Origin of the sequence: Allosphingosinicella sp. (genome assembly GCF_046295735.1) — a bacterium.
Taxonomy (GTDB): domain Bacteria; phylum Pseudomonadota; class Alphaproteobacteria; order Sphingomonadales; family Sphingomonadaceae; genus Allosphingosinicella.
In genome coordinates, this window is record NZ_JBKBMQ010000006.1 from 110,465 (window position 1) to 166,513 (window position 56,049).

General features: G+C 69.8%; 51 protein-coding genes and 1 tRNA gene (2 of these 52 only partly in view). 34 read left to right on the forward strand and 18 right to left on the reverse strand.

The annotated features are described in order from the left end of the window. Positions 1-164: the 3' portion of a hypothetical protein gene (locus ACK4K7_RS07350; RefSeq protein WP_431864782.1), read on the forward strand. 160 nt of this gene lie to the left of the window's left edge; only the last 164 of its 324 coding nucleotides appear in the window; its start codon lies beyond the left edge, outside the window; the stop codon is at positions 162-164. A 249-nt stretch (positions 165-413) separates the two neighbouring features. Here ACK4K7_RS07350 and ACK4K7_RS07355 read toward each other — a convergent pair whose 3' ends face one another. The 4 genes from ACK4K7_RS07355 to ACK4K7_RS07370 form a co-directional block, all read right to left on the reverse strand. Further along, positions 414-1,070, reverse strand: coding sequence for a hypothetical protein (locus ACK4K7_RS07355; protein ID WP_431864784.1), 657 nt, complete (start codon positions 1,068-1,070; stop codon positions 414-416). Between the two features lie 70 nt (positions 1,071-1,140). Next, a complete protein-coding gene (locus ACK4K7_RS07360; RefSeq protein ID WP_431864785.1) occupies positions 1,141-1,494 on the reverse strand; it encodes a hypothetical protein in 354 nt (117 codons plus the stop codon). Next, entirely contained in the window at positions 1,491-1,712 is a 222-nt protein-coding gene (locus ACK4K7_RS07365) for a hypothetical protein (protein ID WP_431864787.1), read from the reverse strand. Before ACK4K7_RS07365 ends, ACK4K7_RS07360 begins: the two co-directional genes overlap by 4 nt. Positions 1,713-1,714: 2 nt before the next feature. Next, entirely contained in the window at positions 1,715-2,011 is a 297-nt protein-coding gene (locus ACK4K7_RS07370; RefSeq protein WP_431864789.1) for a hypothetical protein, read from the reverse strand. Between the two features lie 123 nt (positions 2,012-2,134). Here ACK4K7_RS07370 and ACK4K7_RS07375 point away from each other — a divergent pair, with 123 nt between their 5' ends. After that, positions 2,135-2,575 carry a GtrA family protein gene (locus ACK4K7_RS07375; protein ID WP_431864791.1) on the forward strand — a complete coding sequence of 147 codons (441 nt, stop codon included), beginning with the start codon at positions 2,135-2,137 and terminating at the stop codon, positions 2,573-2,575. Here the strand turns inward: ACK4K7_RS07375 and ACK4K7_RS07380 are convergent. The 4 genes from ACK4K7_RS07380 to proB form a co-directional block, all read right to left on the reverse strand. Beyond that, positions 2,572-3,996, reverse strand: coding sequence for a glutamate synthase subunit beta (locus ACK4K7_RS07380; RefSeq protein WP_431864793.1), 1,425 nt, complete (start codon positions 3,994-3,996; stop codon positions 2,572-2,574). The two genes, ACK4K7_RS07375 and ACK4K7_RS07380, sit on opposite strands and share 4 nt — an antisense overlap. Continuing rightward, on the reverse strand, positions 3,993-8,483 hold the full coding sequence (gene gltB, locus ACK4K7_RS07385) for a glutamate synthase large subunit (RefSeq protein ID WP_431864795.1): 4,491 nt from the start codon (positions 8,481-8,483) through the stop codon (positions 3,993-3,995). The genes ACK4K7_RS07380 and gltB overlap by 4 nt, the downstream gene beginning before the upstream one ends. Positions 8,484-8,591: 108 nt before the next feature. Beyond that, positions 8,592-9,833 carry a glutamate-5-semialdehyde dehydrogenase gene (locus ACK4K7_RS07390; RefSeq protein ID WP_431864797.1) on the reverse strand — a complete coding sequence of 414 codons (1,242 nt, stop codon included), beginning with the start codon at positions 9,831-9,833 and terminating at the stop codon, positions 8,592-8,594. Next, complete coding sequence (proB, locus tag ACK4K7_RS07395) at positions 9,830-10,984, reverse strand: glutamate 5-kinase (protein WP_431864799.1); 1,155 nt, start codon at positions 10,982-10,984, stop codon at positions 9,830-9,832. Before proB ends, ACK4K7_RS07390 begins: the two co-directional genes overlap by 4 nt. Before the next feature lie 73 nt (positions 10,985-11,057). On the opposite strand from proB, the gene aroC reads away from it, so the two are divergent. The 13 genes from aroC to hisIE all read left to right on the forward strand — a co-directional run bounded on the left by aroC (position 11,058) and on the right by hisIE (position 23,493). Then, positions 11,058-12,137 carry a chorismate synthase gene (gene aroC, locus ACK4K7_RS07400; protein ID WP_431864801.1) on the forward strand — a complete coding sequence of 360 codons (1,080 nt, stop codon included), beginning with the start codon at positions 11,058-11,060 and terminating at the stop codon, positions 12,135-12,137. Then, positions 12,134-13,225, forward strand: coding sequence for a 3-dehydroquinate synthase (gene aroB / locus ACK4K7_RS07405; protein WP_431864803.1), 1,092 nt, complete (start codon positions 12,134-12,136; stop codon positions 13,223-13,225). The genes aroC and aroB overlap by 4 nt, the downstream gene beginning before the upstream one ends. A gap of 246 nt (positions 13,226-13,471) precedes the next feature. Continuing rightward, entirely contained in the window at positions 13,472-14,488 is a 1,017-nt protein-coding gene (gene aroF / locus ACK4K7_RS07410) for a 3-deoxy-7-phosphoheptulonate synthase (protein WP_431864805.1), read from the forward strand. Continuing rightward, a complete protein-coding gene (locus ACK4K7_RS07415) occupies positions 14,485-16,035 on the forward strand; it encodes an anthranilate synthase component 1 (protein WP_431864807.1) in 1,551 nt (516 codons plus the stop codon). The genes aroF and ACK4K7_RS07415 overlap by 4 nt, the downstream gene beginning before the upstream one ends. Then, positions 16,032-16,607, forward strand: coding sequence for an anthranilate synthase component II (locus ACK4K7_RS07420; protein ID WP_431864809.1), 576 nt, complete (start codon positions 16,032-16,034; stop codon positions 16,605-16,607). The genes ACK4K7_RS07415 and ACK4K7_RS07420 overlap by 4 nt, the downstream gene beginning before the upstream one ends. Before the next feature lie 82 nt (positions 16,608-16,689). Then, the gene (locus tag ACK4K7_RS07425; protein ID WP_431864811.1) at positions 16,690-17,001 is read left to right on the forward strand and encodes a YerC/YecD family TrpR-related protein; all 312 of its coding nucleotides are present in this window, start codon (positions 16,690-16,692) and stop codon (positions 16,999-17,001) included. Beyond that, positions 16,991-17,881, forward strand: a complete 891-nt coding sequence (gene hisG, locus ACK4K7_RS07430; protein ID WP_431864813.1) for an ATP phosphoribosyltransferase — start codon at positions 16,991-16,993, stop codon at positions 17,879-17,881. The genes ACK4K7_RS07425 and hisG overlap by 11 nt, the downstream gene beginning before the upstream one ends. After that, positions 17,878-19,176 carry a histidinol dehydrogenase gene (hisD, locus tag ACK4K7_RS07435; RefSeq protein WP_431864815.1) on the forward strand — a complete coding sequence of 433 codons (1,299 nt, stop codon included), beginning with the start codon at positions 17,878-17,880 and terminating at the stop codon, positions 19,174-19,176. The genes hisG and hisD overlap by 4 nt, the downstream gene beginning before the upstream one ends. Then, entirely contained in the window at positions 19,173-20,831 is a 1,659-nt protein-coding gene (gene hisC / locus ACK4K7_RS07440; protein WP_431864817.1) for a histidinol-phosphate transaminase, read from the forward strand. The genes hisD and hisC overlap by 4 nt, the downstream gene beginning before the upstream one ends. After that, positions 20,828-21,409 (forward strand): imidazole glycerol phosphate synthase subunit HisH, encoded by a 582-nt coding sequence (hisH, locus tag ACK4K7_RS07445; RefSeq protein ID WP_431864819.1) that lies wholly within the window; start codon positions 20,828-20,830, stop codon positions 21,407-21,409. The genes hisC and hisH overlap by 4 nt, the downstream gene beginning before the upstream one ends. Next, the gene (locus ACK4K7_RS07450; RefSeq protein ID WP_431864821.1) at positions 21,406-22,134 is read left to right on the forward strand and encodes a HisA/HisF-related TIM barrel protein; all 729 of its coding nucleotides are present in this window, start codon (positions 21,406-21,408) and stop codon (positions 22,132-22,134) included. Before hisH ends, ACK4K7_RS07450 begins: the two co-directional genes overlap by 4 nt. Further along, entirely contained in the window at positions 22,121-22,885 is a 765-nt protein-coding gene (gene hisF, locus ACK4K7_RS07455) for an imidazole glycerol phosphate synthase subunit HisF (protein WP_431864823.1), read from the forward strand. The genes ACK4K7_RS07450 and hisF overlap by 14 nt, the downstream gene beginning before the upstream one ends. Beyond that, complete coding sequence (gene hisIE, locus ACK4K7_RS07460) at positions 22,861-23,493, forward strand: bifunctional phosphoribosyl-AMP cyclohydrolase/phosphoribosyl-ATP diphosphatase HisIE (RefSeq protein WP_431864825.1); 633 nt, start codon at positions 22,861-22,863, stop codon at positions 23,491-23,493. Before hisF ends, hisIE begins: the two co-directional genes overlap by 25 nt. A gap of 3 nt (positions 23,494-23,496) precedes the next feature. Here hisIE and ACK4K7_RS07465 read toward each other — a convergent pair whose 3' ends face one another. Next, a complete protein-coding gene (locus ACK4K7_RS07465; RefSeq protein WP_431864826.1) occupies positions 23,497-24,282 on the reverse strand; it encodes an inositol monophosphatase family protein in 786 nt (261 codons plus the stop codon). Positions 24,283-24,445: 163 nt separating this feature from the next. Here ACK4K7_RS07465 and ACK4K7_RS07470 point away from each other — a divergent pair, with 163 nt between their 5' ends. The 9 genes from ACK4K7_RS07470 to ACK4K7_RS07510 all read left to right on the forward strand — a co-directional run bounded on the left by ACK4K7_RS07470 (position 24,446) and on the right by ACK4K7_RS07510 (position 32,843). Next, a complete protein-coding gene (locus tag ACK4K7_RS07470) occupies positions 24,446-25,294 on the forward strand; it encodes an alpha/beta hydrolase family protein (RefSeq protein WP_431864828.1) in 849 nt (282 codons plus the stop codon). Then, positions 25,291-26,508 carry a kynureninase gene (gene kynU, locus ACK4K7_RS07475; RefSeq protein WP_431864830.1) on the forward strand — a complete coding sequence of 406 codons (1,218 nt, stop codon included), beginning with the start codon at positions 25,291-25,293 and terminating at the stop codon, positions 26,506-26,508. Before ACK4K7_RS07470 ends, kynU begins: the two co-directional genes overlap by 4 nt. Before the next feature lies 1 nt (position 26,509). After that, a complete protein-coding gene (locus tag ACK4K7_RS07480) occupies positions 26,510-27,259 on the forward strand; it encodes a class I SAM-dependent methyltransferase (protein WP_431864832.1) in 750 nt (249 codons plus the stop codon). Positions 27,260-27,342: 83 nt separating this feature from the next. Further along, positions 27,343-27,714, forward strand: coding sequence for a nuclear transport factor 2 family protein (locus ACK4K7_RS07485; protein WP_431864833.1), 372 nt, complete (start codon positions 27,343-27,345; stop codon positions 27,712-27,714). Positions 27,715-27,812: 98 nt separating this feature from the next. Then, positions 27,813-28,592, forward strand: coding sequence for a phosphoribosylaminoimidazolesuccinocarboxamide synthase (gene purC, locus ACK4K7_RS07490; protein ID WP_431864835.1), 780 nt, complete (start codon positions 27,813-27,815; stop codon positions 28,590-28,592). Between the two features lie 16 nt (positions 28,593-28,608). After that, the gene (locus ACK4K7_RS07495) at positions 28,609-29,781 is read left to right on the forward strand and encodes an NAD(P)/FAD-dependent oxidoreductase (protein ID WP_431864837.1); all 1,173 of its coding nucleotides are present in this window, start codon (positions 28,609-28,611) and stop codon (positions 29,779-29,781) included. Positions 29,782-29,793: 12 nt separating this feature from the next. Further along, positions 29,794-31,911, forward strand: a complete 2,118-nt coding sequence (locus ACK4K7_RS07500; RefSeq protein ID WP_431864839.1) for a transglycosylase domain-containing protein — start codon at positions 29,794-29,796, stop codon at positions 31,909-31,911. A 36-nt stretch (positions 31,912-31,947) separates the two neighbouring features. Next, the gene (locus ACK4K7_RS07505; protein WP_431864840.1) at positions 31,948-32,385 is read left to right on the forward strand and encodes a YidH family protein; all 438 of its coding nucleotides are present in this window, start codon (positions 31,948-31,950) and stop codon (positions 32,383-32,385) included. Next, positions 32,382-32,843, forward strand: coding sequence for a YaiI/YqxD family protein (locus tag ACK4K7_RS07510; RefSeq protein WP_431864842.1), 462 nt, complete (start codon positions 32,382-32,384; stop codon positions 32,841-32,843). The genes ACK4K7_RS07505 and ACK4K7_RS07510 overlap by 4 nt, the downstream gene beginning before the upstream one ends. Positions 32,844-32,890: 47 nt before the next feature. On the opposite strand, the gene ACK4K7_RS07515 is transcribed toward ACK4K7_RS07510, so the two are convergent. Both ACK4K7_RS07515 and ACK4K7_RS07520 read right to left on the reverse strand, forming a co-directional pair. Then, on the reverse strand, positions 32,891-36,475 hold the full coding sequence (locus ACK4K7_RS07515; RefSeq protein ID WP_431864844.1) for an ABC transporter permease/M1 family aminopeptidase: 3,585 nt from the start codon (positions 36,473-36,475) through the stop codon (positions 32,891-32,893). A gap of 13 nt (positions 36,476-36,488) precedes the next feature. Then, complete coding sequence (locus ACK4K7_RS07520; RefSeq protein WP_431864846.1) at positions 36,489-37,367, reverse strand: ABC transporter ATP-binding protein; 879 nt, start codon at positions 37,365-37,367, stop codon at positions 36,489-36,491. Positions 37,368-37,547: 180 nt separating this feature from the next. Here ACK4K7_RS07520 and ACK4K7_RS07525 point away from each other — a divergent pair, with 180 nt between their 5' ends. Further along, positions 37,548-38,024: a DUF6968 family protein gene (locus ACK4K7_RS07525; protein ID WP_431864847.1), complete on the forward strand. Its 477-nt coding sequence runs from the start codon at positions 37,548-37,550 to the stop codon at positions 38,022-38,024. A 53-nt stretch (positions 38,025-38,077) separates the two neighbouring features. On the opposite strand, the gene ACK4K7_RS07530 is transcribed toward ACK4K7_RS07525, so the two are convergent. Together ACK4K7_RS07530 and ACK4K7_RS07535 are read right to left on the reverse strand one after the other, a co-directional pair. Next, positions 38,078-38,224 (reverse strand): hypothetical protein, encoded by a 147-nt coding sequence (locus ACK4K7_RS07530; protein WP_431864849.1) that lies wholly within the window; start codon positions 38,222-38,224, stop codon positions 38,078-38,080. Positions 38,225-38,354: 130 nt separating this feature from the next. Further along, positions 38,355-38,504, reverse strand: a complete 150-nt coding sequence (locus ACK4K7_RS07535) for a hypothetical protein (protein WP_431864851.1) — start codon at positions 38,502-38,504, stop codon at positions 38,355-38,357. Positions 38,505-38,976: 472 nt separating this feature from the next. On the opposite strand from ACK4K7_RS07535, the gene ACK4K7_RS07540 reads away from it, so the two are divergent. Further along, positions 38,977-39,129, forward strand: coding sequence for a hypothetical protein (locus ACK4K7_RS07540; protein ID WP_431864852.1), 153 nt, complete (start codon positions 38,977-38,979; stop codon positions 39,127-39,129). A 296-nt stretch (positions 39,130-39,425) separates the two neighbouring features. On the opposite strand, the gene ACK4K7_RS07545 is transcribed toward ACK4K7_RS07540, so the two are convergent. Together ACK4K7_RS07545 and ACK4K7_RS07550 are read right to left on the reverse strand one after the other, a co-directional pair. Further along, on the reverse strand, positions 39,426-40,184 hold the full coding sequence (locus ACK4K7_RS07545; protein ID WP_431864854.1) for a hypothetical protein: 759 nt from the start codon (positions 40,182-40,184) through the stop codon (positions 39,426-39,428). A 105-nt stretch (positions 40,185-40,289) separates the two neighbouring features. Continuing rightward, a complete protein-coding gene (locus ACK4K7_RS07550; RefSeq protein ID WP_431864856.1) occupies positions 40,290-40,559 on the reverse strand; it encodes a hypothetical protein in 270 nt (89 codons plus the stop codon). Between the two features lie 34 nt (positions 40,560-40,593). On the opposite strand from ACK4K7_RS07550, the gene ACK4K7_RS07555 reads away from it, so the two are divergent. Both ACK4K7_RS07555 and ACK4K7_RS07560 read left to right on the forward strand, forming a co-directional pair. Next, the gene (locus tag ACK4K7_RS07555) at positions 40,594-41,079 is read left to right on the forward strand and encodes a hypothetical protein (RefSeq protein ID WP_431864858.1); all 486 of its coding nucleotides are present in this window, start codon (positions 40,594-40,596) and stop codon (positions 41,077-41,079) included. A 1,044-nt stretch (positions 41,080-42,123) separates the two neighbouring features. Then, entirely contained in the window at positions 42,124-42,354 is a 231-nt protein-coding gene (locus ACK4K7_RS07560; RefSeq protein ID WP_431864860.1) for a hypothetical protein, read from the forward strand. Between the two features lie 731 nt (positions 42,355-43,085). Here ACK4K7_RS07560 and ACK4K7_RS07565 read toward each other — a convergent pair. Both ACK4K7_RS07565 and ACK4K7_RS07570 read right to left on the reverse strand, forming a co-directional pair. Next, positions 43,086-43,161: transfer RNA gene (locus ACK4K7_RS07565), tRNA-Ala, on the reverse strand. Positions 43,162-43,244: 83 nt separating this feature from the next. Further along, on the reverse strand, positions 43,245-43,571 hold the full coding sequence (locus ACK4K7_RS07570) for a TIGR02300 family protein (protein ID WP_431864862.1): 327 nt from the start codon (positions 43,569-43,571) through the stop codon (positions 43,245-43,247). A gap of 111 nt (positions 43,572-43,682) precedes the next feature. On the opposite strand from ACK4K7_RS07570, the gene aroA reads away from it, so the two are divergent. The 6 genes from aroA (at position 43,683) to rpoC (ending at position 55,781) form a co-directional block, all read left to right on the forward strand. After that, positions 43,683-44,996 carry a 3-phosphoshikimate 1-carboxyvinyltransferase gene (gene aroA / locus ACK4K7_RS07575; RefSeq protein WP_431864863.1) on the forward strand — a complete coding sequence of 438 codons (1,314 nt, stop codon included), beginning with the start codon at positions 43,683-43,685 and terminating at the stop codon, positions 44,994-44,996. Continuing rightward, on the forward strand, positions 44,993-45,625 hold the full coding sequence (gene cmk / locus ACK4K7_RS07580; RefSeq protein WP_431864865.1) for a (d)CMP kinase: 633 nt from the start codon (positions 44,993-44,995) through the stop codon (positions 45,623-45,625). Before aroA ends, cmk begins: the two co-directional genes overlap by 4 nt. 257 nt (positions 45,626-45,882) lie before the next feature. Next, a complete protein-coding gene (gene rplJ / locus ACK4K7_RS07585) occupies positions 45,883-46,398 on the forward strand; it encodes a 50S ribosomal protein L10 (RefSeq protein ID WP_431864867.1) in 516 nt (171 codons plus the stop codon). A 60-nt stretch (positions 46,399-46,458) separates the two neighbouring features. Further along, positions 46,459-46,839: a 50S ribosomal protein L7/L12 gene (gene rplL, locus ACK4K7_RS07590; protein ID WP_431864869.1), complete on the forward strand. Its 381-nt coding sequence runs from the start codon at positions 46,459-46,461 to the stop codon at positions 46,837-46,839. Between the two features lie 362 nt (positions 46,840-47,201). Continuing rightward, on the forward strand, positions 47,202-51,359 hold the full coding sequence (rpoB, locus tag ACK4K7_RS07595; RefSeq protein ID WP_431864871.1) for a DNA-directed RNA polymerase subunit beta: 4,158 nt from the start codon (positions 47,202-47,204) through the stop codon (positions 51,357-51,359). A 150-nt stretch (positions 51,360-51,509) separates the two neighbouring features. Beyond that, a complete protein-coding gene (gene rpoC, locus ACK4K7_RS07600) occupies positions 51,510-55,781 on the forward strand; it encodes a DNA-directed RNA polymerase subunit beta' (protein ID WP_431864873.1) in 4,272 nt (1,423 codons plus the stop codon). Between the two features lie 213 nt (positions 55,782-55,994). On the opposite strand, the gene ACK4K7_RS07605 is transcribed toward rpoC, so the two are convergent. Then, on the reverse strand, positions 55,995-56,049 hold the 3' end of the coding sequence (locus ACK4K7_RS07605) for a hypothetical protein (RefSeq protein ID WP_431864875.1). It continues 476 nt past the right edge of the window; only the last 55 of its 531 coding nucleotides appear in the window; its start codon lies off the right edge, out of view; the stop codon is at positions 55,995-55,997.

Sequence of the window (56,049 nt, forward strand, 5' to 3'; positions counted from 1 at the left end):
GCGTCTTCCAGCTGCGCGAGATTTCGCGCCTGTCCTCCGACCTCAGGGCCGAAGGCCGCGCGCTCACCGTCGGCCGGCTGGTGGAGCGGGTGCGGCAGGTGGACGACCCGGTGATCTTCGAAGTCGTCAGCACCTCCGCCGCCCGCTGCGCGCTGAGACTCTGAAGCGTGATCACCTCATCCCGAAGCAAACCCGCTTAGTCCGGGTAGACGTAGAGGCTGAGCGATAACCGCTCATCCTGAGGAGCCGTTGAGCTTGTCGAAACGGCGTCTCGAAGGACGCACCGCAGGTCCTTCGATACGGGCCTTCGTCTCCGCGCTTCGCGCTCCGCTCAGTCCCTACTCAGGATGAGCGGGTTGGTTTCGGGATGAAGCCGATCGCGCCCTAAACCCCGACCACGTCCTGTCTGCCGCTCAGGAGCCGCTGCTCCCGCTCCCGCCGCCGCTGGTGCCGCCGCGCTTGCGGCCGGTGCCGGGCTTGGCGGCCGATCCGCTCTTCGCGCGGCCGGAGGACGCCGAGGCGGCGGTCTTGGCCTTGCGGGTGGCGGCCGACTTGGCGCCGCCCGCCGCCGACTTCGCGCGGCCGCCGGTGGATTTCGCCTTGGCCGCGCCCGTGGATTTCCGGCCGCCGCCCGAGGAGGACGAAGAAGAGGAGGACGACGTGCCGCCGCCGCTCGCGGCCTGGCCGCTTTCTTCCGCGCCGCCGATGCCGCCGAGCGCCATCATGCGCCGCACCGCGTCGGTCGCCGCGTTGATCATCGCCGCGCCGATCTTGTTGGCATTGTCCGCCGCCTGGTCGGCCGCCGCCTCGGCCGCGTCCTGCGCGTCGCGCGCGGCCTTGCGGGCATTGTCGCGCATCGTCTTGTTGGCGGCGAGCGCGGCGGCGGCCGTCATCAGGCCGGCGGCGAGCAGGCCGCGCGCCACGGGATTGCGCGCCAGCTCCGCCGCGCGCTCGCCCGCTTCCTTCAGCGATTGCGAGATCATTTCCGCGGGCGAGCGGCCGTCGCCGGCTTCGCCGCCGCCGCCGCTGCCGTCACCCGCGTTCCTGTCCTTGTTCGAACCCTTGGCCATGCGCCGTCCTCCGGTCAATTCGTCACCGCAACGTAACAAATTTACCGCCGAACGGGTTCCACCGCCAGCCTCAGCTGGGATGGCCTTCGGCTTCCTCCTCGGCCGCGCTCTGGCCGCGGTCCTGGTGAGCGCGCAGGTCGCGCCCGATCGCGTCGTCGCCGCCGTCGTCCGGCCCGCCGGACACGCTGTCCGAGCCGCGGCCGCCGCCCTGCGCCTCGTCGAACGCCTCGCCGCGCGACTGTTCGGGGTTGCTGCCATAGCCGGGCAGGCCGCCGCTTTGCTGGCCCTGATGGTTTTCCTGGTTCTGCATGTCGCCATAGCCGCCGCCCCCGCCCGACCCCTTCGCCTGATCGGCGGGGGCGGTGCTGCTCGACTGGCCGGCGGCGTCCTCGCGCACCTCGTCGCGGTCGATGCCCTGGTTCATTGCTCGTCTCCTCGTTCCAACTGGTTGTCGCGCGCGTCCGGCCCGCGGCCGAGATCGTCGTAGCGATACTGCTCCCCGTCCGGGTTCACCGGATCGCCGGCGGGCTGGACGACCGCGCGCGGATCGTCGCCGCGCCCTTTCTCCCGCGCCGCCTGTTCGGGGATCTCGTTGTGCCGGGCTTCGTCGCTGCCCGGCAGCGGGTGGCCGCTGCCGCCCATGATCAGACGCCCTCGTCCGGATCGATGGCACGCGGCGTGGCATCGTCGATGTCGCGCGGCGCGCCCATCGGGTCCTTGCCGGCGCCGGCCATCGGGTCCTTGTCATGATCCTCGGCCGGGTTGCCGCCGCCGCCCGCGCCGGAACCGGAGCCATGGACCTCGCCCGTCTGCCGGTCGAACGAGGCGGGCCGGCCGCGCTCGTCCTCGGCCTGCTGGCCCTTGTCGAGCAGGTCGCTGGGGTGCTTGGCATCGCCGTCGCGCTGATGGCGGGTGGACAGATTTTCGGCGCCGTCGCTCATCGGGAAGCTCTCCTTGGCTGATCTGCCGGTTGAACGTGCCGCCGGGCCGGGCCGTTCCCGCTTTTCCCCGCGCGGCGGCACCGCCCGGCCTCAGGCGCGTTGTCCGGCCATGGTGTGCGTCAGATGAGCCCGGCCGCCGGGATCGAGAAGGTGAAGAAGGCCGGGTCGGCCGCGGCGCACAGCCGGGGCGCGAAGCTGTTCGGCCGCAACACGGTGGCGAGCATCGTCGCCTTCACCATCGACATCGCGTTGCTGTTCGCCTTCGTCGAATGGGTGGGCCTGTCCTACCTGGTCGGCGCGACCGTCGCCTTCCTGATCGCGATGACCGTGCAATATGTGATCTCGCGCATCTGGGTGTTCTCGCACAGCGACCAGGGGCTGGTGAAAGGCTATGTCCTGTTCCTGCTGAATGCCGGCGTGGGCCTGGTGATCACGCTCGCCGCCTTCGCCGCCTTGCTGTGGTGGGCGGGGCTCCACTATCTGATCGCGCGCCTGATCGCCTCGGCCATCGCGGGGATCGCGGTGTTCTTCCTGAACGCCGTCTTCAACTTCAAGGAACTTTAGGCCGCGCGGACGCCTTGCGCGGTGAGAGCGGCGTGGACTTCGGCGGCGCAGTCGCGGCCTTCGCGGATCGCCCAGACGACCAGTGACTGGCCGCGCCGCATGTCGCCGCAGGCGAAGATGCGCGGCTCCGACGCGGCGTGCGAGCCGGGGGCGGTGCGCACCGTCGCCCGCTCGGTCAGCGCCACCCCGGCCCGGGCGGCGACGCCGTCCGCCGGCGTTCCGGTGAAGCCCATCGCGAGGAGGACGAGGTCGGCCGGCAGCTCGAAGTTGCTGCCCGGCACCGGCCGCGGCGCGCCGTCGGCGAATTCGGCGCGCACGCAGTGGAGCCCCGTCACCTGGCCCTCGCGGCCGGCGAAGCCCAGGGTCAGCACGGAATATTCCCGGTCGCACCCTTCCTCGTGGCTGGAGGAAGTGCGCAGCTTCAGCGGCCAGCGCGGCCAGGACAAGGCCTTGTTCTCGCGCAGCGGCGGCTGCGGCATGATTTCGAGCTGGACGATCGAGGCGGCGCCCTGGCGGTTGGCGGTGCCGATGCAGTCCGACCCGGTGTCGCCGCCGCCGATCACCACCACGTGCCGCCCTTCGGCCAGGATCGGCGCCCCCTGTTCGGGAAGGCCGGCGACGCGGCGGTTCGCCTGCGTCAGATAGTCCATGGCGAAATGGATGCCGCCCAGATGGCGCCCGGGCACGTCGAGGTCACGCGGCCGCTCGGCGCCGCCGGCGAGGACGAGCATGTCGTAATCGTCCATCAGCCGCGCGACCGAGACCGAGACGCCCACCTCCATATTGGTGCGGAAGATCACCCCTTCCGCCTCCATCTGCGCGACCCGGCGGTCGATCAGCGCCTTGGCCAGCTTGAAATCCGGTATGCCGTAGCGCAGCAGGCCGCCGATCCGGTCGGCTTTCTCGAACACGGTCGGCGCGTGGCCGAACCGGGCGAGCTGCTGGGCACAGGCGAGGCCGGCGGGGCCGGAGCCGACGATGGCGATCCGCCGCCCGGTGCCGCGCGGCGCGACGCGGGGGGCGATCCAGCCTTCCTCCCAGCCGCGGTCCGCGATCGCGCATTCGACCGATTTGATCGTCACCGGCGCGTCGTCGATGTTGAGCGTGCAGGCCGCCTCGCACGGAGCGGGGCAGATGCGGCCGGTGAATTCGGGGAAGTTGTTGGTGAGGTGCAGCCTCTCCAGCGCGGCCCGCCAGTCCTCGCGCGAAACGAGGCCGTTCCAGTCCGGGATCAGATTTTCGACCGGACAGCCGCTGTGGCAGAAGGGGACGCCGCAATCCATGCAGCGCCGCGCCTGCCGCGCCACGTCCGGCGGGGAGAGCGGCGCGTCCACTTCGTCCCAGCCGGCGACCCGCTCCGCGACGGGGCGGTAGCCGCGCTCGCGCCGTTCGATCTCCATGAATGCGCGCAGATCGGTCATGCCGCCTCCTCCCGCGCGAGATCGGCCAGAGCGCGGCGATATTCGACCGGCATCACCATCACGAACTGCCCGACCGCCTCGGCCCAATGGTCGACCAGGGCGGCCGCTCGCGCGCTGCCGGTGAAGCGCAGGTGCCGCTCGACCAGCGCCTTCAGCGCCGCCGGGTCCTCGACCGGGCCGAGCTCGATCCCGGCCGGGTTGCAGCGGGCCCGGAAGCGGCCTTCGCCGTCCCACACATAAGCAATGCCGCCCGACATGCCGGCGGCGAAGTTGCGGCCGGTCTCGCCGAGCACCACCACCGTCCCGCCGGTCATATATTCGCAGCCATGATCGCCCACGCCCTCGACCACGGCCAGGGCGCCCGAATTGCGCACCGCGAAGCGTTCGCCGGCCACGCCCGCGAAATAGGCCTCGCCCTCGGTCGCGCCGTAGAGGACGGTGTTGCCGACGATGATGTTCGCCGCGGCGTCGCGCGCCACGCCTTCGGGCGGGCGGACGACGATGCGGCCGCCCGACAGTCCCTTGCCGACATAGTCGTTGGCGTCGCCGATCAGCTCCAGCGTCACGCCGCGGGCGAGGAAGGCGCCGAAGCTCTGCCCGGCGGTGCCGGCGAGGCGGGCGCGCACGCTGTCGTCCAGCAGGCCGGCATGGCCATGGCGCCGCGCGATCTCGCCCGACAGCAGCGCGCCCACCGACCGGTCGGCGTTGGTGATCGCGGCGTCGTGCCGCACCGGCGCCTCGCCGAGGCGGGCGATCAGCGCGCGGTCGATCGGCGCGTCGATCGGCCGCGCGATCCGCCGCTCGTGCCGCCGCGGCGCCGCGCCTTCCGGCATGTGGAGGAGCCGGGAGAGATCGACGCCCCGCGCCTTCCAATGCCCCTCGGCGCCGCGAGGATCGAGCAGGTTGGCGCGGCCGACCATCTCGTCGACATTGCGCAGGCCGAGCCCGGCCATGATCTCGCGCAGCTCCTCGGCCACGAAGAAGAAATAATCGATCACATGTTCGGGCTGGCCGGTGAAGCGGGCGCGCAGCACCGGATCCTGGGTCGCGATGCCGACCGGGCAGGTGTTGAGATGGCATTTGCGCATCATGATGCAGCCGGCGGCGATCAGCGGCGCGGTCGCGAAACCGAATTCGTCGGCGCCGAGCAAGGCCGCGACGGCGACGTCCCGCCCGGTGCGCAGCCCGCCGTCGGCCTGCACCGAGATCCGGCCGCGCAGCCCGTTCAGCACCAGCGTCTGCTGCGTCTCGGCGAGGCCGATCTCCCACGGGCTGCCGGCATGGCTGAGCGAGGTGAGCGGCGAGGCGCCGGTCCCGCCTTCATAGCCGGAGATGGTGACATGATCGGCCATGCACTTGGCGACCCCGGCGGCGACGGTGCCGACGCCGATCTCCGACACCAGCTTCACCGACAGCCGCGCCCCCGGATTGACCGAGCGCAGATCGTGGATGAGCTGCGCCAGATCCTCGATCGAATAGATGTCGTGATGCGGCGGCGGCGAAATGAGGCCGACCCCCGGCGTCGAATGGCGCACGGCGGCGATGTGCCGGTCGACCTTGTGCCCCGGAAGCTGGCCGCCCTCCCCCGGCTTGGCGCCCTGCGCGATCTTGATCTGGAGATCGTTGGCATTGACCAGATATTCGGCGGTGACCCCGAAACGGCCGGACGCGATCTGCTTGATCGCCGATCGTTCGCTGGCGCCGTCGGCGCGGGGGGTGAAGCGGTCCGCCTCCTCGCCACCTTCGCCGGTGTTCGATTTGGCCCCGATGCGGTTCATCGCCACGGCGAGCGTGGCATGGGCCTCGCGGCTGATCGATCCGAAGCTCATCGCGCCGGTGGCGAAGCGCTTCACGATCTCCCGCGCCGGCTCCACCTCGTCGAGCGGGACCGGCGGCCCGGCGGGGCGCAGCTCCAACAGCCCGCGCAGGGTGAGCAGGCGGCGGGCGCGGTCGTTCATCGCGTCCGCGAAGGCGCGGTATCTGTCCGGCAGGCGGCCGCGCACCGCATGCTGGAGATCGGCGATCGTGTCGTAGGTCCAGGCATGGGCCTCGCCGCCGATCCGCTGGGCATAGACCCCGCCGATGTCGAGCGTCGCGGCGCCTTCGGCATAGGCCCGGCGGTGCCGCCGCGCGGTCTCCTCGGCCAGCTCGGCGATGCCGATCCCCTCGATCGCGCTCGACGTGCCCGCGAAATAGCGGCCGACGAGCGCGGAGGAGAGGCCGACCGCGTCGAAGATCTGCGCGCCGCAATAGGATTGGTAGGTGGAGATGCCCATCTTGGACATCACCTTCAAAATGCCCTTGCCGAGCGCCTTCACGTAATTGGCGCGGCCCGCCTCGCCGAGGCCGAGCGCGTCGATCGTGTCGAAGGCGAGCCAGGGATTGACCGCCTCCGCGCCATAGCCTGCCAGCACGCACATATGGTGCACCTCGCGCGCCTCGCCGGTCTCGACGACGAGGCCGGTTTGCATGCGGAGGCCCTGGCGGATGAGATGGTGGTGGACCGCGCCGGTGGCGAGCGCGGCCGGGATCGGGATGCGGGTGTCGGACACCGCCCGATCGGACAGGATGAGGACGTTGATGTCGGCGAGCACCGCCTCCGTCGCCTCCCAGCACAGCCGCTGGATCGCCGCCTCCAGCGACTGCGCGTCGCCGCCCTTCGGCCAGGTCGCGTCCAGCGTCACGGTGCGGAAGGCGCCGTCCAGCGTGTCGTGGATGGCGCGGATCTTCTCGAGGTCCTCGCTGGTGAGGATCGGCTGCGACACTTCCAGCCGCTTGTGCGTACCCGCCTGGCGGCCGAGCAGGTTGGGGCGCGGGCCGATCATCGACACCAGCGACATGACCAGGCTCTCGCGGATCGGATCGATCGGCGGATTGGTGACCTGCGCGAAATTCTGCTTGAGATAGTCGTAGAGGAGCCGCGGCCGCTCCGACAATATGGCGGGGGGCGTGTCGGTGCCCATCGATCCGACCGGATCGTCCCCCTCCTTCGCCATCGGGGCGAGGAAGAATTTCAGATCCTCGTCGGTATAGCCGAACGCCTGCTGCTGGCGGCGCAATGCCTCGGCGTCGCCCGCCGGACGGGCCGGGGCGGCGGGGGGCAGGTCCTTCAGGTTGAACTGGGTGTCGCGCAGCCATTCGGCATAGGGTTCGGCGGCGGCGAGGCCGGCCTTCACCTCCTCGTCCTCGACGATGCGGCCTTCCTCCAGGTCGATCAGCAGCATGCGGCCGGGCTGCAGCCGCCATTTGCGCACGATCCGCGCCTCGTCGATCGGCAGCACCCCGCTTTCGGACGCCATCACCACCAGATCGTCGTCGGTGACGAGGAAGCGCGCGGGCCTGAATCCGTTGCGATCGAGCGTCGCGCCGATCCGGCGCCCGTCGGTGAAGGCGATTGCCGCCGGCCCGTCCCACGGCTCCATCAGGGCGGCATGATATTCGTAGAAGGCGCGCCGGGCGGGCACCATCGCCGCGTCCCCGGCCCAGGCCTCCGGGATCAGCAGCATCATCGCATGGGCGAGCGAATAGCCGCCCGCCACCAGCAGCTCGAGCGCGTTGTCGAGACAGGCGGTGTCCGACTGGCCGTGCGGGATGATCGGCCACATCTTGTCGAGATCGGCGCCGAGCAGCGGCGATTCGAGCGTCCGCCGCCGCGCGTTCATCCAGTTCACGTTGCCGCGCACCGTGTTGATCTCGCCGTTATGGGCCAGGAAGCGATAGGGGTGGGCGAGCCGCCAGGAGGGGAAGGTGTTCGTGGAAAAACGCTGGTGCACCATCGCCAGCGCCGACCGGGTGAGCGGATCGGCGAGGTCGAGATAGAAGCGGCCGACGTCGTGGGCGAGCAGCAGGCCCTTGTAGACGAGGGTGCGGCTGGAGAAGGAGGGGATGTAGAAATCCTGAAGCTCCGGCAGGCCGAGCTTCTCCGCCTGCTCGGCAAGCGGGTTCTGCGTCTGCTTGCGGATCGTCAGCAGCTTGCGCTCGAACCCGTCCTGGTCGCGGGTCTTCGGTCCGCGCGCGACCAGCGCCTGGCGGATCACCGGCACGGTCGGCCGGACCGACTCCCCCAGCACCGACGCGTCCACCGGCACGTCGCGCCAGCCGAGGAAGAGCTGGCCCTCCATCTGCACGAAATGTTCGAGCCGCGCCTCGGCCGCGGCGCGGGCGGCGGCGCCGCGCGGGAGGAAGCACATCGCGACCGCATAGTCGCCTTCCGGCGGCAGGCTGATCCTTTCGTCTTCCGCCCAGTCGCGCAGCAAGGCGTCGGGGATCTGGATGAGGCAGCCGGCGCCGTCGCCCATCGCCGGATCCGCGCCGACGCCGCCGCGATGATCGAGATTGGCGAGGATGCGCAGCCCCTGGCGCACGATGTCATGCGACTTGCCGCCCTTCACATGGGCGATGAAGCCCATGCCGCAACTGTCGCGCTCATGCGCCGGATCGTAGAGACCCTGTGCCCCCGGCGGGCGGCGCGGCGCGCGGTGCGGCATTCCTGCTCTCCCGTCTCCCGTGGAACGAGGGCCCCCTGCTCAAAACGGGATGATAGTCACGCCTTTCGCAATCGCACAAGAAACTTTTTGCGCTGCGGCAAAAGCGCGTCAGGGACGCGTCTGGCCGGTCCCCCGCACCACATATTTGAAGGTGGTGAGCTGCTCCGGCCCGACCGGGCCGCGGGCGTGGAGGCGGCCGGTGGCGATGCCGATCTCCGCTCCGAAGCCGAATTCGCCGCCGTCGGCGAACTGGGTGGAGGCGTTCCACATCACGATCGCGCTGTCGACCAGCGCCAGGAAGCGCTCGGCCGCCGCTTCGTCCTCCGCGACGATCGCCTCGGTATGGCCGGAGCCGTAGCGGGCGATGTGCGCCGCCGCGCCCTCCACCCCGTCGACGATCCGGACGGCGAGCACCGGCGCCAGATATTCGGCGGACCAGTCGGCCTCGGCGGCCGACTCCATCCACGGCACGACCGCACGGCTCGCCGCGTCGCCGCGCAGCGCGCAGCCGCCGTCGCGAAGCGCCTCGGCGAGGCCGGGGAGCAGCCGCGCCGCGCCGGCTTCGTCGACCAGCAAGGTCTCGGTCGCGCCGCAGATCGACACCCTGCGCAGCTTCGCGTTGACGACCACCGCCCGCGCCATCTCCGGATCGGCCGAGGCGTGGACGAAGCTGTGGCAGATGCCTTCCAGATGGCCGAGCACCGGGACCCGCGCCTCCGCCTCCACCCGCGCCACCAGCGCCTTGCCGCCGCGGGGCACGATGAGGTCGACCGCGCCGCCGAGCCCGCCGAGCAGCAGCCCCACCGCGTCGCGGTCGGCGGTCGGCACCATCTGCACCGCGTCCGCCGGCAGGCCCGCCTCCCTCAGCCCCTCGGCGAGCGCCGCGTGGATGGCGAGGCAGCTTCCGAGCGCGTCCGATCCGCCGCGCAGGATCAGCGCGTTGCCCGCGCGCAGGCAGATCGCGGCCGCGTCGGCGGCGACGTTGGGGCGGCTTTCGAAGATCATGCCGATGACGCCGATCGGGGTGCGCACCCGCGCGATGTCGAGCCCGTTGGGCCGGCGCCAGCGCGCCATCTCCGCGCCCACCGGATCGGGCAAGGCCGCGACCTGGTCGAGCCCGGACGCGATGCCTTCCAGCCGCTCCGGATCGAGCCGCAGCCGGTCCACCATCTGCGCCGCCCGCGCGACATCGCGCGCATTGGCCGCGAGCACCTCGTCCGCCCGTGCGCGCAGCCGCGCGGTCATGGCGCGGATGGCCGCGCTCCGGGCGTCGGCGGGCGCGTCGCGCAGCGCCGCCGCCGCCGCCGCCGCGCGGGCGCCCATGTCGTGCATCGTATCGGCGAGCGTCATCGGCCCAGCATCGCCAGATCGTCGCGATGGATCAAGGCGTCCGGCCCGCACCAGCCGAGCAGCGCCTCGATCCGTCCGCTCGCCGCCCCCGCGATGATGCGGGCTTCGTCCGAATCATAGGCGCAGATGCCGCGCGCCAGCTCCCGTCCCTCCTCGTCGGCGACGGAGACGCAGGAGCCGCGCTCGAACCGGCCCCGCACCTCGCGGACGCCGGCGGGCAGCAGGCTGCGGCCTTCGTCCAGCGCGCGCGCCGCGCCGGCATCGACGACCAGCAGCCCGGCGGGCTTCAGCGTGCCGGCGATCCATTGCTTGTAGGCCCGCGCCGGCGACGCCTGGGCCGCGACCAGGGTGGCGCGCGCGCCGGCGAGGATGCGGCGGAGCGGCCGCTCCTCCCGCCCGGAGGCGATGAGGGTGGCGCAGCCGGCGCCCTGCGCGATCCGCGCCGCGTCGATCTTGGTGCGCATCCCGCCCGATCCGACGCCGGCCGCGCCGGTGCCGCCGGCCGCCGCCTCCACCTCCGGCCCGATCGCCTCCACCAGCGGGATGTGCGCCGCTTCGGGGTCGCGGGCCGGATCGGCGGTGTAGAGACCGTCGACGTCGGACAGGAGCACCAGCAGGTCGCCGCGGATCATCTGCGCCACCCGCGCCGACAGCCGGTCATTGTCGCCGTAGCGCAGCTCGTCGGTCGCCACGCTGTCATTCTCGTTGATCACCGGCAGCGCGCCCTGGCCGAGCAGCACGTCGAGCGTCGCCCGGGCGTTCAGCCAGCGGCGCCGCCGCTCGGTGTCGTCGAAGGTGAGGAGAAGCTGGGCGGTGGCGATGCCGTGCGGCGCCATCGCGCGCTGCCACGCCTCCATCAGCAGCGCCTGGCCCGCCGCGGCGGCCGCCTGCTTCCAGTCGAGGCGCGGCGAACGGCGCAGGCCGAGCCGGTCGCGCCCCAGCGCCACCGCTCCCGACGAGACCGCGACCAGCTGCCGCCCGCCCGCCCTGAGCTCGGCGATGTCGGCGGCGAGCCCGTCCAGCCAGTCCGTCCGCACCCCGCCCTCCGGCGCGATCAGCAGCGAGGAGCCGACCTTGACCGTGATCCGCCGCGCCCCGGCGAGCCGCCGCGCCGCGTCGCTGTCGCTCGAGCTTTCTTGCCGGACGTCCATCCGGCGTGCTTACGGTTTGACCACGCTCGCGGGAAGCGTTCATGATCCCCGCAGCACCGCATCGGAACCCCGCATGAGCTTCAACACCTTCGGCCGCCTGTTCCGCTTTTCGAGCTGGGGGGAAAGCCATGGACCCGCGATCGGGGCGCTGATCGACGGCTGCCCGCCGGGCCTCGAACTGTCGGAAGCCGACATCCAGCCCTTCCTCGACCGCCGCCGCCCCGGCGGATCGCGCTTCACCACCCAGCGGCGGGAGCCCGACGCCGTGCGCATCCTGTCCGGCACCTTCGAGGGGCGGACGACCGGCACGCCGATCAGCCTCGTCATCGACAATGTCGATGCCCGGTCGAAGGACTATGCCGCGATCGCGCCCGCTTACCGGCCGGGCCACGCCGATTACGCCTATGACGCGAAATACGGCCATCGCGACTGGCGCGGCGGCGGGCGCAGCTCGGCGCGGGAGACCGCCGCCCGGGTCGCCGCCGGCGCCGTCGCCCGGCTGGTCGTGCCCGAGGTCAGGATCCGCGCCTATCTGGTGGAGCTCGGCGGCGATCCGATCGACCGCGGCGCCTTCGACTTCGACGCCGTCGACGCCAACCCCTTCTTCTGCCCCGATCCCGCCGCCGCGGCGCGCTGGGAGGAGTTGGTGGACGGCGCGCGCAAGGCCGGCTCCTCTCTCGGCGCGGTGGTGGAATGCGTCGCCGAAGGGCTGCCGGCCGGCTGGGGCGCGCCGGTCTACGGCAAGCTCGACGCCGATCTCGCCGCCGCGATGATGTCGATCAACGCGGTGAAGGGCGTGGAGATCGGCGACGGCTTCGCCGCCGCACGGCTGCGCGGCGAGGAGAATGCGGACGAGATGCGCGCCGGTCCCGACGGCCGGCCGCGCTTCCTCGCCAACCATGGCGGCGGCATCGCCGGCGGCATCTCGACCGGCCAGCCGGTGGTGCTGCGGGTCGCGTTCAAGCCGACATCGTCGATCCTGACGCCGGTCCGCACCGTCGGCCGCGACGGACGCGAGCGGGAGATCGCGACCGCCGGCCGCCACGATCCCTGCGTCGCCATCCGCGGTGCCCCGGTGGTGGAGGCGATGGCGGCGCTCGTCCTTGCCGACCACAAGCTGCTCCACCGCGGCCAGTGCGGGGGCGCGGCGTGAAGGTCCCCGTCGCGCTCGGCGCGCGCAGCTACGACGTGCGGATCGAGCCCGGCCTGTTCGCCCAGGCGGGCGCCCTGCTGGCGCCCTACGCGCGCGGCGGACGGCTGGTGGTGGTGACCGACGAGAATGTGTGGGCGGCGCAGGGCGCGGCCTTCACCGCCGGCCTCGGCGACATCGCGGCCGTGCCGATCGTCCTCGCGCCCGGCGAGGCGAGCAAGAGCTGGGTCGGGCTGTCGGCACTCGTCGACCGCCTGCTCGCGCTGGAGGTGGAGCGGACCGACCATGTCGTCGCCTTCGGCGGCGGCGTGATCGGCGACCTCGCCGGCTTCGCCGCCGCGATCCTGAAGCGCGGCTGCGGCTTCGTCCAGGTGCCGACCAGCCTTCTTGCCCAGGTCGACAGCTCGGTGGGCGGCAAGACCGGGATCAACGCGGGCGCGGGCAAGAACCTGGTCGGCGCCTTTCATCAGCCCGCTTTGGTCCTGATCGACCCCGCCTGCCTCGCCACCCTCCCCGCCCGCGAGCTGCGCGCCGGCTATGCCGAAGTGGTGAAATACGGGCTGATCGGCGACCCCGGCTTCTTCGCCTGGTGCGAGGCGAACGGCGCGGCCCTGCTGGCCGGCGACCTCGCGGCGCGCACACACGCGATCGCCCGCAGCGTCGCCGCCAAGGCGGCCATCGTCGCCGACGACGAGACCGAGACCTCCGGCCGCCGCGCGCTCCTCAATCTCGGCCACACCTTCGGCCATGCGCTGGAGGCCGAGACCGGCTTTTCGAGCCGCCTGCTCCACGGCGAGGCGGTGGCGCTCGGCATGGTCCTCGCCTTCCGCTTCTCGGCCGCCCGCGGCCTCTGCCCGCCGGACGAGGCGGAGCGCGTGGCCGCCCACCTCGCGTCCGCAGGCCTTCCGACCCGTCTCGCCGATGCCGGCATCGCGGCGGACGGCGCGCGGCTCGCCGCGCATATGCGCCACGACAAGAAAGCGGCGGCCGGGCGCGTCCCCTTCATCCTCGCCCGCGGCATCGGCGCCGCGTTCGTCGACCGCGACGTTGATCTCGCCGACGTCGCCGCCTTCCTGGACGAGGCCAGGTAAGGCCGCTTGACGCGCGCGGCGGCGCGGCCCTAGCATGCGCGCGATGACGAACCGTTCGCCCGCCGCCACCGCTCTCGCGCCGCTCACCGCCGCGCGCTGGTGGCGTTGGCCGAACGATGCCGCCGATGGCGCGCTTGCTTGGCGATGGCCGGGACGTCCCTGACTTTCCATCCATGAACCCGAACAGGCCCGCCTTCCGGCGGGTCTTTTTTTGTCCCGCGCCTCCCCGACACGAAAGCCCCATCCATGATCATCGTCCTCAAGCCCGAAGCCGGCGCCGACACCGCCGACGAACTCCTCGCCCGCATCTCGGAAAGCGGCCTCAAGCCCCTCCACATGCCCGGCGCCGAACGCGTCGTGCTGGGCGCGCTCGGCGACGAGCGGGTGCTCGCCGGGCTGCAGCTCGAAAGCCATCCGATGGTGGAATCGGTGAAGCCGATCCTCGCCCCCTACAAGCTCGTCAGCCGGGAGCTGCACCCGCACGACACGGTGGTGCGGATCGGCGATCTTCCGATCGGCGGGCGCGGCTTCGCGGTGATCGCGGGTCCCTGCGCCGTGGAGAGCGCGGAGCAGACCCGCAACACCGCGCGCGAGGTGAAGGCGGCGGGCGCGAGGGCGCTGCGCGCCGGCGCCTACAAGCCGCGCACCAGCCCCTACGGCTTTTCCGGGCACGGGCCGGAGGCGCTGCGCATCCTGCGCGAGGTGGGCGACGAATTGGGCCTGCCGGTCGTCACCGAGGTTATGGACGCGGCCGACGTCGACATCGTCGCGCAGCATGCCGACGCGCTGCAGATCGGCGCGCGCAACATGCAGAATTTCACCCTGCTGCGCGCCGTCGGCCGATCGGGCAAGCCGGTCCTCCTGAAGCGCGGCATGTCGGCGAAGATCGAGGAGCTGCTGCTCGCCGCCGAATATCTGCTGGCGGAAGGGAATGGGGAAGTGGTGCTGTGCGAGCGCGGCATCCGCACCTTCGAGACGGCGACGCGCAACACGCTCGACCTCAACGCCATCCCCTATATCAAGCGCAAGACCCACCTGCCGGTGCTGGTCGATCCCTCCCACGGCACGGGCGTGCGCGACTTCGTCCTGCCGATGGCGCTCGCGGCGGCGGCCTGCGGCGCGGACGGCCTGCTGGTCGAGGTGCACGAGAATCCGGCGGTCGCCCTGTCGGACGGCGCGCAGTCGCTCTACCCGGAGGGCTTCCGGGAGCTGATGGCGGCGCTGGCGCCGGTGGTGGCGGCGGTCGGCCGCGAATTGGCATGACGGTGCGGGCGCCGAAGGCCGGCGAGGCGATGGCGCTGGTGCGCCAGCTCCCGGTCCCACGCGATCCGCTGTCGCTCCATGCGGCGCTGAGCGACGGCGGGACGCGGTCCGACACCTTTCTCCTCGAACGGACCGAGGGGCCGAGCCTGCTCCTCGCCGGGGCGGCGGTGCGCGCGACCTGCCGCGGCCGCGAGGTGCGGCTCGACGCGCTCGGCGACGGCGGCCGCAACGCCCTCGCCTTCCTCGCGCGGCGGCTGGAGGCGCGGGTCGCGGAAGCGGCGGCGGACAGCCTTCTCCTGCGGTTCCCGGCGCCCGAGGGCGACGATCCGGCGGCGCGCCTCGCCGCCCCCTCCCCGTTCGACGTCCTGCGCGCCCTCACCGGCTTCCGCTCGCTGTCGGGCGAGGAGCCGTTCGCGCTCGCCTGCCCCGGCATCGTCGCCTACGACCATGTCGACCTGTTCGAGACGCTGCCCGCCGCCGCCGAGGACCCGCTCGCATTTCCCGACTTCCTGTTCTGGCTGGCCGAATCGCTGATCCTGTTCGAGCCGGGCGCGCGGCCGCGGATCGTCTGCACCCTGTTCGGATCGGACGAGGAGGACCGGGCGCAGCGCGCTTATTACGGTGCCGCCCAGCGGCTCGCCGCCCTGGTCGCGCGCTGCGAGGCGGCGCCCGTTTACGATCCGCCCATCCTTCCCGCCCGCGAGCCCGATTTCGGCGAGGCCGATCTCGACGACGCCGCTTATGCCGGGGTGGTGGCCGGCATGAAGGCGCATATCCTGGCGGGCGAGGTCTACCAGATCGTACCCTCCCGCACCTTCCGCGCCCCCTGCCCGGATCCGCTCGCCACTTATGCGGCGCTGCGCCGGCTCGATCCCAGCCCCTACCGCTTCTTCGCCGCCGGGCCGGACCATCGTCTGTTCGGCGCCTCGCCCGAGACCTCGGTCCGCCTGTTCCGCGACGGCGGCGCGCCGAGCGTCGAGGTGAAGCCGATCGCCGGCACCCGCCCGCGCGGCGCGACCGCGGACGAGGACGACCGGCTGGAGGCGGAGATGCGGCTCGATCGGAAGGAGGCGGCCGAACATATGATGCTGGTCGACCTCGCCCGGAACGACGTCGCCCGCATCTCCCGGCCCGGCACGCGCCGCGTCGCCGCCTTGATGCGGGTGGAGCGCTATGCCCGGGTGATGCATCTCGTCTCCTCGGTGGTCGGGCGGCTGCGCCCCGGATGCGACGCGCCGATCGCGCTCCAGGCCTGCCTCAACGTCGGCACGCTGACCGGCGCGCCCAAGCTGCGCGCGACCGAGATCCTGCGCCGCACCGAAGTCACCAAGCGCGGCCCTTATGGCGGCGCGATCGGCTGGCTGAACGGCGAGGGGATGATGGACATGGGCGTCGTGATCCGATCGGCGGTGGTGAAGGACGGCACCGCTTATGTCCGCGCCGGCGCGGGCGTCGTCCACGACAGCGACCCCGCCGCCGAGGCGGAGGAGACCAGGCGCAAGGCCTCGGCGATTCTGTCGGTGCTGGCGCCCGGAGCGGCGGCATGAGCGGCCGCGTCCTCCTCATCGACAATCATGACAGCTTCACCTTCAACCTGGTGGAGGCGTTCGAGCGGCTCGGCGCGCGGGTGTCGGTGCTGCGCAACGGCGTCGGCGCCGCCGAGGCATTCGCCCGCGCCGAGGCCGCCCGGGCGCTGATCGTCCTGTCGCCCGGCCCCGGCGCGCCGGACGAGGCGGGCTGCTGCCTGGAGCTCGTCCGCCTCGCCAGGGGACGCCGGCCGCTGCTCGGCGTCTGCCTCGGCCATCAGGCGATCGCGCGCGAGGCGGGCGGCGCGGTGGTGCGCGCGGCGGGGCCGGTCCACGGCAAGTCCTCGGCGATGCGGCACGACGGCGCGGGGCCGCTGCGGGGCCTCGAAAATCCGCTCACCGTCGGCCGCTACCATTCGCTGTGCGTGACGGACCTGCCGCCGCGCCTGCGGGTGCACGGCGAAATCGACGGCATGCCGATGGCGATCTCGGACCCGGAGGCGCGGCAGACCGGCCTGCAATTCCACCCGGAATCGATCCTCACCCGCTACGGCGACGCGATCCTCGCCAACATCCTCGCCGACGCCGCCTGAAGGAAAGGGCTTGCGGTGCGGCGGGGACCGGATTAGAGGCCCCGCTTGTTACAACGTGATAACACAGTGAAACGAGTTTCCGATGCCGCTCACGCCCTCCCGCGACCCCGCGCGCCTCTCCCGGGATCTGTGCCGCGCCCTGCTCGCGCCGCGCAATCCCGACGAGATGGCGCGCCTCCTCGCCGACCTCTGCACGCCGGCGGAAGTCCGCACCCTCGCCGAGCGCTGGCACGTCGCCCGCCTGCTCGAGGAGACGGACCTCACCTATCGCGACATTCACGAGGCGACCGGCGTGTCGACCACCACCATCGTGCGCGTCGCCCGCTTCCTGCGGCAGGAGCCGCACCAGGGCTATCGCCTGGCGCTCGACCGGGAGGCCGCCGATGTTCGCTGACACAGGGCGCCTGCACATCGCCGTCCAGAAATCGGGCCGGCTCGCCCAATATAGCCGCGACCTGCTGCGCGACGCGGGGCTGCGCATCCAGAACGGCAAGAACGAGCTCACCGCACGGGTGGACAATTTCCCGATCGACCTGATGTTCGTGCGCGACGACGACATCCCGACCTTCGTCGCCGACGCGGTGTGCGAATTCGGGATCGTCGGCCGCAACGTGCTGGAGGAATTCGGCGCGGGCGAGGCGGAGCCGCGCTTCGACGTGGCCGCCCCGCTCGGTTTCGGCCGTTGCGCGCTGAAGGTCGCGGTGCCGGAGTCGTTCGACTATCGCGGGCCGGAGAGCCTGGCCGGCGAGCGCATCGCCACGTCCTATCCCGGCCTGCTGCGCCGCTTCCTCGCGGATCACGGCGTCGAGGCGAGCGTGGTGAAGATGAGCGGCGCGGTGGAACTCGCGCCACGCCTCGGAATCGCGCGCTTCGTCTGCGATCTCGTCTCCACCGGCGCGACGCTGGAGGCGAACGGCCTGGTGCCGGTCGAGACGGTGCTGGAGAGCGAGGCGGTGCTGGTCCGCACCCGCCGCCCGCTGTCGCCCGCCAAGGCGGAGCTGGCGGACAATCTGTTCCGCCGCATCGAAGGCGTGCTCGCCACCCAGGAATCCAAATATATCATGCTGAACGCGCCCGAAGAGGCGCTCGGCGAGATCGCGGACATCCTGCCGGGCGCCGAGGCGCCCACGGTGATTCCGCTCGCCGGCCGGCCGGGCCATTATGCCGTCCACGCCGTCTGCCAGGAATCGGTGTTCTGGGAGACGCTGCAGAAGCTGAAGGCGGCCGGCGCCTCGGCGATCCTGGTCATGCCCATCGAAAAGATGATGCTGTGAAGCGGCTCGACTGGACCCGGATGGACGCGGCCGCCCGCGCCGCCGCCCTCGCCCGGCCGGAGCGGCGGAGCGACGCGGCGTTGCGCGCCGCCGTCCGCGCTATCGTGGAGGATGTGCGCGCCGGCGGCTGGGACGCGCTCGCCGCCCACGCGCGCCGCCTCGACGGCGCGGAGCCCCGGCGCGTGCCCGTCGCGGGTCCCGCCGCCGAGGCGCGCCGGACCCTTCCCGCCGCCGATCTCGACGCGATCGCCCTCGCCCGCGCCAACATCGCCGCCTTCCACGAGAACGGCCTTCCGGCCGCGCATGAGGTGGAGACCCAGCCCGGCCTCGTCGTGCGCAAGGTCTGGCGGCCGATCGACCGGGTCGGCCTCTACGTGCCCGGCGGCGCGACCCCGCTCTTTTCGACGCTGCTGATGCTGGCGCTGCCGGCCCGCGCCGCCGGCGTGCGGGAGATCGTGGCGGTGACGCCGCCCCGCCCGGACGGCGGGCTCGATCCCGCCATCGCGCTCGCCGCCGAGCATTGCGGGATCGAGGCGGTGTGGACCGCGGGCGGCGCGCAGGCGATCGCCGCGCTCGCCTTCGGCGCCGGCGCCATCCCGCGGGTCGACAAGATCTGCGGCCCCGGCAACGCCTATGTCGCCGAAGCCAAGACGCTGGTCGCGTCGCTGCCGGGCGGCCCGGCGATCGACATGCCGGCCGGCCCTTCCGAACTGCTGGTGATCGCCGACGGCGGCGCCGATTCGGAGGTGGTCGCCGCCGATCTGCTGAGCCAGGCGGAGCACGACCCGTCCGCGCAGGTGCTGCTCGTCACGCCCGACGCGGCGCTCGCCGACGCGGTGGCGGCCGCGCTCGCCGCGCAGCTGCCGGCGCTGCCCCGCCGCGACATCGCCGCCGCCACGCTGGAGGCGGCGCGCCTGATCCTGGTGCCCGACCTCGCCGCCGCGGTCGAGGTCGCCAATCTCTACGCGCCCGAGCATCTGTCGCTGGCGGTCGCCGATCCCGCGCCGCTCCTCGACGCGGTCCGCAATGCCGGCGCGGTATTCGCGGGCTACAAGGCCGCCGAGACGTTCGGCGACTATCTCGCCGGCTCCAGCCACGTCCTTCCCACCGACGGCGCGGCGCGCGCGTGGAGCGGCATTTCCGCCTACAGCTTCATGAAGGCGATGACCGTCCAGACGGTGAGCCCCGCCGCCGCCGCCCGCCTCGCCCGGCCCGCCGCCGCGCTCGCCCGGCTGGAGGGGCTGGAGGCCCATGCCCGCGCCGCCGACCTGCGCCTGAAGGGAGAGGCGGCATGACGACGCTTCCCGTCCGCCTCGCCCGGCCCGAAATCCTCGCGCTGCCGCCGGTCGACATCGCCGCCCAAGCCAACGACGCCTTCGCGCCCGACGCGATCAAGCTCGACGCCAACGAGAATGCCTATGCGCCGCTGGTCGACGGCAGCCTCGCCGCCGGCGTCAACCGCTATCCCGAGCCCCAGCCGACCGCTTTGCGCCGTACCATGGCCGCGCTCTACGGCGTCCCGCCCGAAAGCCTGGTGGTGACGCGCGGCGGGGACGACGCGATCGACATCCTGATCCGCGCCTTCTGCCGCGGCGGCGAGGATGCGGTGGCGGTCTGCCAGCCGACCTTTTCGGCTTATGCCCAGTTCGCGCGGCTGCAGGGCGCGCGGGTGATCGAGACCCGGCTCGGCCCGGACTTCGCCTTCGATCCCGACGCCTTCCTCGCCACCGTGCGCGGCGAGCCGAACCTGAAGCTCGCTTTCCTTTGCTCGCCCAACAACCCGACCGGCGATCCGATCGCGCCCGCCGACGTGCTGCGCCTGTGCGAGGCGCTGCCCGACACGATCGTCGTCCTCGACGAGGCCTATATCGAATTTGCGGAGCTCGACAGCCTGGCGCCGGAAGCGGCGCGGCGGGACAATCTGGTCGTGATCCGCACCCTGTCCAAGGCCTGGGGCCTCGCCGGCGCGCGGGTCGGCTGCGCGATCGGAACCGCCGAGCTGATCGGCCTCGTCTCGCGGGCGCTGCCGCCTTATCCGCTGCCGACCCTGTCGATCGCCGCCGCCATGGCGACCCTCTCCCCCTCGCGCCGGCCGGTCCATGCGGAGCGGATCGCGCGCATCAAGGCGGACCGGGAGCGGATCGCCGCGAAGCTCGCCGACTCTCCGGTCGTGCGCAGCGTGCGGAGCGGCGGCGGCAATTTCCTGTTCCTTGAAGTCGACGATCCCGACCAGCTGGCGCGAAAGCTCCAGGCGCTCGGCATCCGCGTCCGCTTCCGCCCCAATGCCGCGCCCGGCGGCGTGCGCCTCACGATCGGCACCGAGGCCGAGAACGAAGCCGCGCTCGCCGCCTTCGGCGTGGCGGCCGATGCCGCGCCGGCGCGCCGGGCCGAGCTGGTGCGCGACACGCGCGAGACCCGGATCGCGGTGGCGATCGACCTCGATCAGGCGGAGCCGCGACGGATCGCGACCGGCATCCCCTTTTACGACCATATGCTGGACCAGGTCGCCGCCCATGGCGGCTTCTCCCTCACTTTGTCCTGCGAAGGCGATCTCGAGATCGATCCCCATCACAGCCTGGAGGATTGCGCCATCGCTTTCGGCCAGGCGCTGTCGCGGGCCTTGGCCGACCGGCGGGGCATCGGCCGGTTCGGCTTCTCCCTCCCGATGGACGAGACCGAGGCCCATGTCCTGATCGACCTTTCCGGCCGCCCCTATTCCGTATTCGAAGGGAGCTTCGCCGCCAGCCATGTCGGCGCCTACCCGACCGAGATGACGGCGCACATCTTCCGCTCCATCGCCGACGCGCTGGGCGCGGCGATCCATGTCCGCGTCGCCGGCGCGAACGACCATCACAAGGTCGAAGCCTGTTTCAAGGCGTTCGGACGGGCGCTGCGCCAGGCGGTCCGCAAGGAAGGCGACGCCCTGCCCAGTACCAAGGGCGTGCTGTGACCCTCGCCATCGTCGATCTCGGCTACGGCAATATCGGCTCGATCGAGCTCGCCTTCGAACGACTCGGCGCCGCGCCGCGCCGCACCGCCGATCCGGCCGAGATCGCATCCGCCGAGCGCGTCGTCCTGCCGGGCGTCGGGGCGGCGGGCTTCGCGATGGAGCGGCTGCGCGCGCTCGGCCTCGACCTCCTCCTCCCGACCCTCGTCCAGCCGCTGCTCGGCATCTGCCTCGGCATGCAGCTGCTGTTCGAGCGTTCCGAAGAGGAGGACAGCGCCGGGCTCGGCATCATCCCCGGCGCCGTCCGGCGGCTCGAACCGGCACCCGGCCGGCCGGTGCCGCACATGGGCTGGAGCGCGCTGGACCTGCGCGCCGACGGTGTCGGCCTCGCGCCCGGCGACTACGTCTATTTCGCCCATTCCTACGCCTGCGACGACGGGCCGTACACGCTCGCCGCCGCCGATTACGGCCGCGCCGTGCCGGCGGTCGTCCGCCGCGGCAATTTCCTCGGCGCCCAATTCCATCCCGAGCGCTCCGGCCCCGCCGGCGCCCGCTTCCTCGAAAGCTTCCTCGCCCGATGATCGTCTATCCCGCCATGGACCTGATGAACGGCCGCTGCGTCCGCCTTGCCCAGGGCCGGTTCGACGACGCGACCGTCTATCCGGCCGATCCCGCCGCCGCGCTCGCCCGCTTCGCCGAGGCGGGGGCGAGCTGGGCCCATGTTGTCGATCTCGACGGCGCCCGCGCCGGCCGGCCGGCACAGCACGAGCTGCTCGCCCGGCTCGCGGCCGACGCGCCGCTGAAGCTGCAGGTCGCCGGCGGCTTCCGCACGCCGGACCAGGTGGCCCGCATGTTCGACGCCGGCGTGGCGCGGGTCGTGATCGGCAGCCTCGCCGTCAAGCAACCGGACGCCGTCGCCGCCCTGCTCGACGCACATGGCGGCGACCGCATCGTCCTCGCGCTCGACGTCAACATCGTCGGCGGCACGCCGATGGTGGCGACCGCCGGCTGGACGGAGAGCTCGGGCCGCACCCTCTACGACGTCGCCGCCGCCTTCCCCGCCGCCCGTCACCTGCTGGTGACCGACATCGGCCGCGACGGCATGCTGCTCGGCCCCAATATCGGCCTGATCGCCGAGGTGGCGCGGCGCCTTCCGCGCCTGGCGGTGCAGGCCTCCGGCGGCATCGCGGGGGTGCGCGACCTCGGCGAGCTCGCCGCCGCGGGCGCGGCCGGCGCGATCGTCGGTAAGGCGCTCTGGGAAGGCCGGTTCGAACTGGACGAGGCGATCCGCATTGCCGGCGCCTAGGATCATCCCCTGCCTCGACGTCAAGGACGGCCGGGTCGTGAAGGGCGTGCGCTTCCGCGACCATCGGGACGTCGGCGACATCGTCGAACATGCGCTGCGCTACCGCGACGAGGGCGCGGACGAGCTCGTCTTCTACGACATCACCGCCAGCGCCGAGGGCCGCGCGCTCGACGTCGCCTGGATCGGCCGGATCGCGCGGGTGATCGACATCCCGTTCGCCGTCGCCGGCGGCATCCGCACCCGCGACCAGGCCGCCGCCTGCCTCGCCGCCGGCGCCGACAAGGTGTCGGTCAACTCGCCCGCGCTGGAGCGGCCGGCGCTGATCTCCGAACTCGCCCGCGACTTCGGCAGCCAGTGCGTGGTGGTCGGCGTCGACAGCCTCGCCGAACCGGACGGCTATCGGGTGAAGCAATATACCGGCAGCCCCGAGCGCACCCGCGACGCCGGGCTGCGCACGCTCGACTGGGTGCGCGAGGCGGTGGACCGCGGCGCGGGCGAGATCGTGCTCAACTGCATGAGCCGGGACGGCGTGCGCACCGGCTACGACCTTGCCCATACGCGCCAGGTGATCGCCGCGGTGCCGGTGCCCGTCATCGCCTCCGGCGGCGCCGGCGCGCCCGAACATTTCCGCGACGCCTTCCGCGCCGGCGCGAGCGGCGCGCTCGCCGCCACCGTCTTCCACGACCGGATCATCCCCATCCCCGAACTCAAGGAGTATCTCGTCCGATGCGGGATCGAAATGCGCCGCTGACCGCCCCCGCCGGCCTCGCCTGGGACAAGATGGACGGCCTCCTCCCCGCCATCGTCCAGGACCGCCGCACCGACGAGGTGCTGATGCTCGGCTATATGGACGAAGCCGCCTTGGCCGCGACGGCTAAGAGCGGGCACGCGACCTTCTTCAGCCGCTCGAAGGGGCGGCTGTGGACCAAGGGCGAGACCAGCGGAAACGTGCTGCGGGTCGCGTCGATCGAGGCCGATTGCGACGGCGACGCGCTGCTGCTGCGCGCCGATCCGGCGGGGCCGACCTGCCACACCGGATCGCCGAGCTGCTTCGGCGCGGGCGCGCCGGAGGGGCCGGGCTGGCTGGCGCTGCTGTCGCGCATCCTCGCGGGGCGCGCCGCGACCGCCGATCCGGCGAGCTACACCGCCCGCCTGCTCGCCGCCGGCCCGGAGAAGATCGCGCAGAAGATCGGCGAGGAAGGCGTCGAGGTCGCGCTGGCCGCCGTCACCCGCGACGCCGAGGGCTGCGCCGAGGAGGTCGCGGACCTCCTCTACCACCTCGCCGTGCTGATGGAGGCGCGCGGCTTCGGCTGGGAAGAAGTGATGGGGGTCCTGAAACGCCGCCACGCCGGCGGCTGAGGCTCAGGCGGCGCGGAGCCGCTCCAGCGCCGCCTCGAACAGGGCGTCGCTCGCCGCCGCGACGATCCGGCCGCCCTCATAATCCTCGCCGCCGCGCCAGTCCCCGACCCGGCCGCCGGCAGCGCGGATCAGCGGGATGACGGCGTTGTAATCGTGCGGCTTCAGCCCTTCCTCGATCACCAGGTCGATGGTCCCGGCCGCCAGCCGCGCATAGCCGTAGCCGTCGAGGCCGAGGCGGACCAGCCGCGCCTCGCGCGCGATGCCCTCGAACGCCGCGCGGCCCGCGGGGCCAAGCAGATCGGGATCGGTCGTGGCGACCCGCGCGTCGCGCAGCTCCGCGCAGCCGCTGACCGCGATCTCCTCTTCGCGCCCGCCGCTCGCCAGCACCGCGCGGCGGCCGTACCCGATATAGAGCTCGTCGAGCCGGGGCGCGTCGATCAGGCCGAGCACCGGCCGATCGTCCTCCAGCAGGCCGATCAGGGTCACCCAGGTCGGCAAACCGCAGACGAAGGCGCGGGTGCCATCGATCGGATCGAGGCTCCAGCACCACCGCCCCGCCCCCGCCGTCTCGCCATATTCCTCGCCGCTGATGCCGTGGCCCGGGAAGGCGGCTTCGATCCGCCGGCGGATGGCGCGCTCGGCCGCCCTGTCCGCCTCCGTCACCGGATCGTACTTCCCCTCGCCGGCCTTGTTCTCGGCCGCGGCGCCGCGCACCCGCGGCAGCGTCTCGGCCCGCGCCGCCGCCGCCAGTTCGCGCGCGAAGCCCGCCAGCTCTTCCAACTCGTTCATGCCCGCTCCTAACCCGCCGCTTGGCCCCGCGCCAGCGGCCGGCAGAAACGATTGTCCCCCGCCCCGGCGAGCCGCTACGCTGCGGCTCATGGCATCCACTCCTCCCCGGCTTCGCGCGAAAGCGCTTGCGGCGGCGCTGGCGCTCGCTCTAACCGCCTGCGCGATGACGAACCCGCCTTTGCCCGCGCCCAGCGGCCCGGACGGCCTGATGGTCTGGCCCGATCTGCTCGAGCGCCCCCGCCCGCAGCCGGACGAGACGATCCGCTACGGCGCGGACCAGATGCAGCTCGTCGACCTGTGGCTCCCCGAAGGCGCCGGGCCGCACCCGACCGTGCTGATGGTCCATGGCGGCTGCTGGCAGACCGAGATCGCCGACCGGCGCATCATGAACTGGATCGCCGACGATCTGCGCAAGCGCGGCGTCGCCGTCTGGAACATCGACTATCGCGGCGTCGACCGGGACGGCGGCGGCTATCCCGGCACCTTCGCCGACGCCGCCGCGGCGGCCGACGCGCTGCGCGCGCATGCGCCGCGCTTCAACCTCGACATTTCGCGACTCGTCGCCACCGGCCACAGCGCGGGCGGGCACCTCGCTCTGTGGCTGGCGGGACGGCCCCGCCTGCCCGAGGGAAGTCCGCTGCGCGCCGCCGACCCGCTCCCGATCCACGCCGTGGTCAGCCTCGGCGGCCTCCCCGATCTCGAGGAAGCGGCGCGGCCGCCGGGAAGCGGCTGCGGGACCGAGGTGATCGGGCGCCTGACGGGCGGGAATTTCGCCGACACGTCGGTGCCGCGGCTCGCCCCGCTCGGCGTGCCGCAGGTGCTGGTGAACGGGCTTCAGGACCGGATCATCCCGACCGCGTATGCCGAAGGCTATGCCGCCCCAATGCGCGCGGCCGGCGACGCGGTGCGCGTGCGGATGGTCGACCGCACCGGCCATGTCGAGCTGATCGCCCCCGAAACCGCCGCCTGGGCGGCCGCGGCGGAGGAGATCATGAAGGCGCTCGGCCGATGACCCGCGACGAGGCCCGCGCGCTGGACCGGGAGGACCCGCTACGGGAATTGCGCGCGCGGTTCGATCTGCCGGACGGCCTCATCTATCTCGACGGCAATTCGCTCGGCGCGCTGCCCAGGGCCGCCGTCGCCCGCCAGCAGGAGGTGGTGACGCGGGAATGGGGCACGTCCCTCATCCGCAGCTGGAACGACCATGGCTGGATCGATGCGCCGGCGCGGGTCGGTGCCAAGATCGCGCCGCTGATCGGCGCGGGGCCGCACGAAGTGATCGTCACCGATTCCACCTCGGTCAACCTGTTCAAGCTGCTCGCCGCCGCCGCCCGCCTGTCGGACCGGCGCGTCATCCTGACCGAAAGCGGCAATTTCCACACCGATCTCCACATCGCCGCCGGCGTCGCCGAGCTGATGGGGTTCGAACTGCGCGTCGTCGCGCGCGACGCGGTCGAGGTGGCGATCGGACCGGACGTCGCCCTCCTCCTCCTCACCCACGTCCACTACAAGAGCGGCGCACGCTGGGACATGGCCGCGCTCACCGCCCGGGCGACGGCGGCGGGGGTGCGCACCGTTTGGGACCTGTCGCACAGCGCCGGCGCGGTGCCGCTCGACCTCAACGGCGCGGGCGCCGAGCTGGCGGTCGGCTGCGGCTACAAATATCTGAACGGCGGTCCCGGCGCGCCCGCCTTCCTCTACGTGGCCGAACATCTCCAGGAGTCGCTCGCCAACCCCCTGTCCGGCTGGATGGGCCATGCCGAGCCCTTCGCCTTCACCGACGATTACCGCCCCGCCCCCGGCATCGCCCGCTTCCTCACCGGGACGCCGACGATCCTCGGCCTCGCCGCGCTGGAAAGCGGGGTGGAAAGCTTCGCCGGCGTCTCGATGGAGGCCCTGTGGGCGAAGTCGGTGGCGCTGGTCGACCTGTTCGCCCGCCTGGCCGCCGAACGCTGCCCGGAGCTCGCCTGCGTCACCCCCATGGACCCGGAGGCGCGCGGCAGCCACATCTCCTTCGCCCATCCCCACGCCTTCGAGATCTGCCAGGCGCTGATCGCGGACGGCGTGATCGGCGACTTCCGCGCGCCCGACATCGTCCGCTTCGGCATAACCCCGCTCTATGTCGGGCATGAGGACGTCTGGCGCGCGGTGGACATATTGGCGGACATCCTCGCCACCGGCCGCTGGCGCGACCCCCGCTTCGCGGTGCGCGGCAAGGTGACCTGACATGGGCGCGGCGAGCTTCGCCGAACGGTCCGGCGACTATGCCGCGGCGCGGCCGACTTATCCGCCCGAACTGTTCGACTGGATCGCCGGCCAGTGTGCCTCGCGCGAGGCGGCCTGGGATTGCGCGACCGGCAACGGCCAGGCCGCGCTCGGCCTCGCCGCCCGTTTCGCCACCGTCCACGCCACCGACCTCAGCCTGGAGCAGGTAGCGCACGGCTTCGCCGCGCCCAACATCGTCTATGCCGCCGCGCCCGCCGAACGCAGCGGCTTTCCGCCGGCGAGCTTCGATCTCGTCACCGTCGCGCAGGCGCTCCACTGGTTCGACTTCCCGCGCTTCTGGACCGAGCTCAGCCGGGTGGCGCGTCCCGGCGCCTTCTTCTGCGCCTGGGGCTACAGCTGGTTCGATCCGGAACCGGAGCTGGACGCCGCCCTCCTCGCCCCGCTGCGCCGCCTGCTGGACCCCTTCTGGGCGCCCGCCAACCGCATCTTGTGGAACGGCTACCCCAGCGCCGACATCGCCTTCCCGTTCGATCGCCTTTCTACGCCATCCTTCCGGATCGAGCTGGAATGGCGCCTCGCCGATCTCCTCGCTTATGTCCGCACCTGGTCCGCCGCCAAGGCGGCCGAGCGCGACCCCGACGCCGCCGCCCGCCTGGCCGCCCTGTCCGAAGCCGCCGAACGGAGCATTGACGGCACCCGCCGCTTCCCCCTCGCCATGCCCCTCTCCCTCGTCGCGGCGCGCATCGGCTGATCCGGGGTAGGAGCATCGCCGACTCGCAGGTGTCCGATGGGAACGTCCTTGCTTGCGATCCTGCCGCTGTTAAGCTCCACGGCATGCAGCTGCCCGAGATCATCCGCAGCTATCTGGACGCCTACAACCGCCGGGACGCGGAGGCGCTGATAGACTGCGTGACGGACGACGTAATCTTCGAGAATGTCTCGAATTCCGGTCAGTCGTTGACGCTGGAGGGGCGCGACGCGTTCGCCGGCCTGGCCCGGCAAGCGGCCACCATGTTCTCGGCCAGGTCGCAGGTGGTGAGGACGGCGGTCGTCTCAGGAGACCAGGTCGCGCTGGAGATCGACTGGTCCGGTACGCCCGCCGTCGATCTCGGACCGATGAAGGCCGGTGTGGCGGTCGCGATGCGGGGCGCCTCCTTCTTCACACTCAGAAACGGCAAGATCGCCCGCATCGTCGATCTCAGCTGAACGCCGCCGCCTTCCGGACCCCGCCCCATTCGATTGCCCTTCCCCGGCGCCTCCCCTATAGAGCCGCCTTCCTGCAGCACCCGTTTTCCGGAGCGCCCATGTCCCGTCGCCGCCAGATCTACGAAGGCAAGGCCAAGATCCTCTACGAGGGTCCGGAGCCGGGCACGCTCATCCAATATTTCAAGGACGACGCGACCGCCTTCAACGCGCAGAAGAAGGGCACCATCTCCGGCAAGGGCGTGCTCAACAACCGCATTTCCGAGCATATCTTCACCCTGCTCGGCATGCTCGGCGTGCCCACCCACTTCATCCGCCGCCTGAACATGCGCGAGCAGCTGATCCGCCAGGTGGAGATCGTGCCGATCGAGGTGGTGGTGCGCAACGTCGCCGCCGGCTCGCTGTCGAAGCGGCTCGGCATCGAGGAAGGCACGCCGCTGCCGCGCACCATCATCGAATATTATTACAAGGACGACGCGCTCGGCGATCCGCTCATTTCCGAGGAGCATATCGCCTGCTTCGGCTGGGCGAGCCAGGAGGAGATGAACGACATCGCCGACCTCGCGGTGCGGATCAACGACTTCCTGTGCGGCCTGTTCGCCGGCATCGGCATCCGGCTGGTCGACTTCAAGCTGGAATTCGGGCGGCTGTGGGAGAACGACTATAGCCGCATCATCCTCGCCGACGAGATCAGCCCCGACGGCTGCCGGTTGTGGGACATGGCGTCGGGCGAGAAGCTCGACAAGGACCGGTTCCGCCGCGATCTCGGCGGCGAGGCGGAGGCCTATCAGGAGGTCGCGCGCCGGCTCGGCCTGATGCCGGAAGGCGAGGCGAACATGGTGCTCGACCTCGACAAGCACCGGAAGAAGCGCGGCATCTAGCCGGTCGGCACGGGCGATGGACAGCGGGGCCGACTTCCTCGTCATCGGCGGCGGCATCGCCGGCATCTCGGCCGCCGCCCGGCTCGCGCGGCACGGCAGAGTGGTGGTGGTGGAGGCGGAAGACGCGCTCGGCTACCATTCGTCCGGCCGCAGCGCGACCTTCAGCCATTACGGCATCGGCCGCGGCACGGTGCGCGGCCTGACTTCGTTCAGCCGCCCCTTCTTCCTCGATCCGCCCCCGGGCTTCGCCGACGTGCCGCTCGCCCGCCGCGCCCCGGCCTTGTTCGTCGCGACGGAGGAGATGCGCGGCGGCCTCGCCGATCTCGTCGCGGACATGCGCCGCTTCTCCGACGCGATCGAGGAGGTCGACGCGGCGGAGATGCGCGCGCTGTTCCCGCCGCTGCGGATCGGGCCGGAGGCGGTGGTCGCCGGCGCGGTCGACCGCGACGGGCTGAGGCTCGACGCCGACGCCCTGCTCCAGGCCTATGCCCGCGCCGTGCGCGCGAGCGGCGGCGAGGTGCTGACCGGCCGGCGCGTCGCCCGGGTCGAATCCGCCGGCGGCGGCTGGCGCGTCGCGAGCGAGAGCGGCGAGAGCTGGACCGCGCCCGTGCTGGTCAACGCCGCCGGCGCCTGGGCGGACCGGATCGCCGGGATGGCCGGGGTCCGCCCGCTGGGCCTCAAACCGCTTCGCCGCACCATCATCGTCGTCGATCCCCCGGCCGGCGCCGACGTGCGGGACTGGCCGTTCGTGAAGAGCGCCGTCGACGATTTCTACATCCTGCCGGAGGGCGGGCGGCTGATGGCCTCGCCGGTCGACGAGGTGGAGGACGATCCCTGCGACGCCCGGCCGGAAGACTATGACGTGGCGCTCGCCGCCTGGAAGGTGGAGCAATATACGACGCTGCCGGTCGCCCGCATCGCGCACCGCTGGGCGGGGCTGCGCACCTTCACCGCCGACCGGGTGCCGACCGCCGGCTTCGCGCCCGACGCGCCGGGCTTCTTCTGGCTGGCGGGACAGGGCGGCTACGGCCTCCAGACCGCGCCCGCGATGGCCGCCGCGGCCGAGGCGCTCGCGACCGGCGGCGCCTGGCCGGAGGGGCTTGCCGAACTGGGCGTCGCGCCCGAACATGTCCGCCCGGAACGTTTCGCCGCGCCCGGCCGCAACCCGGCGCCGCCCGCTTCGTTCTGACCGCCGAGGAGTATGCGTGTGGATCAGCCTGCCGGTTCGAACAGATTTTCGGTAGAGGATCCCGCCTCTCCGCCCGATGCCGGGGGCGCCGCCGCCGCGCCGCAGCCATCGATCCGCCGCAAGCGGGTGAAGCAGGCGCTGCTGATCCTCATCGGCCTGTTCGTCTTCATCATCGCCTGGCTCGCCTTCACGGCGCCGCTGTCGCGCTCGCTTCAGCCGGCCGGCGCGCCCAGCCTCCTCATCCTGTCGGCCGAAGGCGAGCCGATCGCGCGGCGCGGCGCGATCATCGGCGAGCCGGTCGCCGCCAGCCGCCTGCCCGAACATGTCCGCCAGGCCTTCATGGCGATCGAGGACCGGCGCTTCTACAGCCATTTCGGCGTCGATCCGATGGGCATCGCCCGCGCGGTTGTGCGCAACGTCAGCGCCGGCGGCGTGCGCCAGGGCGGCAGCACCATCACCCAGCAGCTCGCCAAGACGAGCTTCCTGTCCTCCGAACGCACCGCCGGGCGCAAGATCCAGGAGGCGCTGATCGCCGTGTGGCTGGAAACCTGGCTGTCGAAGGACGAGATCCTCAGCCGCTATCTCTCCAACATCTATTTCGGCGACAACGTCTACGGGCTGCGCGCCGCCGCCCGCCACTATTTCAACGCCGCGCCCGAAGACCTCACCATTCCACAGGCGGCGATGCTGGCCGGCATCGTCAACGCCCCTTCGCGCCTCGCCCCCACCCGCAATCTCGACGGCGCGCAGGAACGCTCGCGGCTGGTCATGCGGGCGATGGTGGACGCCGGCTACATCACCGCCGAGGAGCATGAGGAGCTGAGCCCCGCCCGCGTCCGCCGCGGCCCGCGCGACGATGTGCCGACCGGCACCTATTTCGCCGACTGGGTGCTGCCCGACGCCGACGAGCTGGCGGAAGCTAGCTATGGCGAGCGGCGCGTCATGACGACGCTGGAGGGCGATCTGCAGCGCATCGCGGTGCGCACCGTCCGCCAGGCCGGCCTCGGCCGCGCGCAGGTGGCCTTGGTCGCCATGCGCTGGGACGGGCGCGTGGTCGCCATGGTCGGCGGCAAGAATTATGCGCAAAGCCCGTTCAACCGCGCCACCCAGGCGCGCCGCCAGCCCGGCTCCGCCTTCAAATTGTTCACCTATTTCGCCGCCTTCCGCGCCGGCATGACCCCCGACACGGTCATCGAGGACACGCCGCTCCAGCTCGGCGACTGGGCGCCGCGCAATTACGAGAATCGCTATCGCGGCCGCATCACCCTGCGCGACGCCTTCGCCGTGTCGAGCAACGTCGCGGCGGTGCGCATCCAGGAGCAGGTCGGCCGCGACGCCGTCATCCAGGCCGCGCGCGATCTCGGCCTCTCGACGCCGCTCCAGCCGGTGCGCAGCCTGACGCTCGGCACCGAAGGCACGACGCTGATCGAGATGACCTCCGCCTTCGCCTCGGTCGCCTCCGGCCGCTATCCGGTGCGGGCGCGCGGGCTTCCCGAGGAACGGCGCGGCTGGCTGGGCCGCTGGTGGCCGTCGATGACCGAGCTCAACCGCGACCGCGCCTTCCCGCCGCTGCGCGACCTGCTGTTCCACGCCGCCAATGCCGGCACCGGCCGCGCCGCCGCGATCGAGGTGCCGAGCTTCGGCAAGACCGGCACCACCCAGGACAATCGCGACGCCGTCTTCATCGGCTTCGCGGAGGACCTGGTGGTGGGCGTCTGGATCGGCAACGACGACAACAGCCCGCTGCCCGGCGTCACCGGCGGCGGCCTGCCCGCCCGCATCTGGGGCAATTTCATGAGCGAGGCGCTGGGCGCCCGCCGCGCGCCCCAGGCCGAGCCGATCCCGCTCAGCGACATCGACATCGAAGCGGGCGTCGAAGCGGGCGAGCTGGTGCCGGTCGATCCCGCGCCGGGGGACGATGCCGATCTCCCCTTCGAAGGCGAAGGCGAAGGACCGGTCACCATCGCCCCGCCGCCCCCGCCCCCGCCGGCGGCCGGCGGCGGACAGCCGGCGCTGCAGCCGCTGCCCGGCCAGCGCCAGCCCGCGACTCCGCCGCAGGACCGCGCGCCGCAGCGGCCGCCGGTCACCATCGCCCCGCCCCCGCCCGCCCCGGCCGAGGACGAGGAGTGACGGCACCGTGAAGGCCGGGCGGCGTTGTCATCCTCGATGACGGATCAACAGCAGGACCAGATCGGCAAGAGCGGCCGCGATCGGGATGACAAGGACCGCGACTCCATGGCCGAGGACCGGACCGACCTCGCCGAGGACCGGACGGTGCTCGCCAACGAGCGCACCTTCGCCGGCTGGATGCGGACCGGCATGGCCGCGGTCGGCATCGGCCTCGGCTTCAACGCCTTGTTCCAGATGATGGAGCCGGCCTGGGTGGCGAAGGCGATCGCGACCGTCTTCCTGTTCATCGGCATCTTCGTGTTCCTGGCCGCCGAGCGCCGCGCCTGCAGCGTCCTCTCCCGCCTCGACACCCATCAGGTGAAGTCGTTCAAGGCGGTGAACCTCCGCCTGATCACCTACGCCCTCGTCGCCGCCACCACCGCCCTCGTCGCGGCGCTCTGGCTGTTGGAACTCCGCCCGGACAACGGCGCGTGAGCGCGCGCATCCTGGTCGATGCCGACGCCTGCCCGGTGAAGGAGGAGATCTATCGCGTGGCCGCCCGCCATCGCATACCCGTCACCATCGTCAGCAACAGCTTCATCCGCATCCCGAGCGATCCCCTGATCGACAGGAAAGTGGTGAGCGACCGGTTCGACGCGGCCGACGACTGGATCGCCGAGGCGGCGGGCGAGGGAACGATCGTCGTCACCGCGGATATCCTGCTGGCGGACCGCTGCCTCAAATCCGGCGCGGCCGTGATCGCGCCGACGGGCAAGCCGTTCACCACCGCCTCGATCGGCAACGCGATCGCCGTGCGCGCCATCATGGCCGACCTGCGGGCCGGCGGCGACCAGATGGGCGGCCCGGCGCCCTTCGCGAAAGCGGACAGATCGAGGTTCCTGCAAGCGCTCGACGAAACGATCGTCCGGACGCAACGCCGATCCCGATCGTAATCCTGGCAGGAGCGACCGGGCTAGCTGCCTGACCTTGCCCTACCCGTTCAGCCGACCGGCGCGACATTGTCGCCGGAGTTGCGGTCGATGTAGTAATTGTAGGGATCGACGCCGGCATGGCTGGGCCTGCGGTCGGCAACGAAGCGGACCACCTGCCGGCCTGGACGGAGCGGCCGCCGCTCCAGCGCCACCACGTTCGACCGGTCGAAAGCGCCCCGGCCGGGCTCGGCCGTGAACAGGCCGATCTCGATCGCTTCCGCGAAGTTCGCCTCGGTTTCCCGGCCGCGCCCGTCGGCATAATATTTCGCCGCCACCACCGGCACGCTGACGTCCCAGCGCCCGTCCGGCCGCTGCACCGCGGTCGGCGCTTCGACCTTCAGGTCGTAGATCGTGATCCGCTCGAACAGGTCGGTGATCAGCGCCTGCTGTTCAGGCGTTCGCGCTTCCTCCCGTAACAGCGCGATGAGGTCCAGCGAGCGCGGATAGGGCGCGCCGCTGAAGCGGTAGCGTGCGATCAGCCGGGACAGCACCCGGTTGACCGCCTCCTCGCCCAGCCGCTCCTGCAGCAGGTACATGACCAGCGTACCCTTCTGATAATGGATATAGCCCTGGTTCTCGACCCGGGCGAGCGGCAGCTCCTCGATCGCCTCGGTGCCGCGGCTGCGCAGATATTTGTCGAGCTCGTATCTGAGGAAGCGGCGGATCTTGTCTTCGCCGTACAGCCGCTTCATCACCATCAGCGCCGAATATTGCGCCAGCGTCTCGGACAGCATGCTGGCGCCTTGCATGTCGGCGCCGATCACCTGATGCGCCCACCATTGGTGGGCCACTTCATGGGCGGTGACATAGGTGACATAGTCGATCTCGTCCGTATCGCGCGCGTCGGCGACGAAGCCGATCGCTTCCGAATAAGGCATGGTGTTCGCGAAGGCCTGGGCGAAGGTGGCATAAGCCGGGAATTCGATGATCCGCGCCTGTTCGAACTGATAGGGACCGAAGGCCGGCTGGAAATAATCGAACGACGCCTGCATCGCGTCCAGCATCCGGCCGACGTTCCAGTGATGGGTGGGGTGGTAGTAGACGGCAAGGTCGATGCCGTCGTGGCGCCGCCGCTCCACCGCATAGCGGGCGGACTGGATGGAGAAGAAGGTCAGGATCGGCGCGTCCGACACGAAGCGCGCGGTCCGCCGCCCGCCGTCCACCCGCTCGACCACCTTCCGGCCCGGCGCGATCGGCACCTGATCGGCCTCGGTCGACACCGTGATGTCGGCGGTCGACCATCCGCCGCCGAAATAGGAGCGGGCGGTGGCGGACATGTCCTCGAGCTTCGCCGGGCGCAGTTCGGGCGGGAGGCCGTATTTGCGCCGCGTGGACCGCTCCTGCAGCAGCTGAAAGCGGTTCATGCCGATCTGCGGGGCGAGTTCGAAATTGTTGAGGAAGGTACCGTTCGGCACCAGCCGCGTGTCCGCTCCGGAATTGCGGAAGCCGCGCTGCTCCCTCAGCGTCGCGAAGCGCAGCTCGCGCGTCTCGCCCGGCCGCATCGGCGCGTCGAGCCGGTAGATGCGATAGCCATATTCCTCGTCGTGGCGCGTCAGGCGGGCGCCCGGAAAGTCCAGGGCGGTCAGCTCCATCGCCCGGTCGCCGGCCCGCACATGCACCTCCTCCACCGGCACCGGGTTGAGGTTGACGAGGCGCAGCCGCCCCCGCGTCTCGGCGCGAATGTCGGACGGGTAGAGCGCGACGTTCATCTCGACATGGCTGATCGTCGGCTGCGGCAGATTTTCGAAGGGAAGATAGCGCTTCTCATATTCGGCCTGAAAGCGCTCGTTGTCGCCGGTGGTGCAATAATCGTTGAGAATGTTGGTGTTGTAGAAGATCCAGCCGCCGCTCGCGGCGAAGACCAGCGCCGCCGCGCCCGCGATCAGCCCCGGCTGCCCCTTCAGCCGGGCCGGTGCCCGCGCCAGCCGCGGCTTCAGCCGCGTCTCGGTGCCGCGCCGCCACAGGAGGTGCGCCGCCACCAGCAGCAGCAAGGCGAAGGCGCCCCAATAAAGCCGGAACCACCAGGCCGCCTCCCAATAGATCCCCGCCCCGTTCATGTCGCTGAGCGGCACGGCCGGCACGCCGGCATAGAGGTAGAGATTGTGCTGGAAGCCGATCGTGCCGAGCACCATCCGCGCGATGAGGTAGAGCACCATCACGCCCCAGCCGATATATTTGTTGGGGCTGAGCGCCTGCACGAACACCGCCAACACCGCAAACAGCACCATGTCGAAGGTGAAGGGCAGGATGTACCACAGGAAATATTTGCCGAGCTCGAGCTCGGAATGGCCCTTGAGCAGCTGAACCAGGATGGCGGCCACCACGCTGATCATCACCGTGGTGAGCAGCACCAGCGACACCGCGATCGTCTTGGGCACCACATAGGCCCAATTGGGCAGCGGCGTCGCATCGACGATCTCGTGCATCTTGCGGTCGCGCTCGCGCCAGACGAGCTCGCCCGCATAATAGATGGCGATGATCAGGGGGATGATGATGAAACTGCCGGCGAGCAGCGGGATGAGCGCGCGCGTCACCGGATAGGTCGGCATGCCGTAAAGATCGCCGCCCGTCCAAAGCGCGGTCCCGGCGTTGAGCAGGCCGAGCACGATCAGCACCAGGAAAGCGGGGCTGCGGAACACCTGCCCCATTTCGAGGCGCGTGCGCGCGGCGAGCTGGGCGCGGGCCGCGGCACGGCCGAAGCGCGGCGATGGCAGCGGCCCCGCGGTCACGGGCGTCGCTTGCGACGCGGCGGCGTCGAGCAGCTTCTGCCGGCGGCGCTTGCCGCGCGAAAGGCCGCGGTCGGCGAAGCGGTAGAGGAAGAAAGCGAGGCCGAGGAACGCCGCCGCGACCGCGCCCCAGATCAGCCGGTTCCAGAGCAGCAGCCCGGCGAAAGACGGCACGTCCTGGTTGCGCTCGGCCGCGGTCCAGTAGCGCGTCTCCAGCTCCCAGGCCGCGATCCCGAACGGATCGACCAGCGCCCGGGTCTGCTCCAGCTGCGGCTGATCGGCCAGCGAGACGTTGACCGCCGTATAGACGACGATGAAGCCGATCACGGCGAGATAGGTGCCCATCATCGAACGCGTCGCCGTCGCCAGCGCGAAGAAGATGGCGCCGGTGACGATGATGTTGGGCAGCGCCAGCGCGAAATAAGCGAAGGCATAGTCCCGCAGGCGATTGGGGCCGAGCGTCTCCGGATCAAGCCACGGCATCAGCGAGCCGAGCCAGATCGCCAGCGGCACCGCCAGGAAAGCGAGCAGCGCCACGCCGATCGCTCCGGCGAAGCGGCCGAACAGATAGTCCGCTTTGGTGATGCGGGTGGACCGCACGATCGGGCCGAACCCGGTTTCGTCGTCGCGCACGATCACGTTCGCCACGAAGGCGGTGGTCACGAACATGAAGAAGAGCGACAGGATGAGGTGCTTTTCCGCCGTCGCATAGGGGCTGTTGTCGAGGACGTTGCCGCCGCCGCCCATCTGGATCTGATCGACGGTCATCGCGCCGAAGGTGAGCAGGAAGAAGATCGCCGCCGTCACCCAGAAGACGGGGTTCTTCAGCTGATAGCGAAATTCGAAGGCGGCGATGTGGCGCAGCATGAGGGGACCCTTCTCAGGCCGCGCGGCGCAGGCCGGCGAGGGTCGAGAAATAGACGTCCTCCAGCCCGCCTTCGACAGGCGCGAAGCCGTCGCCAGGATCGCTGTCGGCGAGCACGTGGATGATCGTGCGGCCGGCGAACAGGCGGGTGGATATGATGTCGTAGCGCGCGCGATGATCCTCGATCTCGGCGCGGGCGATCGCCTTCATCCAGATGCGGCCGCGGGTCGCCGCGATCAGCTCCAGCGGCGCGCCTTCCAGCTGGATGCGGCCGTCGGCCAGCACCGCCATGCGCGGGCACAGGTCGGACACGTCCTCCACGATGTGGGTGGACAGAATCACCACCACATTCTCGCCGATCTCGGCCAGCAGGTTCAGGAAGCGGTTGCGTTCCTCCGGATCGAGCCCGGCCGTGGGCTCGTCCACGATGATGAGGTCGGGATTGCCGATCAGCGCCTGGGCGATGCCGAAGCGCTGCCGCATGCCGCCTGAAAAGCCGGCCAGCGCCTTCTTGCGGACGTTCCACAGATTGACCTGCTGGAGGAGGCTCTCGACCGTCGCCTTGCGCTCGCCGGCCGAGGCGATGCCTTTCAGCACCGCCATGTGGGACAGCATGTCCTGCGCGGACACCCGCGGATAGACGCCGAAATCCTGGGGAAGATAGCCGAGCGTGCGGCGCAGCCGCTCGGGCTCGCGGATCACGTCGATGTCGCCGAAGCGGATATCCCCCTCGCTCGGCGTCTGGAGCGTGGCGACGGTCCGCATCAGCGTGGACTTGCCCGCCCCGTTCGGGCCGAGCAGGCCGTACATGCCGCGCGGGATCGACAGCGACACGCCGTCAAGCGCGCGCGTGCCGTTCGGATAGACGTGGCTGACATTTGCAAGCTCGAGCATCGACTCCCCCTCTCCCCAAGCCCGCTTGTCGTGCCATAGTGTCTTAGCTTTGTAAATCAGCTTGGAGGGCGCATGGCGGAAGCTGAGTGGCATCAGGCCTGCCATCCATGCCGCAATGCCCGCTCGCCATCCGTTGCGATCGCTCGCCAGTTCGACCAGAGTGTCGGGCGGAGGTGACGGATGCCGGAAGATCGCCCGTTCGTCGAGAGGAGCTTCACGCAAGGCTCCGATACGGTCCGCTGCACATTCTTCCAGCCCGTATCCCACGCCCAGGATTACAGCTGTCGCTTCGAAATCGCCTGGCCGGACGGAGCCGTCGAGCGGACCGTGTGGGGCGTGGACGCGGTCCAGGCGCTGTTGCTTGCGATGCGTTCAGCCCATGACGCGCTCCGCTTGAAGGCTCAGGCGCAAGGCTTGCCGCTGACCTGGTTCGACAGCCTGGCCCTGGGTCTGCCGCCGCGGAGCGATACAGGGCCGGACTGGGCGGGCGGCAGCGACGCCGGCTACTACGCTCTTTTCCTGGGCCACTTGAGCAATGTGGCCGCTGAAGCCGCAGCGGCGGCCTACAGCCGCGAAGGTGCCGAGCTGCTGCGACGTGCGGAGGACATCTTCCGCGAAGAGTGCAGGGAGCGCCACCCGGAACTCTGGGATGAATAAGGCACGATCTAACCCTCTCGCCTTCTCCTGGTGACCCCCGGGCCGGAGCTCGCCTAACGCCTCTTGCCGGTGCCGCTGTTCTGGGTGGCGGTGTCGGTATTGCTGCGGCTGGCTTCGTCGGAATTGTCCTGCTTGCGGTTGCCGCCGACGCCTTCCTTCTCCCACTGATTGAAGTCGCCCTTCTTCTTCTGATCGGTCATGTCCGTCTCCTTCGAAAGAGGGAAGCGAGCGGCCGCCCGCGATGTTCCGACGCGAGCAATGTGGTCGCGCCCTCGGACGTTCGCCTGAATGTGCACCCATCGCGTGACGTCGACCGACGACGGCAAACGGTCATTGCCTCGCCAGTCGATAGATGCAGGCGCCCGCCACGATGAGCAGCGCGGCGCAAGCCACCAGCAGCATCAACGATGTCGTGAAGGTTTCCAGGGGATCCGAGTCCAACATCTGCCGAAAGCCCAAACCCGCGAAGAGCGCAGCCACGGCGAAGGGTAGTCAGTAATTCAAGACGGTCGCCAGCAGCGTCACGGCCTCGTCCCTCCTGCGCGAGGATGACAGCGGCGACGCTTCATCGTCCGGGGCTCCTTTCCGAGGGGGGAAGGCCGCAGCCCCCGGGATGAACGGCAAGGTGGGAGCCGCGCCGCGCCAAAGTGATCATCACATCGGAAAGGCACCCGGTAGCGTGCCTCGAAGCAGTCGAGGCGCGATCGCCTGCCAAAGCTCGGGACGGGTTGGCAATGGCGTTTGGCGACATGAGGCAGCATCAAGAACGATGTCGAATACTATACCGTCCGCAATGCAGCGGAACTGATCCCTGAAGGCGGTCAGGACCTGTGGCCACTCCTCGCTGCTTATGAGCATTCGCAAGGGCGCTAACGTCCGCTTCGGGTCGAGAACGGGCGCTCACGCGAACGCCATGACGAGTGTCGCTAGCGTCCGCTCGCGGGGGATGAGGGTGAGAAGAGCTGGGCGCCTGGAGGGGACGAGAATTGTAGCCTTCGTCACGGTCGCGGCGATGGCCTACGGCATCCTCCACGATCAGGTCACCGCCCACATCTGCGTCGAATATTTTACGATCGCGCAGCCTCCGATCTTCCCGACGGAGTAGCCGTTTCTCCTAGCCTCGGGCTGGGGGATCGTCGCCACCTGGTGGGCGGGACTGATCCTCGGCGTCGCGCTCGCCGCCGCGGGCGCCATCCCCGTCCCCGGCGGATGGGCGCTCCTCGTCCCGGGCGACAAGCATGTCGCCTTCTACGCCGTCGCATGGGCGCACACCGCGAGTTATGCGGCGGCGGCCACCGGTGCGGGCGTCGTCATCATCGGGATCCTCCGCCGACGGCTCGGCGACCGGCGCGATCGGGAAGGCGCGGCCCTGACGAGCGAGAGCCAATCAACCGCCGGCTTTCATCGGGCGAGCATCCGTCGACGGATCTCCGACACATTCACCTCGTATCTGTAGTGACTGAAAAGGTTCCGCTGGTGGTCCTGATGGAGCAGCTCGAACCCCTCCCAACCATGCAACGGAAGCGACGTCCAACCGAACGCGAGGTCGGCCGAGCGTCCCCGGCCAAGAGCCAGGTGGAACAGGTCTCCGTGAGGATCGCGGCCGAACCAGACCAGCAGGGTGTGCGGAGCATCGGCGTCGGTGCTTCTCCACAAGCCGATATACCCCCAACCGTAAGTCGGCTCCGACGCGGATGCCACATAGGCATATCCGGAAAGAACCGGACGATCGCCCGCCGCCGCCTCGACCGGGGGTCTCCATTCCGTATGGCCCAATTCCACCTCCGTGGCGGCGACGGTGATCGTGACCGGCCGGCCGGGGAACGCCCGCAGCCCGAAATATGGGCCGTCCGCGAAGACCCCCGTGCCGCTGGCCGGATTGAAGGATGAGATTGCCGGCAACGGGCTCTGGTACCCGATCGAGTAAGACCATCCGTACGACAACGCTTCGTCGAGGATCTCGAAGATACCCGCATCGCTGAGAAGGCGCCCGGGCGCCACGGTCGCCACGTACGTGGGGCCGGCAGGGGCGGTGGCGTCCCTGGCATCAGCGGAAGAGGGCGGCGTCGCCACGAAGAACGATGCGGCAGCCAGCATCCCGAGGGTCCTGCCCGCCATCGTTTTCCATCTGAAAGTCAGGGTCTTCCGCATCATGAACATTCAAGTGTCCAGCCGTTTCGAAAGCATGTCCAGCGATTCCATGGCGAAGGGCCTCCTGCACCGCTGGCCGACGGCCAGCATCGTGCTGGTTCCCCCCGGCCCATGTCACCTCCGGCGATCGGCCTCGGCCCTGAGGTCGCGAGCGGTCGGCCTCGGCGGTTCCATCGCCGGAGCGCGGGCGATCGGGACCAGCGACAGGTGGGCGCCTCTGGCGCCGCAGCCTTCCGCGCCGATCCCGTCGCAGCGGAAGCGCTCTCCGGCGGCCGTCCAGGCGCTGTTCCAGCTCCGCGCACGGAAATAGGCGACGATGTCGCGGGTCGGAAAGACGCCCGTCCGGCCGCACACGCGGCACGTCACCTTAAGGTTCGCGTCCATCCGGATCAGGTCGGAGAGGTCTTTCGGCCGTGGAATGCCCATCCGCGCGACGAGAACAGGATGGGAACGATTCGGGCAAGAGGCTCGCGCGCCGTTCGCCTGCCGATGCGAGCCGGGCGAGGAATGCGGCAATGATCCGGAAAAGGTCTTTCCCGGCCGCCTGGACCCGACCGACCCGCGCCCCGCATATACCGATTTTCAGGGCTATTCCGAGCTGTCGCGATGGCGCGGCGAGCGGCGCGACAAGGCCTGGCTTCGCGAGATCACGAACACCATCCACGAACGGAGGAGCCCTTTTCGGATCGGTTTCCTGCGACGATGCATCGAGTCCACCCTGTTCGCCGATCTCTGTGCGACTGAGGTCAAGAAGGTCGGCGACACCGTCCCGCGCTACGGCCGGCCCTGGGCGAATGAGGCGGTTGGTTTCGAGCACCGGGTAATCTGCACCTTTCTCGACGGCGTGGCGGCGAGACGGGACGTACCGCTGGTCGATGACGACCGCTTCTATTCCGACGACTGACCGCGTGGCGATCCAAGCGGCAGATGCGCCGCTTGCAATGTAGGAATTCGCCTGCGACCCTCGGGCGGCAACCGCTCTTTGACCTGATCGGATATCAGCCGCTCCGCCGCGCCGTTTCGACCGCGCCGGCCGGCCGAAGTTCGCGCTTTGGGTCGCGCAACATGTGCGTGTGGTGAACTTTGAAGCGATCCGCCGGTTCTTCGGCCGCTTTTTGGTGCCGACACGCAGCTGTGAGGCGGGTTAAGACCGGATAAGGCGCGACCACGCGAGCGCGAAGGTAGCGTTTGCGCCGCCAGTCTGGGGGAGAGACGTCTATGTCGAGGAGAATGGTAGAGCAGTTTTTCCGATCAGCGACAGTCACTTATTGATGAGTGAGCAAGCTCCGTCGTGGCGTAAGTCCACTGCACTTCAGAAGTCGAAGCTTGATTTGAGTCCTGAGTGCTCAAGACGCGCTCCTAGACGGTATCAACCTGTACGAGTGCTGCTTTCGGCGGGCGCCGCCAGCATGAAAGAAAAAGCTCTCAAGAAAACTATCTCAACACATGTAAAGAAACGGCTTCCAGAGCGCAGTAGCAAATATTAAGCTCGTGCTGAGGGAGAAATTATGGTCAGAGTTCCAGCCGTCACCGGCTCCGACCGCGCCGAAAGTATCCTGCGAGATCTCACAAGCCGGAACTCGGATTGGAAGGCGGCTGCCTACGCCCGGAGCCTTTGATGACCTTCCCTCAATGCAGCTGCTTGTCCGCCCGCCTGGAGGCGTTGGGACGCAGCGACGCGTGCGGGCGGCGGAGGGGGGCGGTCCAATGATGCTACGGAACGGAGTCCGCGGAGTGAAATTAAGCAGGCCAGCTCGGGCAGCCTCGCGATCCTGGCGAGGAGTCGAGGCTTCTCCAGAACCAGCTGATTACCTACATAAATCAGTGGGGCCAAAGCGGCTCGCCTGTTCTTCCTCTTTATAACAATTCTCTCGTCAGTTCGTCCGACCACATTTGTGCGGTCGGGGATTACGAGCGCCTTGCGGTTATAGAAGCGGAGCTCCCGCATGTGAGCGAGTACAGGGGAAGTGTCGGGGACGCGGTGCCGGAGATGCAGGTCGCTGTAATGGTCGTCAAAGGGCACATAGCTCATGTTGCATATCTAGAGGCATACACCGATGCCGCCGGTCGCATGAACGAACGGAACGCCAAAGAGCATGCGCATTCCAGTGCCCAACTCGCGGTGATCATGGCGATCTTGCGGCTGTCCTGCTCGGACGGCTTCATCCTCGCTCGATGAAACGTGTCCTTCTCTTCGCCGCGTTGCTGATGCCGGCGGGACACTTCGGCGGACCGGTGAGCCGGCAGGAGGGGCGGCTCTTCCGCCAGGGCAGCGTCGCTCGTCGGTCACGTGCGACAGCATCGCTCCTCCTCGCTCCTCGCCCTGCCAAAACATCAACTCCGTCACGGCCGTTGTGGATATTGGGTACACAGCCTAGTCGCCACCACCCCCGCCATCGTAGCTGTCCGTCCATTCGGCAGCCGCTTCCTCGGTTTCACGCTGCAGCCTTCGCTTGAACGAGTCTGCGCATATTCCCGGTGGAGGCGCGTTTGAACGTGACCAGCGGTCGATCTTCCGATCGACCGCCTCTACCAAGCGACGCACCCCGAGGAAGAGGCAATCCATGGACGTGACTGTAATGGCCGCAGCGTTCGCTTTCCACCGCAAGCCACAGCCAGCGCCGCTTGCAATGTAGGAATTCGCCTGCGAACCTGGCGCGGGAACCGCTCTTTGACATCGTCGAGCACCAGCCGCTCCGCCCACCGCGCCCGCCGGGCGAAGTTCGCACTTTTGGTCGCGCAACACGTGCATGAAGTGAAGTTCGACGGGAATCCGCGGGTTTCTCGGCCGCTTTCCGGCTGCGAAGTGCGGCTTCGGGCCGGTTAAGGCCGGACAAGGCGCGACCAAGCGGGCGCCGAGGCGCCGTTTGCGACATCACTCTCGCCCGAAGACGTCTATGTCGAGGGACATGGTGGAGCCGAGGGGGATCGAACCCCTGACCTTCGCAATGCCATTGCGACGCTCTCCCAGCTGAGCTACGGCCCCGAACCTTTTCACGCGGAACCGCCGGGAGGGGTCCGCCGCTGTGGCGCCGCATCTAGGATATGCGGCGCCGCTTCGCAAGATGCTTAAACGTCCTCGTCGTCGTCGGTCGCGCCGGCCACGCCGATGTCGTCGTCGCCGCCCAGATCGACCTCGTCGTCCGGATTCTCCTCCGCATCCTCATCGACGTCGAGATCGAGATCGTCGGCCGCCAGATCGGAATCCTCCTTCTCCGGCTCGGCTTCCTTCTTGGGCGCGTCGAACGGCAGCGGCTGCTTGGATTTCAGCACCGGCTCCGGATCCCAGGCGACGCCGCATTCGATGCAGGTCACCGGATCTTCCTTGCCCAGATCGTAGAAGCGGGTGCCGCATTTCGGGCAGGTGCGCTTGGTGCCCCATTCAGCTTTCACCATCGGTGAAGAAACTCCAGACAGAATTGAAATATGCGGCCGCGCCCGAGCCGGGAGGACCGTGATCGGCGGGCGCCTTGCCACATGGGTGGCGCGCTGTCAAAAGCCAAGCGCATGCGTGAGGCCGGGCCCTTGCCGATGACGTTCGGGCGCGGCGGGAGCCTGCGCGGACGCGCCCGCGTGCCGGGCGACAAGTCGATCTCCCACCGCGCGCTGATGCTCGGCGCGATGGCGCTCGGCACCAGCCGGATCGAGGGCCTGTCGGAGGGTGGCGACGTCCGCTCCACCGCCGCCGCTTTGGCCACGATGGGCGCTGGGATCGGGCGGGAGGCGGACGGCACCGTCTGGGTCCGGGGCGTCGGGACCGGCGGCCTGCTCCAGCCCGAACGGCCGCTCGACATGGGCAATTCGGGCACCTCCGCCCGCTTGCTGATGGGGCTCGCCGCCAGCCACGACCTCACTGCCATCCTCCACGGCGACGCGTCGCTGTCGTCGCGGCCGATGGCGCGGGTGGCGGAGCCGCTGCGGCGGCTGGGCGCCGACATCGTCGCCGCGCCCGGCACCCGGCTGCCGATCGCGCTGCGCGGCCTCGCCCCCGCCGCGGCGCTGACGCACCGGCTGGACGTGCCGTCGGCGCAGGTGAAATCGGCGTTGCTGCTCGCTGGGCTCAACATCCCGGGCGTCACCCGCCTGATCGAGACCGTCCCGACCCGCGACCATAGCGAGCGGATGCTCGCTCTGTTCGGCGCCGACATAAGGCGCGACGGGCCGGAGATCGCGATCCGGGGCGAGGCCGAGCTGCGACCGCAGCAACTGCGCGTGCCGGGCGACCCGTCGGCCGCCGCCTTCCTGGCGGTCGCCGCCTTGGTGGTGCCCGGATCGGAGCTGCTGATCGAGAATGTCTGCGTCAATCCGCTGCGGGCCGGCCTGTTCGAGGTGCTGCGCGCGATGGGGGGCGACATCGCCTTCCTGGACACGCGCGAAGAATGCGGCGAGCCGGTCGCCGATCTTCGCGTCCGCCACTCGGCGCTGACCGCCCTCGACGTTCCGCCGGAGGTCGCGCCGTCGATGATCGACGAATATCCGATCCTGTTCGTCGCCGCCGCCTTCGCCGCCGGCACCACCCGCACCAGCGGCCTCGCCGAGCTGCGGGTCAAGGAATCGGACCGACTCGCCGCGATGGCGGCCGGCCTGTGCGCGATCGGCGTTCCGGTCGAGGAGAGCGCGGACGGGCTTGCCGTCCGCGGGAGCGGCGGCGAGCCCGTGCCGGGCGGCGGTCGGATCGACCCGCGGCTCGACCATCGCATCGCGATGAGCTTCGCGGTGGCTGGCCTCCACGCCGCCGAGCCGGTAGGGATCGCCGACATGACCCCCGCATCGACCAGCTGGCCCGGCTTCGCCGACGCCGTGGAGGCCCTGCGCAGATGATCATCGCCGTCGACGGACCGGCCGCGAGCGGCAAGGGCACCATCGCCCGCGCGCTCGCCGCCCGCTATGCGCTCCCGCATCTCGATACCGGCCTTCTCTACCGGGCGGTCGGCTACAATCTGCTCCAGACCGGCGGCGATCCGGAGAGCGAATTCTCCGCGTTGCGCGCCTGCGACATCGCCCAGATCGACTTCGCCGACCCGGAGCTGAAGAGCGAGGCGGTGGGAAGCGTGGCCTCGCGCATCTCCGCCTATCCCGCCGTGCGCCGCGCGCTGCTCGAGCGGCAGCAGCGCTTCGCCGCGATGCCGGGCGGCGCCGTGCTCGACGGGCGCGACATCGGCACGGTGATCGCGCCGGGAGCCGAGGTGAAGCTGTTCGTCACCGCCGCGCCCGAGGTCCGCGCCCGCCGCCGCTTCGAGGAGCTGGGCCGGCTCGGACTCAACGTCCATTATGACGACGTCCTGCTCGACATCCGCGCCCGCGACGCCCGCGATTCGGAGCGCGCCGCCGCGCCGCTGCGTCAGGCGCCCGACGCCCATCTCCTCGACACCAGCGCGCTCGGCATCGAGGAGGCGACCGCCCGCGCCGTCGCCATCGTCGAGGCGGCGCGGTCCGGCGCATCCGCTTGACCCGGCGGCCATATCTGCTATGGGCCGCCGCCTGACCGGCGGGGCTCGCCCTTCCGGTCGCCGTCCGAGACAGCTGGCGCCCCGAGATTTTCGAGGGGCTTAATCTCCAGCCGAGACGGGGACAGAGTTTCAAATGGTCCGGTTCGCGCGCGGCGCGGCGCCGGCCTTTCGCCGAAGTCTTCCGCTTCGGGCCTCTCCCCCCTCACGGACAAAAGTGCCGCTCGCCGGACGTCCCGGCGGGCTTAGTGGAGAGAAGCATGGATCGAGCTCAAAAAGCAGAGCTGGTTGCCGAGCTGAAGCAGACGTTCGAAGAGACGGCGGTGGTCGTGATCACCCGCAATCTCGGCATGTCGGTGGCCCAGTCCACCGCCCTGCGGATCCGGATGCGCGACGCCGGCGCCAGCTACAAGGTTGCCAAGAACAGGCTCGCTCTCATCGCCCTCGAGGGCACCGCCTACCAGCCGATCGGCGACATGCTGACCGGCCCGACGGCGCTTGCCACGTCCGCCGATCCGGTGGCCGCGGCCAAGGCCGTCGTCGACTTCGCCAAGACGACCGACAAGATCGAGATCGTCGGCGGGGCGATGGGCGACACCGTCCTCGACGTGAATGGAGTGAAGGCGCTGGCCGAGCTCCCGTCGCTCGACGAACTGCGCGCGACGATCGTGGGCCTCATCCAGGCGCCCGCGACCAAGATCGCACGTGTCGTCAGCGAGCCGGGTGCCCAGCTCGCGCGCATCTTCCAGGCCTATGCGGCCAAGGAAGACGCCTGACACCATCCCTTTTGAACTGAACCTATCGGGGCTTCGGCCCCACCCGAACGGAGAATGAAAATGGCTGACATCAATGCGCTGGTCGACCAGCTGTCCGAACTGACGGTCCTCGAGGCCGCCGATCTCGCCAAGGCGCTCGAAGAGCGTTGGGGCGTGTCCGCCGCGGCCGCGGTCGCGGTTGCGGGTCCCGCCGGCGGCGGCGCCGCGGCCGGCCCGGCCGAGGAAGAGAAGACCGAATTCGACGTCATCCTCACCGGCGACGGCGGCAAGAAGATCAACGTGATCAAGGAAGTCCGCGCGATCACCGGCCTGGGCCTCGGCGAAGCCAAGGCGCTGGTCGAAGGCGCTCCGAAGCCGATCAAGGAAGGCGTCTCCAAGGCGGAAGCCGAAGAGATCAAGAAGAAGATCGAGGAAGCCGGCGGCACCGTCGACCTCAAGTAAGCTCGAAAAGCTTCTTGCAGAAAGGATGGGCGGCTCCAGCGATGGCGCCGCCCTTTTCTTTTGGACTCGGTCCGAAGCTGACACCGATCACCCGTTTGCGGCGCCCTTGACCCGTCGCCTCCCCTCCCCTACATAGCGCGCCTCACCACAGCCTATCGGAACAGGTCGCGCCGTCGCGCAGCGGGGCCAACGCATTGATCGGCTGGGGTTTCTCGACGCCGAAGCTGCGGTCCTCATGCGATGGGACTCGCGGCTTTTTGCGTTGGAAGACCGCCGCGACCGATTTTTCCGGCGCCCGCCGGAGGACGACAAGGCCCCGGACCCGCGCCGGGGCGTGCGAGAACAGAGGCGACTAGAACCACATGGCGACCAAGGCAGCTCCGGCGACGGAACAGCGTTCCACCGCGTCCAAGCGCATCCGCAAGATCTTCGGCAACATCCACGAAGTTTCCGAAATGCCGAACCTCATCGAGGTTCAGCGCGAAAGCTACGAGCAGTTCCTCCGCTCGCGCCCGCAGGACGGATACGTCTCCGGCCTCGAGAAGACGCTGCGTTCGGTGTTCCCGATCCGCGACTTCGCCGGCACCGCCGAACTCGACTTCGTCCATTACGAGCTCGAAGAGCCGAAATACGACACGGACGAGTGCCGTCAGCGCGGCATGACCTATGCCGCGCCGATGCGCGTCACCCTGCGCCTCATCGTGTTCGAGGTCGATCCCGATACCGAAACCCGCTCCGTGCTCGATATCAAGGAGCAGGACGTCTATATGGGCGACATGCCGCTGATGACGAAGAACGGCACGTTCATCGTCAACGGCACCGAGCGCGTGATCGTCTCCCAGATGCACCGCTCGCCGGGCGTCCTGTTCGACCATGACCGCGGCAAGACCCACGCGTCGGGCAAGTTCCTGTTCGCCGCCCGCGTCATCCCCTATCGCGGCTCCTGGCTCGACTTCGAGTTCGACGCCAAGGACATCGTCAACGTCCGCATCGACCGCAAGCGCAAGCTGCCGGTCACGGCCCTCCTCCACGCGCTCGAAATGTCGAGCGAGGACATCCTCAACACATTCTACGACCGCGTCTCCTACGTGCGCGGCGCCAATGGCTGGCAGGTGCCGTTCGTGGCCGAGCAGTGGCGCGGCCAGAAGCCGATGTTCGACGTCGTCAACGCCGACACCGGCGAGGTCGTGTTCGCGGCCGGCCAGAAGATCACGCCGCGCGCCGCCAACAAGGCCGCCAAGGACGGCCTCGCGCAGCTCGTCATCCCGACCGAGGAAATCTTCGGCCGCTATTCGGCCTACGACCTCATCAACGAGAAGACCGGCGAAATCTATATCGAGGCCGGCGACGAGGTGTCGCCGGAGAATCTCGAGAAGCTCGACAAGGCCGGCATCGACCGGCTCGAGCTGCTCGACATCGACCATGTCAACACCGGCGCCTGGATCCGCAACACGCTGAAGGCCGACAAGGCCGAGGACCGCGACCAGGCCCTGTCCGACATCTACCGGGTCATGCGCCCCGGCGAGCCGCCGACCCGCGAGACGGCCGAGGCGCTGTTCGCCGGCCTGTTCTTCGATCCGGAGCGCTACGACCTCTCCGCCGTCGGCCGCGTCAAGCTCAACATGCGCCTCGACCTCGACGTCGAGGACACGGTGACGACGCTCCGCAAGGAGGACATCATCGCGGTCGTGAAGACCCTGGTCGACCTGAAGGACGGCAAGGGCGAGATCGACGACATCGACAATCTTGGCAACCGCCGCGTCCGTTCGGTCGGCGAGCTGCTGGAGAACCAGTATCGCGTCGGCCTGCTGCGCATGGAGCGGGCGGTGAAGGAGCGCATGTCCTCGGTCGACGTGTCGACCGTGATGCCGAACGACCTCATCAACGCCAAGCCGGCGGTGGCCGCGGTGCGCGAATTCTTCGGCTCCTCGCAGCTGTCGCAGTTCATGGACCAGACCAACCCGCTGTCCGAGGTCACCCACAAGCGCCGCGTGTCGGCGCTCGGGCCGGGCGGCCTCACCCGCGAGCGCGCGGGCTTCGAGGTCCGCGACGTCCACCCGACGCACTATGGCCGCATCTGCCCGATCGAGACTCCGGAAGGGCCGAACATCGGCCTCATCAACTCGCTCGCCAGCTTCAGCCGGGTGAACAAATACGGCTTCATCGAGACCCCGTACCGCCGGGTCGTCGACGGCAAGGTCACCGACGAGGTGGTCTATTTGTCGGCGATGGAGGAGGCCAAGCACACGATCGCACAGGCCAATGCCGAGTTGAACGAGGACGGCAGCTTCGCCGAGGAGATCGTCTCCTCGCGCCAGGCCGGCGACTTCCTGATGGCGCCGCGCGAACTCATCACGCTGATGGACGTGAGCCCCAAGCAGCTCGTCTCGGTCGCGGCCTCGCTCATTCCGTTCCTCGAGAATGACGACGCCAACCGCGCGCTGATGGGTTCGAACATGCAGCGCCAGGCGGTGCCGCTGGTCCGCGCCGAGGCGCCGTTCGTCGGCACCGGCATGGAAGAGACGGTGGCGCGCGATTCCGGCGCGGCGATCGCCGCCCGCCGGTCGGGCGTGGTCGACCAGGTCGACGCCACCCGCATCGTCATCCGCGCCACCGACGAGGTCGAGGCCGGCAAGTCGGGCGTCGACATCTACACGCTGATGAAGTTCCAGCGTTCCAACCAGAACACCTGCATCAACCAGCGTCCGCTGGTGAAGGTGGGCGACGTGGTGCGCAAGGGCGACGTCATCGCCGATGGTCCGTCGACCGATCTCGGCGAGCTCGCGCTCGGCCGCAACGTGCTCGTCGCCTTCATGCCCTGGAACGGCTACAACTTCGAGGACTCCATCCTCATCTCCGAGCGGATCGTGAAGGACGACGTCTTCACCTCGATCCACATCGAGGAGTTCGAGGTGATGGCCCGCGACACCAAGCTCGGGCCTGAGGACATCACCCGCGACATCCCGAACGTCGGCGAGGAAGCGCTGCGCAACCTCGACGAGGCGGGCATCGTCTATATCGGCGCCGAAGTGGAACCGGGCGACATCCTGGTCGGCAAGATCACGCCGAAGGGCGAAAGCCCGATGACGCCGGAGGAAAAGCTGCTCCGCGCCATCTTCGGCGAAAAGGCGTCCGACGTGCGCGACACGTCGCTGCGCCTGCCGCCGGGCGTCGCCGGCACGGTGGTCGAGGTGCGGGTGTTCAACCGCCACGGCATCGACATCGACGACCGTACCCGGCAGATCCAGTCCGAGGAGAAGGACCGGCTCCGCAAGGACGCGGAGGACGAGCGCTCCATCCTTAAGCGCGCGACCTTCACCCGCCTGCGCGGGATGCTGGTCGGTCAGACGGCCACGGCGGCGCCGAAGGGCGTCAAGAAGGGCGCCGAGATCGACGCCGAGACGCTGGACGGGGTCGAGCGCCACGAGTGGTGGAAGTTCGCGGTGAAAGACGATGCCGTCCAGGCCGATCTGGAAGCGGTGAAGGCCCAGTATGACGAGGCCGAGGCCGCGATCCGCCGGCGCCTGGAAGACCGGATCGAGAAGCTGGAGCGCGGCGACGAGCTGCCCCCGGGCGTGCTCAAGATGGTGAAGGTGTTCGTCGCGGTGAAGCGCAAGCTGCAGCCGGGCGACAAGATGGCCGGCCGTCACGGCAACAAGGGCGTCATCTCCCGGATCCTTCCGGAAGAGGACATGCCGTTCCTTGAGGACGGCACCCCGGCCGACATCGTGCTCAACCCGCTGGGCGTGCCGTCGCGCATGAACGTCGGGCAGATCTTCGAGACCCATCTCGGCTGGGCCGCCCGCGGCCTCGGTCGGCAGATCCACCAGATGCTGGACGACATGCGGCACCGGGCGGAGGGCATGACGCCCGACGACCTTCCGGGGCTGCGCGCCAAGCTGAAGGACATCTACGGCGATCATTATCATGCCGACATCGATGCCCGTACCGACGAGGAAGTGCTGGAGCTCGCCTCCAACCTCGTCAGCGGCGTTCCGATGGGCACGCCGGTGTTCGACGGCGCGCGCGAGGCGGACGTGTCGGCGATGCTGCGCAAGGCGGGTCTCGACGAGAGCGGCCAGGTGACCCTGTTCGACGGTCGCACCGGCGAGGCGTTCGACCGCAAGGTGACCGTGGGCTACATCTACATGCTGAAGCTCCACCACCTCGTGGACGACAAGATCCACGCCCGCTCGATCGGCCCGTACAGCCTCGTCACCCAGCAGCCGCTGGGCGGCAAGGCGCAGTTCGGCGGTCAGCGCTTCGGCGAAATGGAGGTCTGGGCGCTCCAGGCCTATGGCGCCGCCTACACGCTGCAGGAGATGCTGACGGTGAAGTCGGACGACGTGATCGGCCGCACCAAGGTCTACGAGGCGATCGTCAAGGGCGACGACACGTTCGAGGCCGGCATTCCGGAGAGCTTCAACGTGCTCGTCAAGGAGATGCGCTCGCTGGGCCTCAACGTGGAGCTCAACAGCCTCGCCGACGACGAGGACGGGCTCGCCGAAGCGGCGGAGTAGATTTCACCCTCGCCCCCGCGTTCGGGGGAGAGGGCCGGGGAGAGGGGGGAGTCGAGAGCCCTCCTCTGACTCCCCCCTCTCCCTGCCGGGCCTGACGGCCCGTCTTCCCTCTCCTCCTGAAGGGGGCGAGGGGTTGGAAGGAAAGAAGACATGAACGAACTGACCAATTTCGCCAATCCGGTCGCCAAGCCGGAGACCTTCGACCAGATCAAGATCGGCATCGCCTCGCCCGAGCGCATCCGCTCCTGGTCGTTCGGCGAGATCAAGAAGCCCGAGACGATCAACTACCGCACCTTCAAGCCGGAGCGGGACGGCCTGTTCTGCGCGCGCATCTTTGGTCCGATCAAGGACTATGAGTGCCTGTGCGGCAAGTACAAGCGCATGAAGTACAAGGGCATCGTCTGCGAGAAGTGCGGCGTGGAGGTGACCGTCTCCAAGGTCCGCCGCGAGCGCATGGGTCATATCGAGCTGGCCGCGCCGGTCGCCCACATCTGGTTCCTGAAGTCGCTGCCGAGCCGCATCGGCCTGCTGCTCGACATGCAGCTGAAGCAGCTCGAGCGGATCCTCTATTTCGAGAGCTATGTCGTGATCGAGCCGGGCCTCACCCCGCTCGAAAAGTACCAGCTCCTCACCGAGGACGAGCTGCTCGACGCCCAGGACGAATATGGCGAGGACGCCTTCTCGGCCGGCATCGGCGCCGAGGCGGTGAAGCAGATGCTGATGGACCTCGATCTCGAAGGCGAGAAGGAGGACCTTCTGAAGGAGCTGGCCGAGACCAAGTCGGAGCTGAAGCCCAAGAAGATCATCAAGCGCCTGAAGGTCGTCGAGAGCTTCCTCGAATCCGGCAACCGTCCGGAATGGATGATCCTCGACGTCGTTCCGGTCATCCCGCCGGAGCTGCGCCCGCTCGTCCCGCTGGACGGCGGCCGCTTCGCGACCTCGGACCTCAACGACCTCTACCGCCGCGTCATCAACCGCAACAACCGTCTGAAGCGGCTGATGGAGCTGCGCGCGCCCGACATCATCGTGCGCAACGAAAAGCGCATGCTGCAGGAATCGGTCGACGCGCTGTTCGACAACGGCCGCCGCGGCCGCACCATCACGGGCGCCAACAAGCGTCCGCTGAAGTCGCTTTCGGACATGCTGAAGGGCAAGCAGGGCCGCTTCCGGCAGAACCTGCTCGGCAAGCGCGTCGACTATTCGGGCCGTTCGGTGATCGTCACCGGTCCGGAGCTGAAGCTCCACCAGTGCGGCCTGCCGAAGAAGATGGCGCTCGAGCTGTTCAAGCCGTTCATCTACTCGCGGCTCGACGCCAAGGGTCTGTCGATGACCCTGAAGCAGGCCAAGAAGTGGGTCGAGAAGGAGCGCAAGGAAGTCTGGGACATCCTCGACGAGGTGATCCGCGAGCATCCCGTGCTCTTGAACCGCGCGCCGACGCTCCACCGCCTCGGCATCCAGGCGTTCGAGCCGGTGCTGATCGAGGGCAAGGCGATCCAGCTCCACCCGCTGGTCTGCGCCGCGTTCAACGCCGACTTCGACGGCGACCAGATGGCCGTGCACGTCCCGCTGAGCCTCGAGGCGCAGCTGGAAGCGCGCGTCCTCATGATGTCGACCAACAACATCCTGTCGCCCGCCAACGGCAAGCCGATCATCGTGCCTTCGCAGGACATGGTGCTGGGCCTCTATTATCTCAGCCTCGAGCGCGAGGGTGAGCCGGGCGAAGGCATGATGCTGGCCGACATGGCCGAGGTGCACCAGGCGCTGAACGCCGGCGCCGTGACCCTGCACAGCAAGATCGTCAGCCGCGTCCCGCAGACCGACGAGCAGGGCAACACCTATATGAAGCGCTTCGAGACGACGCCGGGCCGCATGCTGCTCGGCGAGACGCTCCCGAAGAGCCACAAGGTGCCGTTCGAGACGGTCAACCGCCTCCTCACCAAGAAGGAGATCGCGGACGTCATCGACGTGGTCTACCGCCACACCGGCCAGAAGGAGACGGTGCTGTTCGCCGACGCGATCATGGGCCTCGGCTTCCGCCACGCCTTCCGCGCCGGCATCTCGTTCGGCAAGGACGACATGATCATCCCGCACGAGAAGGAGGGCCTCGTCGAGGAGACCCGCGCGCTCGTGAAGGATTACGAGCAGCAGTATCAGGACGGCCTGATCACCCAGCAGGAGAAGTACAACAAGGTGATCGACGCCTGGAGCCGCTGCGGCGACCAGGTGGCGAACGCCATGATGGAAAAGATCAAGGCGCAGCCCAAGGACGAGACCGGCCGCATGGCGCCGATCAACTCGATCTACATGATGGCCCATTCCGGCGCCCGCGGTTCGCAGGCCCAGATGAAGCAGCTCGCCGGCATGCGCGGCCTGATGGCCAAGCCGTCGGGCGAGATCATCGAGACGCCGATCATCTCGAACTTCAAGGAAGGCCTCACCGTCCTTGAATATTTCAACTCCACCCACGGCGCCCGCAAGGGCCTCGCGGATACGGCGCTTAAGACGGCGAACTCGGGCTATCTCACCCGCCGTCTGGTCGACGTGTCGCAGGATTGCGTCGTCGTCGAGGAGGACTGCAAGACCGAGAACCAGCTGGAGATGCGCGCCATCGTCCAGGGCGGCGCGATCATCGCCTCGCTCGGCGAGCGCATCCTGGGCCGCACCCCGGCCGAGGACATCGTCGACGACAAGACCGGCGACGTGCTGGCCCGGGAAGGCGAGCTGATCGACGAGGCCGCGGCGCTGCGGATCGACGAGATGGGCATCCAGTCGGTGCGCATCCGCTCGCCGCTGGTGTGCGAGAGCGAGCGCGGCGTCTGCGCCGCCTGCTACGGGCGCGATCTCGCCCGCGGCACGCCGGTCAATATCGGCGAGTCGGTGGGCGTCATCGCCGCCCAGTCGATCGGCGAGCCGGGCACGCAGCTGACGATGCGGACCTTCCACATCGGCGGCGCCGCCCAGCTCAACGAGACCTCCAGCCTCGAGGCGGCGGTCGACGGCACGATCGAGCTTCGCGACCTGCCGACGATCACCGATCCGCGCGGCCGGCGCATCGCCATGGCCCGCAACGGCGAACTGGCGATCGTCGACATGGACGGCCGCGAGCGCGCGGTGCACCGCATCCCGTACGGCGCCCACCTGATGGTCGACCACGGCCATATCGTCAGCCGCGGCGAGCGGCTGGCGGAATGGGATCCGTTCATGATGCCGGTGATCACCGAAAAGGGCGGCACCGTGAAGTTCCAGGATCTGGTCGAAGGCAAGACGCTGGTCGAGCAGACCGACGAAGCGACGGGCATCGCCCAGCGCGTCGTCACGGAGTTCCGCGGCACCGCCCGGTCGAAGGAGGATCTGCGTCCGCGCATCACCCTGCTCGACGCCGAGAGCGGCGAGGCGGCGCGCTACATGCTCGCCCCGGGCGCGATGCTGTCGGTCGAGGACGGCCAGACCGTCCAGGCCGGCGAAGTGCTCGCCCGCGTCAGCCGCGAGGCCGCCAAGACCCGCGACATCACCGGCGGTCTGCCGCGGGTGGCGGAGCTGTTCGAGGCGCGCAAGCCCAAGGAGAATGCGATCATCGCGAAGGTCTCCGGCCGCGTCGCGTTCGGCAAGGACTACAAGGCCAAGCGCAAGATCGCGATCATCCCGGATGATGGCGGCGAGCCGGTCGAGTATCTGGTGCCGAAGTCGAAGGTGATCGACGTGCAGGAAGGCGATTACGTCAAGCGCGGCGACAACCTGATCGGCGGCAGCCCCGATCCGCACGACATCCTCGAGGTGCTCGGCGTCAAGGCGCTGGCGGAATATCTCGTCTCGGAAATCCAGGAAGTCTATCGACTCCAGGGCGTGAAGATCAACGACAAGCACATCGAGGTGATCGTTCGCCAGATGCTGCAGAAGGTCGAGATCATCGAGTCGGGCGATTCCACCTTCCTCGTCGGCGAGCAGGTCGATCTCGCCGAGATGAAGGAGGTCAACGCCCGCCTCGCCGAGACGAAGAAGCAGCCCGCGCAGGGCAAGCCGGTGCTGCTCGGCATCACCAAGGCGAGCCTGCAGACCCGCAGCTTCATCTCGGCCGCCTCCTTCCAGGAGACGACCCGGGTGCTCACCGAAGCTTCGGTGCAGGGCAAGATCGACACGCTCGACGGCCTCAAGGAGAATGTGATCGTCGGCCGTCTCATCCCGGCCGGCACCGGCGCGGGCATGCAGCGGATGCGGATCGCGGCGACCAGCCGCGACGCCGCCCTGCGCGCCGCCCACCGCAAGCTCCAGGAATCGCTCATCGCCGCCAATTCGGCCGCGGAAGAGCATGCCGCCGAGCTTGCCCAGGGCCCCGAAGCCGCGATCAACGCCGATCCGCTCGCCGAAGTGGCGCCGAGCGGCCACGGCACCGACGCGGATGCCGGCGAATATCTGCAGGACTGACCGTCCGGCCATCGATGCTTGAGGAAGCGCCCCGTCGGCCCCGGCCGGCGGGGCGTTTTCTTTGCCCCTCCCCCGGCTCCGCGCGGTCGGCTAGGAAGCGGCGATGAAGGAATTCATCGCCCTCTTGGCGCTCGCCTTGCTCATCCTCCCGATGATCGCCGCAATCCGCCGCCTCCGCCAGCTGCCCCCGCGCCGCGAGGAGGACCGGGACTCCTAGTCGCCGTCGCGGTGCGGCACGTCCTTGTCGGGACCTTCGGCGAAGATCGTC

Bases quoted from the DNA above. Each gene is read 5' to 3' on its own strand.
- ACK4K7_RS07390 (WP_431864797.1), bottom strand. From the start codon at position 9,833: ATGACGCTCGCCGATACGATGCACGACATGGGCGCCCGCGCGGCGGCG.
- cmk (WP_431864865.1), top strand. From the start codon at position 44,993: ATGATCATCGCCGTCGACGGACCGGCCGCGAGCGGCAAGGGCACCATC.
- ACK4K7_RS07520 (WP_431864846.1), bottom strand. From the start codon at position 37,367: ATGCTCGAGCTTGCAAATGTCAGCCACGTCTATCCGAACGGCACGCGC.
- ACK4K7_RS07485 (WP_431864833.1), top strand. From the start codon at position 27,343: ATGCAGCTGCCCGAGATCATCCGCAGCTATCTGGACGCCTACAACCGC.
- proB (WP_431864799.1), bottom strand. From the start codon at position 10,984: ATGGACGTCCGGCAAGAAAGCTCGAGCGACAGCGACGCGGCGCGGCGG.
- ACK4K7_RS07360 (WP_431864785.1), bottom strand. From the start codon at position 1,494: ATGAACCAGGGCATCGACCGCGACGAGGTGCGCGAGGACGCCGCCGGC.
- ACK4K7_RS07450 (WP_431864821.1), top strand. From the start codon at position 21,406: ATGATCGTCTATCCCGCCATGGACCTGATGAACGGCCGCTGCGTCCGC.
- ACK4K7_RS07365 (WP_431864787.1), bottom strand. From the start codon at position 1,712: ATGGGCGGCAGCGGCCACCCGCTGCCGGGCAGCGACGAAGCCCGGCAC.
- ACK4K7_RS07515 (WP_431864844.1), bottom strand. From the start codon at position 36,475: ATGCTGCGCCACATCGCCGCCTTCGAATTTCGCTATCAGCTGAAGAAC.
- kynU (WP_431864830.1), top strand. From the start codon at position 25,291: ATGACCCGCGACGAGGCCCGCGCGCTGGACCGGGAGGACCCGCTACGG.
- ACK4K7_RS07500 (WP_431864839.1), top strand. From the start codon at position 29,794: ATGCGTGTGGATCAGCCTGCCGGTTCGAACAGATTTTCGGTAGAGGAT.
- rplL (WP_431864869.1), top strand. From the start codon at position 46,459: ATGGCTGACATCAATGCGCTGGTCGACCAGCTGTCCGAACTGACGGTC.
- ACK4K7_RS07425 (WP_431864811.1), top strand. From the start codon at position 16,690: ATGCCGCTCACGCCCTCCCGCGACCCCGCGCGCCTCTCCCGGGATCTG.
- ACK4K7_RS07370 (WP_431864789.1), bottom strand. From the start codon at position 2,011: ATGAGCGACGGCGCCGAAAATCTGTCCACCCGCCATCAGCGCGACGGC.
- ACK4K7_RS07480 (WP_431864832.1), top strand. From the start codon at position 26,510: ATGGGCGCGGCGAGCTTCGCCGAACGGTCCGGCGACTATGCCGCGGCG.
- ACK4K7_RS07420 (WP_431864809.1), top strand. From the start codon at position 16,032: ATGAGCGGCCGCGTCCTCCTCATCGACAATCATGACAGCTTCACCTTC.
- hisIE (WP_431864825.1), top strand. From the start codon at position 22,861: ATGCGGGATCGAAATGCGCCGCTGACCGCCCCCGCCGGCCTCGCCTGG.
- aroA (WP_431864863.1), top strand. From the start codon at position 43,683: ATGCGTGAGGCCGGGCCCTTGCCGATGACGTTCGGGCGCGGCGGGAGC.
- ACK4K7_RS07545 (WP_431864854.1), bottom strand. From the start codon at position 40,184: ATGTTCATGATGCGGAAGACCCTGACTTTCAGATGGAAAACGATGGCG.
- ACK4K7_RS07470 (WP_431864828.1), top strand. From the start codon at position 24,446: ATGACGAACCCGCCTTTGCCCGCGCCCAGCGGCCCGGACGGCCTGATG.
- ACK4K7_RS07530 (WP_431864849.1), bottom strand. From the start codon at position 38,224: ATGACCGATCAGAAGAAGAAGGGCGACTTCAATCAGTGGGAGAAGGAA.
- rplJ (WP_431864867.1), top strand. From the start codon at position 45,883: ATGGATCGAGCTCAAAAAGCAGAGCTGGTTGCCGAGCTGAAGCAGACG.
- ACK4K7_RS07415 (WP_431864807.1), top strand. From the start codon at position 14,485: ATGACGGTGCGGGCGCCGAAGGCCGGCGAGGCGATGGCGCTGGTGCGC.
- ACK4K7_RS07570 (WP_431864862.1), bottom strand. From the start codon at position 43,571: ATGGTGAAAGCTGAATGGGGCACCAAGCGCACCTGCCCGAAATGCGGC.
- hisG (WP_431864813.1), top strand. From the start codon at position 16,991: ATGTTCGCTGACACAGGGCGCCTGCACATCGCCGTCCAGAAATCGGGC.
- ACK4K7_RS07550 (WP_431864856.1), bottom strand. From the start codon at position 40,559: ATGGACGCGAACCTTAAGGTGACGTGCCGCGTGTGCGGCCGGACGGGC.
- purC (WP_431864835.1), top strand. From the start codon at position 27,813: ATGTCCCGTCGCCGCCAGATCTACGAAGGCAAGGCCAAGATCCTCTAC.
- ACK4K7_RS07375 (WP_431864791.1), top strand. From the start codon at position 2,135: ATGAGCCCGGCCGCCGGGATCGAGAAGGTGAAGAAGGCCGGGTCGGCC.
- aroF (WP_431864805.1), top strand. From the start codon at position 13,472: ATGATCATCGTCCTCAAGCCCGAAGCCGGCGCCGACACCGCCGACGAA.
- rpoC (WP_431864873.1), top strand. From the start codon at position 51,510: ATGAACGAACTGACCAATTTCGCCAATCCGGTCGCCAAGCCGGAGACC.
- ACK4K7_RS07380 (WP_431864793.1), bottom strand. From the start codon at position 3,996: ATGACCGATCTGCGCGCATTCATGGAGATCGAACGGCGCGAGCGCGGC.
- ACK4K7_RS07525 (WP_431864847.1), top strand. From the start codon at position 37,548: ATGCCGGAAGATCGCCCGTTCGTCGAGAGGAGCTTCACGCAAGGCTCC.
- ACK4K7_RS07355 (WP_431864784.1), bottom strand. From the start codon at position 1,070: ATGGCCAAGGGTTCGAACAAGGACAGGAACGCGGGTGACGGCAGCGGC.
- aroC (WP_431864801.1), top strand. From the start codon at position 11,058: ATGAGCTTCAACACCTTCGGCCGCCTGTTCCGCTTTTCGAGCTGGGGG.
- gltB (WP_431864795.1), bottom strand. From the start codon at position 8,483: ATGCCGCACCGCGCGCCGCGCCGCCCGCCGGGGGCACAGGGTCTCTAC.
- ACK4K7_RS07505 (WP_431864840.1), top strand. From the start codon at position 31,948: ATGACGGATCAACAGCAGGACCAGATCGGCAAGAGCGGCCGCGATCGG.
- hisC (WP_431864817.1), top strand. From the start codon at position 19,173: ATGACGACGCTTCCCGTCCGCCTCGCCCGGCCCGAAATCCTCGCGCTG.
- ACK4K7_RS07555 (WP_431864858.1), top strand. From the start codon at position 40,594: ATGCCCATCCGCGCGACGAGAACAGGATGGGAACGATTCGGGCAAGAG.
- ACK4K7_RS07465 (WP_431864826.1), bottom strand. From the start codon at position 24,282: ATGAACGAGTTGGAAGAGCTGGCGGGCTTCGCGCGCGAACTGGCGGCG.
- ACK4K7_RS07495 (WP_431864837.1), top strand. From the start codon at position 28,609: ATGGACAGCGGGGCCGACTTCCTCGTCATCGGCGGCGGCATCGCCGGC.
- rpoB (WP_431864871.1), top strand. From the start codon at position 47,202: ATGGCGACCAAGGCAGCTCCGGCGACGGAACAGCGTTCCACCGCGTCC.